The organism is Nocardioides halotolerans DSM 19273, assembly GCF_000422805.1.
GTDB lineage: Bacteria > Actinomycetota > Actinomycetes > Propionibacteriales > Nocardioidaceae > Nocardioides > Nocardioides halotolerans.
In genome coordinates, this window is the sequence record NZ_KE383924.1 from 56,701 (window position 1) to 112,410 (window position 55,710).

Here is a 55,710-nt window from a genome sequence, read left to right on the forward strand (position 1 = left end):
ACCGACACGGTCGCGGTGTCACCGCCGGTGATCGTGTAGTCGAAGCTGTCGGGCCCGCAGTAGTCCGCGTCGGGCGTGTAGGCCACCGAGGTGGCGTTGAACGTCACCGAGCCGTGCGGCGGGTCGGTGACCGCGATGATCGAGAAGGGGTCACCCTCGGGGTCCGAGTCGTTGGTCAGGACCAGGAAGCCGGTCGTGGCGTCCTCGGTGGCCGTCCTCGTGTCGTCGACCGCCACGGCGGGGTCGTTGACGCACGTGACGTCGACGGTGACGTGACCGGTGTCGGAGAGCGTGCCGTCGCTGACGACGTAGTCGAAGCCGCCGGCCGCCGGTCCGCAGAGGTTCGCGGTTGGCGTGAAGGTGACCGTGCCCGTGGCCAGGGAGACCGTGCCGCCCGTGGGGTTGCTGACCGAGGTCACGCTCAGGGTGTCGCCCGCGTCGGGGTCGGTGTCGTTGCCGAGGAGGTCGGTGGCCGGGAACACGAGCGGGAGGTCCTCGGTGGTCGACTTCGTGTCGTCGGTCGCGACCGGCGCGTCGTTGGTGCACGTGACCGTCACGGAGACCGTGGCGCTGTCGCCGCCGGTGATCGTGTAGGTGAAGCTGTCGGGCCCGCAGTAGTTCGCCGCCGGCGTGTAGGTCACGTTGCTCGCGGTGGACGACGTGGTGCCGTGCGCGGCGGCGCCGACCGCCGTCACCGAGAACGGGTCGCCCTCGACGTCGGTGTCGTTGGCCAGGACGTCGATCACGGTCGCCGGCGCGTCCTCGGCCACGGTCGTGGCGTCGTCGACCGCCACGGCCGGGTCGTCGACGCAGGTGACCGTGACGTCGACGGAGCCCACGTCGCCGCCGTTGAGGGTGTAGGTGAAGGTGTCGAACGGCGGTGGTGTGTTGCAGTAGTCGGCGTCCGGCTCGTAGGTCACGCCCGAGCCGCCGCCGGTGATCACCACGGTGCCGTGGGCCGGCTGGGTCAGCGACGCGACCAGCTTGGGTCCGCCGTCGGGGTCGGTGTCGTTGGCGAGCACGTCGATCGCGGTCGGCGCGGCGTCCTCGGCGACGGTCTTGGCGTCGTCGGCCGCGGCCGGCGGGTCGTCGACGTCGACCACCGTGACCGTCAGTGCCTTCTCGACCGACAGCCCGCCGGAGTCGGTGGCCCGCACCCGCACCGACTGGCTCGGCGTGGTCTCGAAGTCGAGGGGGCCGGCGGTGCGCAGGGTCGCGCCGACGATCGTGAACGAGCCGTTGTCTGCCGAGCCCGGGCCGGCCACCAGCGTGAAGGTGTGGGCGTCGCCCGGGTCGGGGTCGGTGGCGCTGAGCGTGCCGACGGCGGTGCCGCCGGGCTGGTTCTCGGCGACCGAGGCCGGGGCGAGGCCGAGGTCGGTGGGCGCGTCGTCCTGCTCGACCTTCTCGCAGGTCCTGCGGACGATGTCGGGGACGTCGGCCTTGACCTGGTCCTTGCCGCGACCGCACCGCATCCGGTCGCGGGCGGTGGCGTCGTCGAGACCGTTGAGGGTGTCGTTGCCGCGACCGCCGCCGAGCACGTCGTTGCCCGGACCGCCGATCAGCAGGTCGTCGCCGCCGCCGCCCTGGAGGACGTCGTCGCCGCCGCGCCCGAGGATCTTGTCGTCGCCGCCGAGGCCACAGATGAAGTCGTCGTGCTTCGTGCCGCGCAGCACGTCGGGGCCGGGCGTGCCGACGATCGTGCAGCTGCTGCTGGGGCCCTTCTCGCGGTCGGCGTGCGCCGGGGTGAGCGGGAGCACGATCCACGCGGTGGTGGCCAGTGCCAGGGCGGTGCCGAACCTCAACCGCACGTCTTCTCCTAGATCGCCATCCCCCCGGACCGCGTGACGGTAGCGCTAGGAGACCCCCCAGGCATATGCCCCGTCCTCGTCATTTCCTTCGCCCGACCGCTCACCCCAGGGGGAGGTACGGCGCGAGGTCGGTGCGCTCGCCGGAGGCGGAGACCCGCGCGCCGCCGAGGGCCTCGGCCCAGCCGAGCTCGCCCGTGGCGAGGGCTATCCAGGTCTCGGCATCGGTCTCCACGACGGCCGGCGGGGTTCCCCGCGTGTGCCGGACCCCCGGGATCACCTGCACCGCGGCGTAGGGCGGCACGCGCACCTCCACGGAGTGGCCCGGCGCGCGCTGCTCGAGGAGCGCGAGGAAGTGCTTGGTGAGCAGCCGCAGGTCGGCGCTCTCGGGCCGCTCCGCCACCCGGGCGAGAGCCGCTGCCACCTCGGCGGGGTCGGCGGTGCGGAGGCGAGCGGCCATCAGGAGCCCGCGGAGGTGTCGGGATAGGGCTGCACGACCTGGAACACGTGGTAGGTCGTGCGCTCGTCGTCGGCCTCGTCCCGCTGGCGCTGGCGCCAGCCGTCGACGACCGCGACCAGCTCCTCGGTCAGCTCGCGCGCCTCGGCCTTGGTCAGCCGGACCGCCTGCTCGGTGATGGCCCGGTGGACTCCGGGGGTGCGGTCCTCGCCGTAGGCCAGCTCGACCACGCGGTGCGCCCATGCCTCCTTGCTCCGCCGGAACACCTTCGAGGCCGCCCGGCCGTCGGGCGTCTTCTCGAGCTCGCTGATCGAGACGTCGAACCGTGCCCCCTCGGCCGCGCGCCAGACCCGGTCGCGCCGGTCGCGCGCCGCCGACGGGTCCTCCTCCACCAGCCCGAACTTGGCCAGCGAGCGCAGGTGGAAGCTCGCCTGGTTGGCCGGGATGCCGAGCAGCTGCGCGACGTCGGCCGCGCGCAGCGCGCCGTTCGCCTCGAGCTCGGTGAGGATCCGGCTGCGGACCGGGTGCGCGATCGCGCGGAGCGCCCGCGGGTCGTGCAGCTCGGGGTGAGTCATGCCGAGCACTGTAGCAAATTCAGCACCACTACTTGCGCAATTCTAATTGCGCACTTATTGTTGCGCATATGACCGGCTTCCGCGACCTCCGCAAGAACCACGACTTCACCGTGCTCTGGATCGGGCAGACCGTCAGCGAGCTCGGCACGCAGGTGAGCATGTTCGCCTTCCCGCTGGTGACCTACGCCGTGACCGGGTCGGCGTTCCTCGCCGGTCTCGCCGGCGGCTTCGAGCTGCTGGGCACCGCGCTGGCGCTGCTGCCCGCCGGCCTGCTGGCCGACCGCGTCGACCGCCGCCTGGTGATGCGCTGCGCGTCGGGCATCGGCGTCCTGCTCTACGCGTCGCTCGTCGTGGCCGGCGTGCTCGGCGACCTGACCGTGCCGCACCTGTTCGTGGTGGCGCTGCTCAGCGGTGCGTGCGCGGGCGTCTTCGCACCCTCCGAGATGTCGGCGGTGCGCTCGGTCGTGCCACGCGAGCAGCTGCCCACGGCGCTCAGCCAGCAGCAGGCGCGCCAGCACGTCGGCCACCTGCTGGGCGGACCGCTCGGCGGCGCGCTCTACGCCGTGACGCGGTGGGCGCCGTTCCTCTTCGACGCGGTGACCTTCGCGGTCTCGTGGCTGCTGCTCGGCCGCCTGCGCACCGACCTCTCCCCCACCCCCGGCACGGGCCCGCGCCGCAACGCTCGCGCCGACGTCGCCGAGGGCTTCCGGTTCCAGTGGAGCCGGCCGTTCTTCCGCACGCTGATGCTCTGGGGCATGTGCTCCAACCTCGTGGTCAACGCGGTCTTCGTCGCCGCCGAGCTCAGGCTGATCCAGGCCGGCTACGCGCCGTGGTCGATCGGTCTCGTGTCGACCGCCGCCGGGGTCTGCGGCATCCTCGGCGCCATCGCCGCCCCGCGCCTCATCGACCTCCTCCCCACCGGCCGGCTGACGGTCCTGGTCGCGTGGAGCTTCGTGCCGCTGCTGGTCCCGCTCGTCGTGTGGAACCACCCCGCGGCCGTGATGGTCTCGCTGTCGGTCGGCCTGTTCTTCAACCCGGCCGGGAACGCCGGGATCTCCTCCTACAAGATGTCGATCACGCCGCCCGAGCTGATCGGCCGGGTGCAGTCGGTGGGCATGCTGACCAGCTGGAGCACGATGCCGCTCGCGCCCGTCCTGGGCGGCGCGCTGCTGGCGAGCCTCGGGGGTGCGACCACCATGCTGGTGCTCATCGGCGTGGCTGTCGCCGTGGCGCTCGTCCCGACGCTGAGCCGGACGGTCCGGTCGGTGCCGCGGCCCTCGGAGTGGGCGCGCGACGAGGCCGAGCTCGCGCTCGTCTGAGCGCGGGTCTCAGACCGCGCGCATGCGGCGCGGGCGCCGGTCGGCGGGCGCCTCGTCGCCCTCGCAGGCGACGAGGTCCGCGACCTCCTGCACGAGGTCGCGCAACCGCCAGCCGGACCGCTCGATCGCGTCGAGCGAGGCCGGCAGGTCGGGGTCGAGGTCGTCGAGCCGGTCGCGGTGGTCGTGGATCAGCTCGACGTGCGCGAGGAGGGCGGCCAGCGGCGTGCGGAACTCGTGGTTGATCGTCTCGACCAGCCGCGCTCGCAGCCGTTCGGAGCGCAGGGTCGCCTCGTGCTCGGCGGTGATGTCCTGGACGAGGACCAGGGCCCCGTCGGGCTCGCCGGCGTCGTTGAGCAGCGGTGCGCCGTTGCAGCGGAGGTAGATGGTGGCGCCGTCCTGATCGTGCGCCGCGACGACCTCGTCGTTGATGAACTGTCCACCGCGAGCCCGCGCGATGGGCATCTCGTCGGGAGCCATGATCGTGGTGCCGTCGGCGTGGTAGAGCCGGAACACGTCCGGGAGGACCTCCTCGGGCAGCGGCGCGTAGTCGAGCCCGAACATCTTCTGGACGGCGGGGCTGAGCAGCGTCAGGTTGCCCTCGGCGTCGCAGGCCACCACGCCCACCCCGGTGTGCTCGAGCGCCAGGTGGAGCGGCACTCCTGCCAAGGTGTCGAGCGAGCCGGATATCCCGTTCAAGGGCCCTCCTGGTTGTCAGCTGCCCCCCGGGAGTATCTGCTCGATCGTGCCTCCGAACAGGACATTTCAAACATCCGGGTGCGCGCGGGCGGGCCCGGACCGCCCGAAGCGCGCCGCCGCGGCGCCCACCACCGTGACGAGCTCGGGCGGCGACTCGACGGTGAAGTCGGCGTCGACGTTGGCGAGCATGAACATCGGCCACTCGAGGGTGTCGACGTTCATCTCGAGCACGGCCCGTCCCGGCGTCCCGGAGACCGCCGCCCAGTGCCCTGCCACCGCCGTGACGTCGGCAGGGTCCGCGTCGAAGACGATGCGCACGGCGTAGCGCTGCGGCATCCGGCGGATCCCCGACTGGACGAACGACAGCGCGTCCGCCGCGGGGAGCTCGCGCTGCCGGAACGTCTGACCGGTGGTGCGCGGCTCGCTGATCCGGTCGACACGGAAGGACCGCCAGTCCTGCCGGTCGCGGTCGTAGGCGACGAGGTACCACCGTCGGCCCATCGACACCATCCGGTGCGGCTCCACCCAGCGGTCGGTGGTCTCGGCACTCCGCCCGTCTCGCGGGGGCGCGGTGTAGGTGAAGTGGAGCGGCTCGCAGTCGCGGCAGGCCTGCGCCAGCGTGCTGAGCAGCCCGGGATCGAGCGCGGGGCCGCCCGACCAGGGCAGCCGCTCGGTCTGCGAACGCAGCGCGTCCATCTGCCGGCGAAGGCGCGGCGGCATCAGGGCGATCACCTTCGACAGCGCCTGCACGGCGGTCTCCTCCATGCCCGGGGTGCCGCCAGCCGCCGACGACTGGAGGCTGACCGCGATCGCCACCGCCTCCTCGTCCTCGAGCAGCAGCGGCGGCAGCTGGCCGCCGGCCCGCAGCTGGTAGCCGCCGGCCACGCCGCGGACCGCGTCGACGACGTAGCCGAGCTCGCGGAGCCGGTCGACGTCACGGCGCAGCGTGCGCGGGCTGACCTCGAGCCGGCCGGCGAGCTCGCCTCCGGGCCAGTAGCGGTGGGTCTGGAGCAGCGAGAGCAGGCGCAGCATCCGGGCGCTGGTGTTCATGCCGCCGAGACTAATTCTCATTGCGGACAGGAACTGGCCTGAATCGCTTCTAGCGTCATCGTCATGAACCCGACACCTCGCCCAGCAGCACTCGCGCAGCCGGTCATCCGGACCGAGGGCCTCACCCGGCACTTCACGCGGCACAAGAAGACGGTGGAGGCGGTCCGCGGCCTCGACCTCGAGGTCGGCCACGGCGAGCTCGTCGCCTTCCTCGGCCCCAACGGCGCCGGCAAGTCCACGACGCTCCGGATGCTCACCACGCTCATCGAGCCCACCGCCGGCACCGCCACGGTCGCCGGTCACGACGTGGTGCGCGAGCGGCGCGAGGTCCGGCGCAGCATCGGGTACGTCGGCCAGGGCAACGCCGCAGGCCACGCCCAGCGCGGCCGCGACGAGCTGGTGAGCCAGGGCCGGGCGTTCGGGCTGTCGCGCGCCGCGGCGCACGCCCGGGCCGAGGAGCTGCTCGACGCCTTCGACCTCTCCGAGCACGCGATGCGCCCGGTCTCGACGCTCTCGGGCGGCCAGCGCCGCCGGCTCGACGTCGCGATCGGGCTGGTGCACACCCCGCAGGTGCTGTTCCTCGACGAGCCCTCGACCGGGCTCGACCCGCAGAACCGCGCGAACCTCCAGGAGCAGGTGCGCCGCCTGCACGACGAGCAGGGCACCACGATCGTGCTCACCACCCACTACCTCGAGGAGGCCGACGCGATCGCGGACCGGGTGATCGTGATCGACCACGGCCGGGTGATCGCCGACGACACCGCGAGCCGGCTCAGGTCCGGGCTCGGCGACCTCGTCACGCTCGCGTTCGCCGACGAGGAGGCCGCGACGATCGCCGCCGAGGGTGCGTCGTGGGCGCTGGTCGGCCCGGGCGAGGCGGCGTCGGTCGAGCGGGTCGGCACGACGGTCCGCGCACGGGCCGCGGGTGCGGCCGACCGGGTCGCGAGGTTCGTCGTCGACCTCGAGTCGGCCGGCGCTCCGGTGCGCCGGGTGGAGGTCGCCAGCGCGACGCTCGACGACGTCTTCCTCGAGCTGACCGGGCGCAGCCTGCGCGAGAGCAACGAGCAGTCCACCGACGAGAGCGGCATCGAGAGCAAGGGAGCAGCAGCATGACCGTCACCATCGAGAGCGCCACCGAGAGCACCATCGAGAGCCCCGTCCGCACCGCGCCGCGCGAGGTGGTGCTGCCGCAGGCGCCCGGCGTCCTGGCCGACACCTGGAACGTCATGGTGCGCGAGCTGCGGCCGGTCTTCCGCGAGCCGGCCTCGGTCCTGTTCGCGATGGTCCAGCCGCTGGTCTTCCTCGGGCTGTTCGCGCCGCTGCTGCCCGAGGTCGAGAACGGCTCGGCCCTGCAGTGGTTCGTGCCGGGGATCATCGCGATGACCGCGCTGATGGGAGCGTCGTTCACCGGCGCCAACCTCACCCAGGAGATCGTCACCGGATCGCACGAGCGACTGCTCGTCTCGCCGCTGTCCAGGTCGTCGCTGCTGGTCGGGCGCGCGCTGAAGGAGATCGTCCCGATGCTGATGCAGGCCGCGATCATCGTGGCGGTCGTGACGCCGTTCAGCTTCGACCTGCACCTCGCACACGTGCTCGTGGGCGTGGTCGTGCTCGCCGGGTTCAGCATCGGCGTGGGCGCCCTGAGCTTCGCGCTCGCGCTGGCGTCGAAGGACCAGGAGTGGCTGTTCTGGACGGTGCAGCAGACGCTGATCTTCCCGGTGCTGCTGCTGGCCGGCGTGCTGCTGCCGCTCGAGGGGGCGCCGGGCTGGCTGCGCGCCGCGTCGCACGCCAACCCGCTGACCTACGTCGTCGAGGCCGAGCGCGCGCTGTTCGCCGGGACGCTCCCGGTCGACACCGTGGTCTCGGGTGCGGTCGCGTCCGCGGTCGTCGCGGCGTTCGGCCTGTGGGTGGGGCTCCGGGCCATGCGCGCCTCGAGCTGAACCCTGACCGTCGACCGCTGGACGCTCTAGGCTGCGGCGCGTGACCGAGGGTCTGCACGAGCCGCTCGAGGCGCCCGCGGTGCGCGAGACCGTGCAGGCGCTCCAGACCCGGATCGCGGCACGGTTCCCGCAGCGCGGCCTGCTGGCCGTCTGCGGGGACCTGCTGCTGCTCGTGGAGGAGGTGCAGGACAGCTCGAGCCGCACCCACCAGCGCATCCGGGTCGCGCGGCTCGCCTCGCGGGTGGTCATGGTGCTGGTGCTGGCCGGCACGGCGTTCGCACTCGTCATGGCGGGCCGCGACGTCGTCCGGCACGGGCTCGACACGTTCGTCGACCTGCTTCCGCTCGTCGAGACCGCCATCAACGACATCGTGTTCGCGGGGATCGCGGTGTTCTTCCTGTGGTCGTTCCCGGAGCGGGTGCAGCGCGGGCAGCTGCTCAAGCTGCTCCACCAGCTCCGGTCGACCGCGCACATCATCGACATGCACCAGCTGACCAAGGACCCCGAGCAGCTCAAGCCGAGCTTCACCCCGAGCAGCGCGAGCAAGCCGCTCGGCATGACGCGCGACGAGGTCGAGCGCTACCTCGACTACTGCTCCGAGATGCTCAGCCTGGTCGGCAAGACCGCGGCGCTGTGCGCGGAGGAGTCTCGCGACAACGTCGTGCTCGAGACGGTGTCGCGGATCGAGACCCTGACCGTCGGGCTCTCGCGCAAGATCTGGCAGAAGATCTCGAACCTGCCGCCGAGCGACGCACCCAGCGGCGCGACGATCCCCTGACGGTCAGCCGATGCCGTCGAGGATCTCGAGCGTCAGCCGCCACGCCTCGTGGCCGGTGTCGATGACGTCGAAGTGGTCGCCGGCCAGCTCGACCAGCTCCGCCTGCGCGCCGGCGTCGGTCGCGGCGGCGACGTAGTCGCGCGACTGGCTCACCGGCACGACGTCGTCCTCGGTGCCGTGCACGCACCAGACGGGTACGTCGAGCGGCAGGTGCTGGCGCGGGTCGACGTCCGCGTCGCCGGGTCCTGCCGGGTGCCCGAGGAACGGCACGACGGCGCCGGAGCCCAGCCCGTCGCGGTCCGCGGCCACCAGGTCGAGCACGCCGGCCTGCGAGACCACGTGGGTCACGGCGTCGACGGCGTGCCCGGCCCAGGCGGCGAGGTGGCCGCCGGCCGAGTGGCCGAGCGTGACGACCCTGGTCAGGTCGAGGCCGCTGGTGTCGAGGGTGCCGATCGCGGCCCGGACGTCGTCGAGGGTCTGCGGGACTCCGCCGCCGTTGCCGACGCGGCGGTACTCGATGGTGAGCGCCGCCCAGCCGCGCGCGACGAGGTCGGCGGCCAGCGGCCGGCCCAGCGAGAGGTCGTAGGCCGCCTTCCAGAACCCTCCGTGCACGACGACGACCACCCCGCGCGGGTCGCCGTCGGGCACGGAGAGCTCGACGAGCTGGTTCGGGTCGTCGCCGTACCTGATCGTCTCGGGGCCGCTGCTCGTCACCGGCTCATCATCGCCGCACCGCGGGTCGGATCAGTCGGTCAGGATCACGGTCCAGGTCTCGGCGCCGGGCGAGCTCGGCGACGGCGTGCCGCCCGCACAGGTGATGCCGACCTGGGCGGCGTGGGACCCGCCGGCGAGCGGCAGCGTCGCGGTGAGCTGGATCGGCCGGGTGTTGCCCGCGCCCGGCACGTTGGTGCGGGTGCCGTTGATCGCGAGCGTGTCGATGTAGAGGCCGACCGACGGCGTCGCACTGCCGGGGCAGTTCGCGGTGAGCGCCGGGATGAAGACGGTGAGCGTGGTGCGGCCCGCGTGAGGAAGGGTGAAGGCGTACGGCGCGACGCTCACGACGTCGGGCGTCGGCGCCGGCGGCGTCGCCGCGCCGAGGGTGCTGCTCTGCGCCCACACCGGCTTCTTGAGGTCCTTCGACTTGATCGAGCCGTTCTTGATCTTGGTCGACGTGACCGCGTTGGCGTGCAGCTTGGCCGCGGTCACCGAGCCGTTCGGGATCGACGCCGCGGCGTACGCCGTGCCGGTGCCGAGCGCGACGACGAGGGCAAGGTAGGCGACGGCGTTGCGTCGCAGGTGTCTCAACATGGGTTCCACCTTCACTCTGGCGCCGGTCCGAGACCGCCGGCGCTCACCTGGGTTGACGGATCTCTTCCCCCGTTGGTTGTGTCTCACGCCCAGCGCTCACTCGGACCGGCCCTGCTCGAACCGGCCCTGGCGGCCGCGCTTGGTCTCCCCGCGGCGCTTCTTCTCGGCCAGCCGCCGCTCCTGCGAGCCGCGCGTCGGCCGCGTCTGCCGGCGCTTGCGCGGCGGCGGCGCGGCCGCCCGGCGCAGCACCTCCGCGAGCCGCTCGCGCGCCGCCCGCCGGTTGTCGAGCTGCGCGCGGTGCTCGCTCGCCGTCACGGTCAGCACGCCGTCGACGAGGCGGCTCGCCAACCGGTCGAGCACCCTGCTCCTCAGCCGCGCGGGCACCGCCTCGGCCCGGGCGAGGTCGACCGACAGCTCGACCCGCGAGTCGGTGGTGTTGACGCCCTGTCCGCCAGGCCCCGACGACCGCGAGAACCGCTCCGAGAGCTCCGCCGCCGGGATCACCCAGCCGTCGGTGATCTCCAGGTCGTCGGGCATGGTTCGCACGCTAGCTGGGGACGGTCCACTCGCTACCCTCCGTGGATGGCGACGCTCCAGGATCTCGCCCGCATCATGGGCGACCTGCCCGAGGTGGACGAGGGCGAGCACCACGGGCACGCGACCTGGGCGGTGAGGAGCAAGGGCATCGCGTGGCTGCGGCCGTTCAGCAAGGCCGACCTCAAGCGGTTCGGCGAAGAGACGCCGCCGGCCGACCCGATCCTCGCGGTCAACACGGCCGACCTGCACGAGAAGGAAGGCGTCCTGGCCGCCGGCATCGGTGGGGTCTTCACGATCCCGCACTTCGCCAGCTACCCGGCCGTGCTCGTCGAGCTCGGAGCCGTCGACCCCCGAGACCTCCGGGAGCTGCTGGTCAGCGCATGGCTTGCCGTAGCGCCCCCCGAGCTGGCGGACGAGTTCGACGTATGACCTGAAGCCCTCGTCGCAAAGCAGCCCGGGGTCAGCTCCGAACGGCCCGTCCGTCCTGGCTTCGCCGGAGTGAGGGCGTCACCCGGGTCACATCGCGATGAGTCAGAGGCGGCTCAAGAAGTCGTCCTTCGCGGTGTTCTTGGCGATGCCGATGAGCATGAGGAGCGTCTGTTGCAACCACCCCATCGCCACGTACACCGCCAGCGCCGCGACCGCGCCGTAGACGAGCACCAGCAGCGAGAGGGCGGGACCGAGCGAGCCGTCACCGCCCGCGAGCGACAGGGCAGTCGCACCGAGCACGCCCAGTGCGATCACAGCCAGGGCTATCCACTTCAGGAAGCCGATCACGTAGACGAGCCGTGTGGCTCCGCCCGTGCTGACCGACCCACCGGCCTTGGCCATGGCTTGTCTCCTCAGGTAGGTGGCCTTCGCGCCGACACGTGGGACGGCGGCGTAATTCAACAATCTGGCGGGGTCAGCGTCAGCGGAATCGGTCAGGTCGACCCTTTCGAGGAGGTGGTCGGGCACCTTCGAGCGGATGGAAGGTGTCATGTCGCGGGACTTCGGTGACGGTTCTCCATCAGGACATCGGTGACACTTCTGGTGGTCGTAGTGGTGACACTTCGGCCGTCGGGGTCAGGCGGTGGCTGCCTGTGAACCCATCGACCCCCGTGTCCGTCTCGCGATCGCGCAGTGGCGCGAGGACGCCCCTCGTGGGGCGGTCTCGACGTTCTGCGCCGAGCAGGGCATCTCTCGCGCACGTCGTTCTACGAGCTGCGCAAGCGCGCGATGGCCGAGGGCCGGCGGCGGTGCTCGAGCGGAGGTCGAGGCTTCCGAGGTCGCGCCCCTCCCGGCTGAGCGAGGAGGTCAAGAGCAAAGCCTTGCAGGTACGCGCGGCGCTGGAGTCCTCCGGATTGGACCACGGACCGATCAGCGTGCACGACAAGGCCATCGCCGGCCACGGGGTGCCGCAGCGGCTGCTCTCCAATAACGGGATCGCGCTGAACCCGTCGCGGCGCGGGTTCTTGGGCCACTCGTCGAACACGTCTCCGGCTCGGGCGTCGAGGCGATTACCGGTGAGCAGTAGAAGCCGACCACCCAGAGCAAGAACGAACGGTTCCACCAGACCCTGTTCCGCTCCCTCGACCCCAACCGTCACCGATGTCCTGATCCAGAACTGTCACCGATGTCCTGAGACATGACAGCCGTCGCTTCAAATTGATCTTGCGTTCGAACATGTGTTCGACTAGACTGGCCGCACGATGACCCAGACGGCCGACCGCCTCCCCGACACCGCGCCCCTGCCGCGCGACCTGCTGGCGCAGGTGCGGGAGGCGCGCCGCACGGCCGAGGCCGCCGAGGTTTCGATCCTCGAGCTCGCGCTGGCCTGGGCCGCAGCCAACCCCGCACTGCCCGGGCAGGAGCCGTGGGAGCCGGCCGAGGCACCGTCGTGGCTGGAGGACACCACCCACCTGATGGACGAGGAGGAACGGGAGTGGATCGGGCTGCCCCGCCCTGCGCTGGGACGCCCCGGCCGCCTTCGCCGCCGCCAACGCCATGACCACCACCGGCGGCAAGGCCGTGCTGCGCGACGCGCTCGTGCTCGCACACCGGCTGCCCGGGTTCTGGGCCGCGGTCCGCGCCGGCCAGGTCACCGCCCGGATCGCCCGACGCGCCGCCCAGGCCGTGCTCGGCCAGCCCGCCGACGTGTGCGGCTACATCGACCAACAACTCCTCGCGCGGATCACGCAGTCACGGGCGATCGGGCCGGTCGTCCTCGACCGGCTCATCGACCAGGCCATGGTCCACCTGCACGCCGAGCAGCGCGAGCTCGAGCAGCTCGAGGCCCTCGACGCCCGCCACGTCACCATCGACCCCGCGACGCTCAACCACACCGGCATCGCCGCCATGGACGCCCGCGCCGACTGGGCCGACCTCGCACCCTTCGACGAGACCCTGTCCGCCGTCGCGGCGGTGCTCGCGCAGCTGCCTGAGCACCAGCACGACTCCCTCGACGTACGCCGCTCGATCGCCCTCGGCATCCTCGCCGACCCCGCCCGCGCCCAAGCCCTCCTCGACGGCGACCACCACCCCACCCCCACCCGACGACGCGACCTCGTGGCCACCCTCGAGCTCACCGACCTGCACCTGCTCGGCCTCGACCCAGTGATCAGCGACGCCGACCTGCGCAGCCACCTCGACCAAGTCATCCGCCAATGGGCCGGCCGCCCCGACGTGCGGCTCATCATCAAACCCGTCCGCCACCGCGACCACTACAACAGCCGCGACAACGGGTGCGACGACCGCCCCGGCCACAGCGACGCACTCCAGTGGCGCTACTCGCCCACCGACCGCGACCGCGAGACCGTCCACCGCCGCGACCGCACCTGCGTCCACCCCCACTGCACCCGACCAGCCCGCCACTGCGACTGCGACCACATCACCCCCTACGAACCAGGGCGGTCCCACCTGCCCCTGCAACCTCGCACCCCTGTGCCGCCACCACCACCGCCTCAAGACCCTGGCCGGGTGGCGCTACTGGCCCCTCGGACCACCCGGCACCTACCTCTGGCGCGACCCCCACGGACTCCTCTACCTCCGCACCCGCGACGGCACCCGCGCCCTCGAGTAGCTACGCGCCCAGCGCGTCCGGAAGCGTGCGCGTCCAGGTGTCGCGCAGCACGGCGAGGTCGATGTCGAGCTGGCCGTCGACCACGAGCGCGTCGCCGCCGGTGGTGCCGAGCTCGGTGACCGGTACGCCGTGCCGCTCGGCCAGGTCGCGGAGCCGAGCCGCGTCGTCCGACGGCACGGTGACGAGCACTCGGCCGGCCGACTCCGAGAACAGCGCGACGAACGCGTCGCCCTCGAGCGTCACGGTCGCGCCGATGCCGCGACGCAGCGCCGACTCGACCAGCGCCTGCGCGAGGCCGCCGTCGGAGAGGTCGTGGGCCGAGGTGACCAGACCCGAGCCGAGTCCGCCGGCCTCGCGGAGCAGCTCGGCGAGCGCCTTCTCGCGGGCGAGGTCGACGGCGGGCGGCAGGCCGCCGAGGTGCTTGTGCACGACGTGCGCCCACTCCGAGCCCGACAGCTCCTCGCGGGTCTCGCCGAGCAGCAGCACGGTCTCGCCGGCGGCCACGAAGCCCGTCGGCGTACGCCGTGAGACGTCGTCGATCACGCCGAGCACCGCGACGACCGGTGTCGGGAGGATCGCGGTCTCGCCGGTCTGGTTGTAGAGGCTCACGTTGCCGCCGGTAACGGGGATGCCGAGCTCGAGGCAGGCGTCCTTGAGGCCACGGCAGGCCTCGGCGAACTGCCACATGACGGCGGGGTCCTCGGGCGACCCGAAGTTGAGGCAGTCGGAGATCGCGAGCGGGGTCGCACCGCCGGTGGCGACGTTGCGGTAGGCCTCGGCGAGCGCGAGCTGCGCGCCCGCGTAGGGGTCGAGCGCGGCGAAGCGGCCGTTGCAGTCGGTCGCCACCGCGACGCCGAGGCCGGTCTCTTCGTCGACCCGGACCATGCCACTGTCGGAGGGCTGGGCGAGCACCGTGTTGCCGCGGACGTAGCGGTCGTACTGGTCGGTGATCCACGACTTGTCGCAGAGGTTGGGGCTGCCCGCGAGCCGCAGCAGCGTCTCGCGCAGCTCCTCGCCGGTGGCGGGCCGTGGCAGCGCCTCGGCGCGGTCTGCCTGGAGGGCGTCCTGGGTCTCGGGCCGGGCGAAGGGGCGCTGGTACGTCGGACCGTCGTGCGCCACGCTGCGCGGCGGCACGTCGACCACGCGCTCGCCATGCCAGTCGACGTGGAGCCGGCCGGTGTCGGTGACCTCGCCGATGACGGTCGCGTCGACCTCCCACTTGGCGCAGATCTCGAGGAACGCGTCGACGTCGGCGGGCGCGACGACGGCCATCATCCGCTCCTGCGACTCGCTCATGAGGATCTCCTCCGGAGCGAGCGTCGAGTCGCGCAGCGGCACCAGGTCGAGGTCGACGTGCATGCCGCCGTCGCCCGCGGACGCGAGCTCGGACGTGGCGCACGAGAGGCCGGCGCCGCCGAGGTCCTGGATGCCGCTGACCAGCCCCGCGGCGAAGAGCTCGAGCGTGCACTCGATGAGCAGCTTCTCCATGAACGGGTCGCCGACCTGCACGCTGGGTCGCTTCGCGGGCCCACCCTTCCCGGAGGACGCAGCCTCGAACGTCTCGCTCGCCAGGACGCTCACGCCGCCGATGCCGTCGCCACCGGTCGCGGCGCCGTAGAGGACCACCCGGTTGCCGACGCCGCTCGCCTTGGCGAGGTGGAGGTCCTCGTGCCGCAGGACCCCGACGCAGAGCGCGTTGACGAGCGGGTTGCCGAGGTAGCTCGCGTCGAAGACCGCCTCGCCGCCGATGTTGGGCAGCCCGAGGCAGTTGCCGTAGCCCCCGACACCGGCCACGATCCCGGGCAGCACCCGGTGGGTGTCGTCGGCCTCGAGCGGGCCGAACCGGAGCGGATCCATCACCGCGACCGGCCGCGCGCCCATCGCCAGGATGTCGCGCACGATGCCGCCGACGCCCGTGGCGGCGCCCTGGTAGGGCTCGACGTACGACGGGTGGTTGTGCGACTCGACCTTGAACGTGACGGCGTAGCCCTGACCGATGTCGATCACGCCGGCGTTCTCCCCGATGCCGGCCAGCATCGCGCCGACCGGTGTCTCCTGGGGGATCTCCGAGAACTGCTTGAGGTGCACCTTCGAGCTCTTGTAGGAGCAGTGCTCGCTCCACATCACGCTGTACATCGCGAGCTCGGAGCTGGTCGGCCGGCGGCCGAGGATCTCGCGGATGCGGGCGTACTCGTCCGCCTTGAGCCCGAGGTCGGCCCACGGCTGCTCGCGCTGCGGGTCCTCGGCGGCGACGGCGACGCTGTCGAGACCGGTGTCCGGTCCGGTGGTGGCGGAAGCGGGCACGCCCACAATCTACCGACGGTCCGGCGCCCGCCCTCGACGGCCCGCTGCCCGGAACAGCGCGCCGACCTCAGCGATACGCGGTGAGCGTCCCGTCGGCCAGGATGAAGACGACGTGGTCACCGGCGAAGACGGTCGCCTCCTCGGCATCGTCCACGTCGACCGCCCACGACTCCGACCTCTCGCCGTACTCGTAGAAGAGCAGCTCGTCGCCGTCCAGGCTGTAGAGACCCGAGTCGGCGACCTGGAGCTGGCCGTCGTAGCTCGCGACCCGGTCGAGGCTGTCGTCGTAGAGGGTGCCGTCGGCGAAGCTGAGGAAGAAGTCCTCGCCTCCCGACCGGAGACCCTGCCCGTAGAACGACTCGTCCTCGTCGATGTCGAGCTCGCCGACCTCGCCGTCCTCGTCGAAGACCCGGACCGTCTCCTCGTTCTCGTCGTCGGTGTAGAGGGACTCGTCGACGTAGACCGAGTCCGACGAGAAGGCCCCGACGGTGAGGGAGGCGTCCGAGCTGCTCGCGTCCTCGCTCCACAGCTCCTCGCCGTCCTCGGTGGAGTAGGCGTGCACCTCGTCGGTCGAGACCACCGCCAGGCCGTCGACGACGGTGAGGGAGGAGTAGTCGTCGCCGCCCAGGCCGAGGTCGACCGACCACTTCTCGTCCCCCGAGCCCGGGTCGAGCCGGACGAGGTCACCGCTCCTGATGACGTAGATCGCGTCCTTCGTCACCTGGCTGCTGCCGACCCGGCTCACCGACCACTCCTCGTCGCCGGACCTCGGGTCGCGCACCTCGATCTCGCTGGTCGAGTCGCCGTCGTCGTAGGAGCTGACGACGAGCCGGCCGTCGACGAGGCCCATGACGCTGCCGCCGCTGTCCTCGTACCAGAGCTCGTCGCCGTCGTCGGTCGTGAGCACGCCGAAGCCGTAGCCCTCCTGGCCCTGCACGACGACCAGGTCGTCGTCGCCGGGCAGCACGTAGGCCCAGCCGTAGTCGGCGTCGTCGGCGGTCCAGAGCTCCTCGCCGTGCTCGTCCAGCGCGACGACCTCGCCGGAGTCGCCCACGCTCACCACCGTGACGTCGCCCGCGGCCGAGACCTGGGCGTACTCCCCGTCGGTGTCGAACGTCCAGGCCTCCTCCGGTTCCGAGGTGACCGCCTTGGCGAGGTGGCCACCCTCGGCCAGGTCGCCGTCGGTGCCACCGAGCAGCGTGACGGCCGCCAGTACGGCGCCCACGACGACGAGCACCGCGAGCACGGCGCCGACCACGACCCAGCGACGGCCGCTGCCGGCCGCGGGCGCGCTCACGGGAGCAGGCTGCGGCGCGGGAGCCGCCTGCGGCGCTGGAGCAGCAGCCTGCGGCGCGGGGGGAGCGACGGCCCGCCCGCAGGAGGTGCAGAAGGCCGCGCCGGGAGGGACCGGCGCACCGCACCAGCCGCAGAAGCGTCCGGCGGCGATCACGACCCGCCCCCGGTCGTCACGGGCCGCGACGGCCACGCGCTCCTCGATCCGGTCCTGTCCACCATGTCCACCAGCTCCACCGCGTCTCTCCTCGTCATCGGTGCTTCGTCGTCCCTGTCGGCGCCCCGTCGCGCACCAGCTTCTTGGCGAAGCACTGCGACGCCGCGATGCCCCGCTCGGTGCACCAGCGGTTGGGCTCGCCGGGCCTGGAGTAGGGGACGCCCGCGATCACGACCCAGTAGCCGTCCAGCGTGTACGCCTCCCAGTCGCTGCTGTTGAGCAGCAGCACGTTGGGGTAGAGCAGGCGCAGCGACAGGAACTGCTGGTAGATGTCGGCGAGCGAGTACGTGCGACCGTCGTGCGCGTCGTAGGTCCCGTCGGTCTTCGACGAGAGCTGGGCGACCCACGCGCCCTCGAGCGCGGACACGCGGGGGTCGTCGAGAGCGGCCTGTCGCTCCAGCACGGAGAGCGCGCTCGACTCGGTGTCGGCGGCATCCTCGCTGACGCTCGCGGCGACGGCCGTCGTCGACTCGTCGGACACGTCCTCGGCGGGGGTCGACGGCTGGCCGTCGACCGCCTCGCACTCGACCAGCACGACGCCGTCGGCGATGTCGGCGGCCAGCGAGTCGGGGGCCAGGAACGCCGTGCCGGTGCCGAAGTCGGCGACCAGGTGCGAGCCGGGGTCACCGAAGCCCGGCACGAGCAGCGCGTCGCCGGAGAGGTCGAAGGTGCCGTCCGCGATCACCGCGCCGGCGGAGCCGTCGCCGGCCCCCGTGCTCCGCAGCACGACGCGGAACCGGCTGGAGGCGATCCGCTCCCCCTCCGGGCAGACGGGGCGCACCTCGAGCGTGACCTGGACGGCCGTCTCGGTCGAGACGGCGGCCGTCGGCACGATGTCGAGCAGCTTGCCGCAGGCGGTGCGGAACGCCGTGAGCGCCTCGGCGTCCGCACCGGTCGAGCCGTCGGCGGCCACGGTCTCCGCACCGTCCGCGCCGAACGCCCCGGCGGCCTGCGGCGTACCGGCGGCACGGGACTCGGAGGGACCGTCCGGCACGAGGTGGACGGCCCAGCCGGCCACCAGCGCGGCGACCAGGGCCGCCACCACGACCAGGACCCCGCCGAGCGGTCGGCGGGTGGTGGTCGCCACCGGAGCCGGCTCCGGACGGACGACCGGCGCTCCGCACTCCTTGCAGAAACTCGCGCCGGGTGTCGTGGGGGCGCCGCACTGGCCGCAGAACATGGTCATGCCGCCCGCCGCCTGCGTCTCAGCAGGAGCCACGGGCCGAGCGCGCCCAGCACGCCGGCCAGCGCGGCCGCGACCCACACCTCGGGGCGCCGGTACCACGGCCGGCCCGCGGTGACCGGACCCAGCTCGGCCTCGAAGGACGCCCCGTAGTTGCCGTCCGCGTCCATCGGCACGAGCGAGACCGTCCACGGCGCCTCCTGCTCGTCGACGGGCACGGTGGCGTGGTGGGCGCCCCCGCTCGCCGTGACGACCGGGTCACCGTCGAGGGCGACCACCCAGCGCTCGGGGTCCTCGGCACCCGGGCTCCACGAGACGTCCAGCACGACGTGGTCGTCGTCGCGACGGGCACCGGCGTCCATCCGGGTCGCCGTCGGGACGACGGGAGCGACCGTCACCGGCGCCTCGTCGTCGACCAGGACGGCCGCCGAGGCGTTCGCGCTGCGTCCGAGGCCGTCGACCACGAAGACCTGCATGAGCCCGGAGTAGCCCGCGGGGTAGGCGTGGTTCAGGGTCGGCTCCGAGGTGACCTCGTCGGTGAACCCGTCTCCGTCGAGGTCCCAGCGGTACTCCTCGATCAGGCTGGACGACGCCGTGGACCCGGAGGCGTCGAAGTGCACCTCGCGCCCGGGTGAGGCGTGGTAGGTCCCGTTGCTGAGCACCGCGATCGGCCGGCCGGCGATGTTGTCCAGGGCCAGCCCCAGCGCCAGCTCGGTGTCGCCGCCGTCGTTGGAGATGACCTCGCCCGAGGTGCGGGCGGCGAGGTCGTCGTAGCGGCCGACGTCGCCGCCCACGACCGGGAAGACGTTGACGGGGTCGATCTCGAGCGACCGCCGCTCGACCTGCGGGAGGGTCTCACCTCCGGTGAGGTCGGGCTCGTGGAAGTCGGCGTCGGTCAGGACCACCGCGGCCTTCGTCGCGCCGTACTGCCAGTCGAGCTCGTCGAACCCGACCATGAGGGCGTGCAGCAGGCCCTCCGGGTCGTCGCCTCCCCCGTCCGCGAGCAACGTCGACAGGCCGCTCTGGAACTCGCCCATGTCGGTCGTGAACGGCGTGACGACCTCCGCCGGGGTGTCGTCCTCCGCGTCGCGGTATTGGACGAGCGCCACCCGGCCGTCGAGCGCGACGATGCGGTCGGCCTGGTTGGCCGCGAAGGAGAGCGCCGCGTCGATGTCGTCCTGCATCGACCCCGTCGTGTCGATGAAGAACGCGACGTCGCGCCCCGAGGAGCCCGGCGCGCTGTCGGCCTCGTCGAGGGGATGGCGCACCAGGTTGCGCACGCCGAGCCGCTCGACGATCCGGTCCGCGAGGCAGGTCGTGGCGGAGACGTCGTCGTCAGGCTCGTCGGCGAGGTGGCACTCGACCGGGTGGCGGACGAAGTCGCGGTAGCCGACCGAGTGGATCTTGTTGCCCGTGCTGTCGGGGACCCGCACGCCCCGGCCGCAGACCGAGTCGCCCGCCAGGCAGAGCGAGTCGGTCACGCCTGCGATGTCCCGGGGGACGCCGGCGCGGATGCCGTAGAGCCCGCCCTCCTGGGCGAGCCGCCCGTCCTCGTCGCTGTAGGACTCCGGGTCGCGCGGGTCGTGGTTGGGGTCGGCGATCAGCGCCACGGACGCGATCTGCCGCCGGACGTCCTCCGACGGTCCGAGGTACTCGTGCACGGTCGCGATGCCGAACGTCGACGAGCTGGTCACGATCTTGCCGCGCAGGTAGGAGTTGACCACGTCCGCGCCCTGCGAGTAGCCGGCCAGGACGTAGCGCGTGCGGTCGCCGCACAGCTCCCACTGCCGCTTCAGCGTCCGGTGCAGCTCGCGGATGCCGGAGGTCACCGACGCGGGGTAGCCGTGCACGAGCCACAGCGCGAACCCCGCGTCGAACTTGCTCACGGGGACGGCCCGGTACTTCACGGGCGACCAGCTCAGCCGCAGCTGCCCGCCGACGCGCTCGTGGACCTTCTGGACCAGGTCGTAGAGGAAGGGGGTCTTCGTGTCGACCGTCGGCTTGCCCGACTCGTCGACGTCGAGGACGCGGTCCGCGTCGATGCTGGACCCGCCGGTCTCCGGGTCGATCGGGTCGAACGCGTCCCAGGTGTCCCCGTTGGTCGCCGGGCCGGGCTGGGGGCTCTCGCCCGAGCCGCGGACGACGTAGACGATGACCTCGGCACACATGGAGTCGGCCGCCGGTGCCGGACGCTCCACCCCGGTGGACGCGGGCGCCGCTCCGGTGGCCGCCCACAGGACGGACGACGCGAGCAGCAGACCACCCAGCAGGCCGCGCGCGGCGGTCCGGGACCGGTCAGCCATCCCGCGTGGAGGGGGAGCCGCGCATCAGGGGCACCCCGTCTCGTCGTAGTCCTGGACCTCGTAGCAGAGCTCACCGAGCGCCTCGTCGATCGCCGACGACGGGACCGCCTCGACGGCCCTGGTGGCGTACTCGATGGCCGTCGCCAGCGGGTCGAGCTGGTAGCCACCGTCGACCTTGCGCATCACGACGTAGACCTCGTCGACGCCGGTGTAGTCGACGATCTCCCCGTCGATGCAGACCCGGCCCTCGTCGTAGTCCTCGTAGTCCTCGGAGGACTCGTACGTCGTGCCCTCGAAGCACCGTCCGTCGACGGTCCCCTCCGCGGAGCTGGTGCCGTACTCGTCGGTCAGCGACACCGACCCCGAGCCGTCGTCGATGACGACCTTGACCAGGTCGCCGGACAGGTCCTCGGTCTCGAGGTCGAGCCCCGTGATGCCGCCGTCGAACGACACCCCTTCGTCGGCGAGCAGGTCCTCGGCCACGTCGACGTACGGGCGCAGCGCGCGCACCTGGTCGGCGGGGAAGTTGGCCAGGATCTGGTCGAGGTCCTGGTCGAAGAACGCGTCGGCGAGGTTGTCGAGCACCTCTTCCGGGTCCTTGCCGACGACGGGCTCGAGGTCCGCACCGATCGCGTCGTAGTCGGACGCGGCCGGGACGTAGCTGCGGTCGCTGGACGCGCTGGCCTCGCGGAGCCCGCTGTCGAGGGCGGTCCCGATCGCGCTGACGTACCACGCGCCGTCGACCTTGATGGTGCTCACCCCGAAGCGTTCGAGGTCGGCGTCGTCCAGGAGCCCGACGAGGTCGCCGTGCCACTCCTTGGTGTCCGGGAACTCGTCGCGGACGAAGTCGAGCCGGTCGGCGAGCTTGCCGGGGTCGTAGGTCACCGTGTAGTCGCCGTTGCGCACCGTGACGAACGCCGAGTAGTCGCCCTGCTCGTCGACGTCGAGCTCGAGGCCGTCGATCGTGACGTCGAGCGCGTCGACGAGGTCGCCGTCCCCGACCAGACCCTCCGCCTCCGCGCGGTCGCGGGCGGCCTCGTAGAGGCTGTCCAGGCCCTCGACCTCACCCGGGTTGACCACGTCGAGCGCCGCGACGACGTCCTGCTCGGCGGCCGCCGTGACGAACTGCCGCACGGCGTCCTCGGGGGAGTCCGCGCCCCCGGACGAGCCCAGGACCTGCCAGGCGACGAAGCCGCCGGCGGCCAGGGCGAGCACCGCCGCCCCCGTGCCCAGGATCCGGCCGACCGACGCGCCGCGCTGCCGCGGCGCCACCGGCGCGGGCACCGCGTAGTCGACGTAGTCGACCGCGGCGGGCGCCGAGGTGACGGCCTGCGGTGCGGTGCTGATCGAGGCGCCGCACGACTGGCAGAACCGTTGGTCCGGCGCCGCCTTCGGCGCACCACACTGCCCGCAGAACCCGCTCATCCCCGACGCTCCCTCACTGCTTGTCCCCATGTCCGCGCGTCCAGGCCAGGCCCAGCGCGCCGGAGACGATCCCCGCGCTGGTCAACCAGCCCCCAGGTCCGAGTCTCGTGAGGTCCGCGCCGGCGACATTGTGCACGAAGAGCACGAACGCGACGGTCACCGCCACGACGGTGGTCAGCCGCGTCGTCCACATCGCCCTGCCGCGCAGCCCCGCCGTGGCACCGACGAGGACCCCGAGCGCCGGCACCACCACGAGCACGAGGGACGTCCACCGGGGCGCGGCGTCGGCGACCAGCCCGGACCTCAGCAGGCGCGCACCGTCGAGCATCGAGGACGACGAGAAGGCGCCGCGCCGGGTCCACGGGACGCTCGCCTGCGCCACCCACAGCATTCCCGTGGCGAACCAGAGGACCGTCGCGAGGTGGCGAGCCGCGCTCGCGGCAGCCGGTCCGGCGCCGTGCTCGCTCAGCTGGCGCCGCCGCGGACCTCGGTGGCGAGCCGGCCGACGACCACCGTGGCCAGCGCCTCGGTCATGGCCGCCCGGTTGGGGGCGTAGACCGACGCACTGTAGGGCTCCTTCTCGTAGATCCAGGCGTTGTTGAGCACCCCGGTGCTGGTGTAGCCCGTGAAGGTCTTGATGCCGTTGGCGGCCAGCGTCGCGATCAGGCCCTTGCCCACGTAGTGGTCGGTCGCGGCCGACACCGAGGCCCACTGGGAGTAGTTGATCGTGACCTCGGTGCCGTCGGACAGGTAGGCCGTGCACTTCATCAGGATCTTGCGGCCGGGGGCCGAGCCGCCGGCGGTCTCGCACCCCTGGTCGGCCATCGACGGGAACACGTAGGCGAGGCCGGCCGGCCCCTGGGGCCGGGAGCACGCGCCGACGTTCGGGGCGAGCGCCCCGTCCCAGCAGGTGACCGACGCCGCCGGGGGCGCCGCGGTCGTCGCGGCTGCGGTCGGTTCCGTGGCGTCGGGCTCCTCCGCGGGGTCGTCGGCCGGGTCGTCCACCGTGTCCTCCGACGGCCGCGCGTCGTCGGCCGAGTCGCCGGCACTGAGGCCGTCGTCGCTCGCGACCTGGGAGGGATCGTCGTCGTCGCGGGTGAGCAGGACGTAGCCGCCGCCGGCGACCCCCGCGAGCAGCACGACCGCGACCAGCACCCACGGCCACGACCGACCTTGCCGTGGGGCGGACGGCGCCGCCGGCGCGTACGCCGTGGGGGGCGGGGAGCTCGGCGGTGCGTACGCCGCGGGCGCGGCGGAGGAGACCGGCGTCCCGCAGCTGGTGCAGAACCGGAGGCCGGGAGCCAGCTGTTGCCCGCAGCCGGCACAGGCGGGCGGGCCGGCGGCCTGCGGGCCGGCAGCGGCGAGCGCGAGACCGCACTCGGTGCAGAAGGCGAGGCCGGGACGCACCGCGGCGCGGCACCGCGGGCACGCTGCAGGAGCCGCGGGCGGGGGCGAGGCCTCGACGACCCGGGCGCTGCCGCACGCGGTGCAGAAGCGCGTACCGGCCACGTCGTGGTGGCCGCAGCGGGGACAGGCGGAGCTGTGGGCGTCGTTCACGGAGGGCCTCTGAAAGGTGCGGTGGAGCCGGTTGAGGGCGCCAATGTATGCGAGCACCGGTCCCGACCCGGTGATAACTTGCGCCAGCCGGTGTCGGACAGGGGACGGGGAGATCACGCATGGCCAGGTTCTGCGGGTACTGCGGAGCGCCGAGCGAGGGCGGTTCGTTCTGCACCTCGTGCGGTCAGCGCTTCCCCGACGCCGACGCCCCCGACACCCCCGCCCAGGAGCCGCCCGTCGCGGACCCGCCCGTCGCGGAGCAGACCGCCGTCCTCCCGCCCATGCCCGCGACGCCGCCACCGGCGGCACCGACCCCGCCGGACTGGCGGCCGGGCCCGCAGGTCCCCGCGCCTCCGGCACCACGGCCTGCCGCGCCGCGGGCTCCCGTGGTCAACCCGTTCGCCGGGGTGCCCGTGGGCGACTACGTCCGCGACGCGGCCGCCGCGGTCTGCCTGTTCGCGACGCTCGGCAAGCCCTGGGACGTCGACGGCGACGGCACCGACCACTGGTGGGTCATCCTCAGCGCGCTCGTCGCCGTGGCCTCGCTCGCGATCCCCTACGTCGCCGCGTCGCGGGTCGTGCCCGGCCTCGGTCGCGACCAGGCCCAGCTGCTGAAGCTCGCCGCCAACGCCCCGCTGCTCGTGTGCGTGGTCGCGGCGATCGTCAACGACCTGGTGCACGCGACCGACTTCATCGACGGTGGTCTCGGGCCGGGGGTCGCGCTCGCGCTGGCAGGCGCACTCCTCGCCGCGCAGCCGCGCGCCGCCGACGAGGACGTCGCGCTGCGCGACGACCCCCGCTGGTGGGCGGTGACGTGCACGGTCGTCGTGGCTGCGGTCGTGGTGAGCGTCGCCCAGTTCGCGGCGTTCGTGCTCCGCGACCTCACCGGCGAGGGCTTCCTGCTCGACGAGCCGGCCCAGCTCATGTCGCTCCTCGTGGCGCCGCTGCTGCTGGTGCTCGTGGTCTACGGCTGGAGCGCGCGCGAGGCCGTCACCCGGCACTTCTCCGGTGTCCTCGTCGTGGGCACCGCCGGTCTCACCGCCGCGGCCGTGGCGCTGCTCACCGGCGACGCGGGTGACGGCGTCTTCAACGCCTACTCCGGGTTCGGCCTCGTCGAGCGCTGGGACTCGCCGTTCGGCGGCGCCTTCATCCTCTCCGCGGCCGGGGCCCTCGCGGTCTCACGTCCGAGCCTGCGCATGGCGCGCCCGGCGCACCCGGTCACCGGGTGGCTCCACACCGCCCGGCTGGCCTTCGGCCTCGTCGCGGCTGGCTCGGTGCTCGTCGCGATCAGCATCGTGCTGGACCTGATCGCCGCCGACACCTACCCCGGCACCGCGATCGCCGACATCGTGCTGTGGCTGGTCGTCGCCGTTGCCTCGGGCGTGGTCGTCGCCCTGCTCAGCGGCGCGACCCTCAACCGGCTCGCGGTGGTGAGCCTCGCGTGCGCGGTGCCGGTCGTCGGCATCGTGCTGGTCGCCGTGGGCAGGAGCGGCGACGACTTCACCGTCTTCCTCGGCCCGGCGACCACCGCGCTGCTGTTCACGCTCCCGGCCCTGGCCATCTGCGCGCTCACCATCCCGGCACCGGTCCGGCGCACGTACGGCCCGCTGCTGCCCGAGCGTGCGGTGCCACCGCCCGGCGCGCACCCCGGGCCGCCCCACCCGCAGCAGTGGCCGACCCAGCCGCCGCCGACCCAACCGCCGCCAACCCAGCCGCCCACCCAGGGCTGACCCAGGCCCTGCTAGTCCGTCGGTGCGCCCCGCAGCTGGTCGTAGGGGCGCGGCGCGAGGTCCTGCACGTCCTGCTCGTCGGGCGTGATGCTCGCCGGGAACGTGATCGTGGAGCTCAACGGCTCGTCGACGAACAGGTTCGCGGACTTCACCGTCTCGCCCTGGACGCCGAAGTAGCCGACGGCCACCGGCCGCCCGCCGGGGTCCTTCAGCTCCGAGGAGGCGAGGCCCTGGGCGCCGTAGAAGTCGCGGCCGGCCTCGACCGAGGTCCACTGGAAGTAGCCGACGCCGATCGTCGTGCCGTCGGCCAGCACGTGCCGGCAGAGCACCCGGAGCACCGCGCCGTCGCCCACGTCCTTGCTCGGCTCGCCGCACCTCTCGTCGGCCATCGCGGGGAAGACCCACCGCAGCCCGTCGACACCCGTCGGCGACGTGCAGTCGTCCAGTGCCTGGGCCGGCGTGCCGTCCCAGCAGCGGTACGGCGCGGGCGGCGCGGGCGCGGTCGAACCGGCCGCACTCGTCGTGGGAGTGGGCGTGGGAGTGGGCGTGGGAGTGGGCGTCGAGGTCGGCTCGCCGCCCACCTGCCGGGCGCCCCCGTCATCGCCTCCGTCGTCGCCGGGCACGAGCACCACGAGCACGACCGCCAGCACGGCCACCGCCGCCGCGGCCAGCCCCGCCCAGAGCCACGGCCGCCAGTCGACGGGCGTGCCGGGGACGCCGTACGCGCGTGGCGGCGGCAGCGGCGGTGACGGGTGCGGCTGGGGCCAGCCCGCAGAGCGCGGGGCCTCGTCCTCGGGGTCCACGCGCTGGGTCCTACCCAGCACTCGGCGGCCTAAGCCTGGTCGAGAGTCGCTAGGCCTTGATGAGGCCGTCGGCCACGACCTCGAGCAGCGGCCGCACAGCCGCGAGGTCGAGCTCAGACTGGTCGGCCACCGTCGCGACGCCGCCGACGAGCCGGATGACCTGCAGCGTCTCGACGTCCTCGCGCAGGGCGTTGCGCTCGCGCAGCGCGGCGATCACCTGGTCGTGCGCCCCGCGCAGGACCTGGCACTTGTGGTAGATCGGCGACTCCGGGTCGCCCATCGCCGACGTGATCTTGGCGGGGCCGCCCTTGTGCAGGCTGATCAGCTGGACGTACTCCTGGAACCAGCCGAGCAGCAGGTCGCGCGGCGGCCCCTCGAAGGCGAGGGTCTTCTCGACGGCCTCGTCGACGCGCTGCACCCAGCTCTGCATGATCGCGTCGAGCAGGGCGTCGCGGTGGGGGAAGTGGCGGTAGAGCGTGCCGGGGCCTACGCCCGCGCGCTTGGCCACCTCGTCGAGCGAGGCGTCGTAGCCCTGCTCGCGGAACACCTCGCGAGCGGCCTCGACGAGGCGGTCGTAGTTGCGCTTGGCATCGGCGCGCATTCGTCGTCCAATTCCCTTGCTAACCGGAGAGTGTCTCCGTATCGTGGTGGAGGAAAGCGGAGCCATCCTCCGGATCAAGAGTACCCCGGCCGCTCCGGCCAGAACAGGACCTCCCCGCATGACTTCCACCCTGGCGCCCACGGCGCCCGACACCCTCCCCGAGAACGCCGGCCGCGCGGCGATGGGCATCGCCATCGTGCTCAGCGCGCAGCTGATGTTCATCCTCGACGCGACGGTCGTGAACGTCGCCCTGCCCAAGATCGACGCCGACCTCGGCTTCGGACCCGCCTCCCTGTCGTGGGTGCTGAGCGGGTTCACGCTGGCCTTCGGCGGCCTGCTGCTGCTCGGCGGCCGCCTCGGCGACGTGTTCGGCCGGCGCCGCCTGTTCCTCGGCGGCGTCACCGTCTTCACCCTCGCCTCCCTCCTCGGCGGGCTGGCCCAGTCACCCGAGTGGCTGGTGGCCGCCCGCGCCCTCCAGGGCGTCGGCGCCGCGCTGGCCGCGCCCGGCGTGCTCGCCCTGCTCACCACGAGCGCGCCCGACGAGCCCGCGCGGCTGCGCGCGCTCGCGCTCTTCGGCGCCGTGTCGTCCGGAGGCATGTCGCTGGGCCTGCTGCTCGGCGGCGCCGTCACCGATCTCGGCTCGTGGCGCTGGACGCTGTTCATCAACGTGCCCATCGGCCTTGCGATCCTGGCGCTGACTCGTCGCTACGTCGACGAGACCCCGAGGCGTCCCGGCCGGTTCGACGTGGTCGGGGCCCTCACCGCCACCGGTGGTGCGGTCACGCTCGTCTGGACCTTGATCAGCGTGCCCGAGCACGGTTGGGCCTCGGCGCGCACCGTGCTCGGCTTCGCCGGCGCCGCCGCGCTGCTCGCGCTGCTCGCCATCACCGAGCGCCGGGTCGCCCACCCGCTGCTGCGGCCCGCGCTGCTCAGGAGCCGGAGCCGGATCGGCGGGCTCGCCGCGATCGGCCTCGTGGTCGGCGGCCAGCTGTCGATGTTCTTCCTCGCCGTGCAGTTCATCGAGGGCGAGCTCGGCTTCGGGCCGATGTCCTCCGGACTCGCGTTCCTGCCGCTCACGCTGGGCATCTTCGGGATGTCGCGGATGACCCCGCGCATCATGGCCGTCGTCGGCCCGCTGCCGATGATCGTCACCGGCGCGATCGGCCTGGCGGCGAGCTTCGCCTGGCTCAGCACGCTGAGCGCGGCCGACGGCTACGCCAGCGGCGTCTTCGGCCCGATGCTGCTCAACGGCGTCTCGGCCGGCCTGCTGTTCATGCCGGTCACCTCGATCGTGCTCGGCGGTGTGGAGCCCGAGCACGCCGGCGCGGCGTCCGGGCTGCTGCAGACCTTCCAGCAGCTCGGGGGTGCGGTCGGGCTCGCCGTAATCGTGAGCGTGTACGCCGCCGGCTCGGTGCCCGGCGAGTTCCTGCCCGGCGCGCGGGCGGCGTTCCTCACCTCGGCGACGATGGCCGCGCTGGCCGGCGTCGCGGGCGTCATCGGCCTCGCCCGACGCCGCCCGCTACCCGATCCCGTGCTCGTCGAGGACGGGTTCGCGGACCCGGTCGAGGAGCCCGTCGCGGCGTGATCCAGGGGGCCGCAGCGGCGCGGAACGAATTACAGATGTGTAGTTAGCGGCAACTCGGTGACGGGTGTGACTGGAGTGACCTACGGTGCTGTGGCACCCGGCCCCCGACTTCCCCCTGGAGCCACCAGATGCCCCGCCACCGGTCGATCCGCGCCGCCGCGCGCGCCCCGCTCTCCACCCTGCTGTCCAGGCTGCTGTCCACCCTCGCGGTGGTCGCCACCGCCACGGCCGTCACGGTCGCCGGCCTGGCGACCCCCGCGAGGGCGGACGACCCTGTCGGAGGAGGGGTCGCGCGGCAGATCTTCACCAACCCGGTCACGCCCGGCAGCTACACCGGGCTCGGCTTCGACCAGTGCCACGCGCCGTCGCAGTCGGCGATGGACGCCTGGCTCCGGGCCTCGCCGTACCGCGCCGTCGGCATCTACATCTCGGGCGCCTCGCGCGGCTGCCGCGACCAACCCAACCTCACCCCCACCTGGATCAGCACCCAGCTCGCCAAGGGCTGGCGACTGCTGCCGATCACGCTCGGCCCGCAGGCCAACTGCCACCCGGGCTTCCCGCGCTACGGCAACGACCCGGTGATCAGCGGCAAGCTCAACAGCCAGGGCCGCTACGCCAAGGCGTTCCGCCAGGGCACCACCGAGGCCACGACCGCGGTCGCCGCGGCACAGGCGCTCGGGATCGTGCCGGGCAGCACGCTGTGGTACGACCTCGAGGGCTACAACGTCAACAACACCGGCTGCCGCGAGTCCTCGCTGTGGTTCCTCAGCGCGTGGACCCAGCAGCTGCACGCGCTCGGCTACGTCTCCGGCGTCTACTCGAGCGCGGGCTCGGGCATCAAGTCGCTGGACGACGCCCGTGTCGAGCGCCCCGGGGCGTTCACGCTCCCCGACCAGATCTGGATCGCCCGCTGGGACGGCAAGGCCAACACCTCGACGAGCTACATCCGCGCCGACGGCTGGGTGCCGGGCCGCCGAATGAAGCAGTTCCAGGGCGGGCACAACGAGACGTGGGGCGGCGTGACGATCAACATCGACCGCAACTACCTCGACCTCGGCACCACGGCGACCCCGCCGCCGGCTCCGGGCGGGCGCTGCCACGGCACGCCGGTCGACCTCGCGGACTACCCGCGGCTCGAGTCCCCGTCGCGCCGGCACACCCCGAACCCCGCCCAGGTGAGCGCGCTCAAGTGCCTCCTCAAGGGGCAGGGCGTCTTCCGCGGCCGGACCAAGGGCGCCTGGACCGGGCGGCTGACCAAGTCCGTCAAGAAGTGGCAGCGCAAGGTCGGCCTCCGACGCACCGCGATGTTCTCGCGCACGGCGTGGATGACCCTGCTCAGCGCCGGCCCGACGCCCGTGCTCAACCTGGGGTCGTCCGGCGAGGACGTGCGGCGCGTGCAGCGTGCGCTCAACGCCGCCTCGGCGGGCTACAAGCTCTCGATCACCGGCAGCTACGACGCCGCCACCCAGGCGGCGGTGACGTCGTGGCAGGGCAAGAACGGCATCGCCGAGAACGGTGTCGTCGGCCCCGCCTCGTGGGCGGCGCTCCAGTCCGGCAACCGCTGAGGGGTCAGGCCCGGGCGAACGTCGCCGCGGCCAGCGAGGTGAAGAAGCCGAGGCCGTCGGTGCCGACGCCGGTGAGCTCCTCGACGGCGTGCTCGGGGTGCGGCATCAGCCCGACCACGTTGCCGCGCTCGTTGGTGATGCCGGCGATGTCGCGCATCGAGCCGTTGGGGTTGACCTCGAGGTAGCGCGCGACGACCTGCCCCTCGCCCTCGATCCGCTCGAGGGTGTCGGCGTCGGCGACGAACCCGCCCTCGCCGTTCTTGAGCGCGATCGTCACCTCCGCACCCTCGGCGTACGACGAGGTCCACGCGGTGCGGTTGTTCTCGATGCGCAGCCGCTGGTCGCGGCACACGAACTTGCGGTGGTCGTTGCGGATCAGCGCGCCCGGGAGGAGGTGCGACTCGCACAGGATCTGGAAGCCGTTGCAGATGCCGAGCACCGGCAGGCCGCGCCCGGCCGCCTCGACGACCTCGGTCATCACCGGCGAGAAGCGCGAGATCGCGCCGCAGCGCAGGTAGTCGCCGTAGGAGAACCCGCCCGGCAGCACGACCGCGTCGACGCCGCGCAGGTCGTGGTCGCCGTGCCACACCGCCACCGCCTCGTGACCGCCGATGCGGACCGCGCGCTGCGCGTCGACGTCGTCGAGCGAGCCCGGGAAGCTGACGACGCCGACCTTCACGCGTCCTGCTCCACCCTGAGCTCGAAGTTCTCGATCACCGGGTTGGAGAGCAGCGTCTCGGCCATCTGGCGCACCTGGTCGAGCACCTCCTCGGTGACCTCGCCCGAGAGCTCGAGCTCGAAGCGCTTGCCCTGCCGGACGTCGGTGACGCCGGAGAAGCCGAGCCGGGGCAGAGCGCCGAGCACCGCCTTGCCCTGGGGGTCGAGGATCTCCGGCTTGGGCATCACGTCGACGACGACCTTGGGCACGGCCATCATCCTACGAGTCGGGCAGACTGTGGTCATGAGCATGGGCACCCCCTCCGCCGGCCGGGCCGGCGCGTCGCCGCTCGGGCTGGACTTCCCGCAGTCGCTGGCCGTCTACGACGACTACGCCGCGGCGCAGAAGGCCGTCGACTTCCTCTCGGACAACAAGTTCCCGGTCGAGCAGTGCATGATCGTCGGCACCGACCTCAAGCGGATCGAGCGCATCACCGGTCGGCTCACCACCGGCCGGGTCGCCCTCGGCGGCCTGCTCTCGGGCGTCTGGCTCGGCGTGTTCGTCGGGGTCGTGCTGTCGCTGTTCAGCGACGGCAGCAGCTTCCTCGCGACCGTGCTCGCGACCATGCTGTTCGGTGCGGCGTTCGGCGTCATCTGGGCGCTCGTCGGCTACGCGATGACCCGCGGCCAGCGCGACTTCTCCTCGGTCACGGCCGTGGTGGCGACCAAGTACGAGGTGCTCGTCGAGCACAAGTCGCTCGGCGCGGCCCGCGAGCTGCTGGCCCAGCTGCCCGGTGCACTGCCCAACCCCTTCGACTAGGCCTCACGGAGATCGCCCGGTCAGCGCCTGCCGTAGCGGTCGTCGAGCGCGCCGGCGTCGCCCTTCGACCGGCGCGCGGACTGCACGACGACGTACGCGAGGGCGACACCGAGGCCGGCGGTGACCGCGCCTGCGTAGGCCCAGAAGCCGTCGTCGGTCATGGAGCTCCCGCCGATCCAGCCGTTGCCCTGGCCGAACCAGACCGCGCCGACCAGCACCATCAACCCGGCGAGGGACAGCCCGACCGCGCGGCGCAGGGTCACGACAGCTCGCGCTTGAGGATCTTGCCGGTCGCCGTCATCGGCAGGCTGGGCACGAACTCGACGATGCGCGGGTACTTGTACGCCGCCATCTGCTCCTTGGCCCACGCGACCAGCTCGTCCTCGGTGACCGTGGCGCCGTCCTCGCGGATCACGAACGCCTTGATCTCCTCGCCGTGGCTCTCGTGGGGCACGCCGATGACCGCCGCGAGCGAGACGTCGGGGTGGGTCATGAGGACCTCCTCGACCTCGCGCGGGTACACGTTGTAGCCGCCGCGGATGATCATGTCCTTGGACCGGTCGACGATGTAGTACCAGCCGTCGGCGTCGCGCCGGCCGAGGTCGCCGCTGCGGAACCAGCCGTCGCGGATCGCGTCGTCGGTCGCGTCCGGCCGGCCGTAGTAGCCCTTCATGATGTTGTGGCCCTTGATCGCGATCTCGCCGATCGCGTCCTCCGACCACTCGACCTCGTCCCAGCTGTCGGGCTGGATCAGCTTCATCTCGACGCCGGGCGCGGGGATGCCGATCGAGCCGACCCGGATGTCGTCGCCCTCGGGCGAGAAGCTCGCGACGGGCGAGGTCTCGGAGAGCCCGTAGCCCTCGCGGATCGTGACGCCGAACCGCTTCTCGAACTCCTTGTGCACCTCGACGGGCAGCGCCGCGCCGCCGGCCGCGGCGACCCGGAGGTTCTTCCTGATCTCGGCCACGTCGACGGAGCTCTCCGACGACGACTGGGCCTCCTTCAGCGCGCCGAGCAGGCCCCAGTACATCGTCGGGACCCCGGCGAAGAACGTGATCCGCTCGCTCTGCATCAGCTCGAGCGCCGGCCGGGCCTCGAAGCGGGGCAGCATCACGACGGTGCTGCCGGTCGACGCGGCGCCGTTCTGGATCACGGTCTGGCCGAAGGAGTGGAACAGGGGGAGCACGCACAGGTAGCGCTCGGGCTTCTCGGGGTCGCAGCCGAAGACCGCCTCGCTGAACAGCGCGTTGTCGCGCATGTTGCGGTGCCGCAGCTCGGCACCCTTCGGCTGCCCGGTCGTGCCCGAGGTGTAGAGGATCACCGCGGTGTCGTCCTCGTCGGTCTCGACGGTGTCGAACGTCGGCTGCGTGCCGCCGAGCGCCTGGCCGAAGGTCGGCACGCCCTCGAACGGCGACTCGCCGTCGAGCGCGGCGGTGATGACGACGAAGGTCTCGCAGCCGTCGGACTGCTGGAAGCCGGCGTACCCTTCCTGCCCGATCGGCAGCTCGGCGGTGCCCTCGAAGCAGAAGTAGGCCTTCGCGTCGGAGTCGCCGAGGTGGTAGGCGACCTCGCGCGCCTTGAGCAGGACGTTGAGCGGGACGACCGTCGCGCCGGCCTTGAGGATGCCCCAGTAGACGAGCGAGAAGTAGGGCAGGTTGGGGCAGCTGAGCGCGACCTTGTCGCCGGGCTGGATCCCCTTGCCCACGAGGAAGTTGGCCACCATGTTGGCGACCGCGTCGACCTCGGCGTAGGTCATTCGTCGCCCGGTGGCCGGGAACACGATGGCCTCGCGCTCGGGGTACTTCCTGGCGCTGTCCTCGAGGAGCGTGGCGAGGTTGTAGGTCGTGGGCACGCGGCCAACCTACCGAGGGCTCACGCCCGCGACGAGAGGATCTTCGCGGCTCGCTGCAGGTCGCGGCGCACGGCGGGCACCGACACCGCGCTCGCGGCGAGGCCCAGAGGGCCGAGGAGGTGGATGCGGAACGCGTAGCGGACCTCGCAGGCCCGCTCCCCCACCGGCTCGAACCGCAGGGTCAGGTCCGCGCGCACCCTGCGCCACGTCCCTGACTCCGACCACAGCCGCGGCCGCTCCAGCACGTCGGTGCGCATGGCCGGCCGGAGGCCGGGCACGGTCACGTCGGTCCAGGTCTGCCCGGGACGCGGGTCGCCCGTGACCCCCTCGACCGCGCGGAGCGAGGACTGCCACTGCGGTCGGTTGCGCGGGTCGGCCAGGTAGTCGAAGGCGACCGCTGCCGGCACGTCGAAGGACACGGTGCCGTGCAGCTGGCGCGCCACCGGTGAGCCGGTCAGAACGTCTGCCCGGTGAGGCGTTCGTAGGCCTCGACGTAGCGCGCCCGGGTGCGCTCGACCACCTCGGGGGGCAGCGGCGGCGGCGCCTCGCCGGATGCGCGGTCCCAGCCGGACTCGGTGGACAGCGCCCAGTTGCGCACGATCTGCTTGTCGTACGACGGCTGCGCGCGACCCGGCTGCCACTGCGCTGCAGGCCAGAACCGCGAGGAGTCGGGGGTGAGGACCTCGTCGGCGAGCACCGTCGTGCCGTCGCCGCGGGCGCCGAACTCGAGCTTGGTGTCGGCCAGGATGATGCCGCGCTCGCGCGCGATCGCGTCGGCCCGCCCGTAGATCTCGAGGGTCAGCGCGCGCAGCTCGGCGGCCCGCTCCGCGCCGAGGCTGCTGACCACCGCGTCGTACGACACGTTCTCGTCGTGGTCGCCGAGGTCGGCCTTGGTGGCCGGCGTGAAGATCGGCTCGGGCAGCCGGCTGCCGTCCTCCAGGCCGGCGGGCAGCGGGATGCCGCAGACCTCGCCGCTCGCGAGGTAGTCGAGCAGGCCCGAGCCGGTCAGGTAGCCGCGGGCCACGCACTCGACGGGGTACATGTCCAGCCGCTCGCACACCACGGCCCGGCCGCGCACCGCGTCGGGCACGTCGGTCGAGACGACGTGGTTCGGCACGACGTCGGAGAGTTGGTCGGACCACCACAGCGACATCCGGGTCAGCAGCTCGCCCTTGTCGGGGATCGTGGTGTCGAGCACGAAGTCGAAGATCGAGATGCGGTCGCTCGCCACCATGAGCAGCCGGCCCTCGTGCGGGCCCCCGGTCAGCTCGTAGAGGTCGCGCACCTTCCCGGAGTGGAGGTGGGCGGTGCCGTCGATCTCGGGGGCGGTCGGCAACCTCAGGTCGGCCATGGGATCAGCCTAGGTCCCCCACCGGTCGGCCGCGGTCAGGCGTTTGGCAGGGTGACGGCATGGCCCAGTCAGCCGAGCAGGTCCACGCCCGCATCCGCGAGGCCGTCGGCGACGGCGGCCGGCTGCCTGCGCCGCCCAGCAACGACTGGGACAACTTCCCCTGGGAGGTCGTGGACGGCGCGCTCGTGCCGCGCGAGCTGCCGCCGCCGTCCGACGACCCGCCGCGTGCCGGGGAGACGCCCGACAAGCCGTGCCCGTCGTGCTTCGGCACGCCGTCGGAGAACCTCATCTGGGAGGACGACGTCTGGGTGCTCAAGCACGTCGGCCGGCCCAGCGGCCTGCCGGTCGTGATGATCCTCGAGCCGCGGCTGCACCTCGACTTCGGCCAGCTCGACGACGAGCTCGCCTCGCAGCACGGACGCATCTCCAACCGGCTGGTGCGCATCGTGGAGGGACTCGACCACGTCGCGCGCTGCCACGTGCTGCGCTACGGGGACGGCGGGGCGCACGCCCACACCTGGTTCGTGGCACGCACCGCCCGGCTCACCGGCGTCATCGGCTCGCCCACCATCGAGTGGGACGACGTCCTGCCGCCCGGACCGGAGGACGTGTGGCGCGCCGACCTCCGCACGATCGCCACCAAGCTCGCCAACTGGGGCGGCGAGGCGCGGGCCTGACCTCCGTCAGCCGAGCCGGGCGGGCTCGGGCAGGTCGACGGTGACCCGCGCGGCGGTGACGCGTCCGGGCTCGCCCTGCGCCCACAGGTCGGCGACCGCGGTCGCGAGCAGACCCTTGCTGGTGAGCTGCGCCAGCGGCGGGCAGTACGACGCCTCGAGCTCGGCCGGCAGCCGCCCGACCATCGTCGCGCCGACGAGCACGGCGACGCCGTTCGGGACCGCGGGGTCCCAGGGGTTGGGCACCAGCCGGCAGTGCTCGTTGTCGAGCGTCGCGCCCTCGGCGGTCACGGCGGTCTGGGCCTGGGCGAACACGGCCGCGACCCCGGCGAGGTCGGTGGGTGCGAGCACGAGCTGCGTGCGGACCGACAGCGGCTGCCGGGCCGGCTCGTCGCGGCACGACGCCGCCACGGAGGCGAACGTCGGCACGCCCGGGCGGGCCGGCGCGGCGTTCTGGCTGACCCAGCTGCCCACCGCCGTGAGCCCGCGCGACAGCCCGTCGGCGAGGTCGTCGGCGGCCCGGGAGAGCTGGTCGCTCCCCGCCGGCCCGCGCGGGGAGCGGTGGTCGGTCCAGGCCGAGCCGTCCCAGTAGCGGAACTGGGTGGCGTCCTCCGGGTCGACGAACCACCCGGCCTGCGGCGTCTGCGTCATGGGGCGATGGTCCCAGACCGAGGGCTATCCGCAGTGGCAGGCGCCGAGGGCACCGGCGGCGGCGTCGAGCGCGTGCTGGGCCTTGGTCTCGTCGGGCTTGGCGATCTGGTCGGCCATCAGCGCGAACAGCATCTCGTGGCCGTCCTGGTCGACCGCGATGCCGGCCAGGCTGCTGACGTTGGTGAGCGTGCCGGTCTTGGCGCGCACCAGGCCGCGCGACTCGGGGAACGGCGAGTCGAACCGGTTGGTGAGCGACCCCGTGAAGCCCGCCACCGGCAGCCCCGCGGTGATGGCGTTGAGCTCGGGGTGCGCGGGGTCGAACGCCAGCCGGAGCACCTGCACGAGCGCGAGCGGGGTGATGCGGTTCTCGCGCGAGAGGCCGCTGCCGTCGTGCACCTCGAACGGCGCCGTGACGCCCAGCCCCTGGAGCGTGCTGGTGACCGCCGCGGCACCGTCGGCGAACGTGCCGCTGCCGGACACCGCCCTGCCGACCTGGTGCGAGAGCACCTCGGCGCCCTCGTTGTCGCTCACCTCGAGCACCCGGGCGGCGATCTCGCGGAGCGGCGCCGACTGCACGGACGCCAGCTCGCGCCCCTCGGCGGCGACGCCGTGGGTCGGGTCGCCGAGGACGGTGATGCCGTGGGCGGTGAGCGCGGCGGCGAAGGTCTGGGCGGCGTACAGCGACGGGTCGTCGACCCGGCCCGAGCCCTGCGCGGGCCGGCCCTCGTCGACCCACAGCGCGGTGACGCGCGAGACGACGTGCTCGGGCAGGTAGTGGGCCGGCCACGCGGGGTTGAACGACGGCTCGGAGAACAGCGAGTCGTCGTAGCCGAGCCGCACCGAGGTCCGGCCCTGCGCCGCCAGCGCGGCGGCGGTGCTGGCGGCCAGCGTGCGCACGTCGGCGCGGGCCGGATAGGCGGCCGGGAGCGGCTTGGAGCTCAGGAACGGGTCGCCGCCACCGACCAGCACGATCCGCTTCCTGCCACCCGCGACCACGCGGGTGGTGAACCGGGTCTCCGGCCCGAGCACCGACAGAGCCGCCGTCGCGGTCAGCAGCTTGGTGGTCGAGGCCGGCATCGCCGCCCGACCGTCGCCGACGCGGACGACCGGCCGCGGCGCGGTGAGGTCGGCGACGGCGCCCACGACGTGCCCGCCGAGCGCGGGATCCGCGAGGTGCGGGGCCAGGGCGGCCTGCACGAGCGCCGGGTCCATGCGTCCCGGCGGCGTCACCGGGGCGTCCACCGGCGCCGGGTCGGTCAGCGCGGGCAGGTCGAGCCCGGGCGGCGGCTCGACCTCGCCCGGCCCGGCGGGCGCGGCCGGGGCGGCGTCCGGCTCGTCGCCGGACAGCCGGTCGACCAGGTCGAGGCGCCAGGCCGCGACCCCGCCGAGCAGCAGCGCCACCACGAGGAGCGCGACCACGGCACGACCCACGAGTCCGTGGCCCCGCTCACGTCCCGACAACGAAACCCCCTCGCTCGTGCATACGACGAGGACATTGTGCGGGAGGATGCCTGACATGGACTTCGACGTGCTCGTGGAGATCCCCAAGGGCCAGCGCAACAAGTACGAGGTCGACCACGACTCCGGCCGCATCCGGCTCGACCGGACGCTCTTCACCTCGACCCAGTATCCGGCCGACTACGGGTTCATCGAGAACACCCTCGGCCTCGACGGCGACCCGCTCGACGCGCTCGTGCTGCTCCAGGAGCCGACGTTCCCGGGCTGCCTGATCAAGTGCCGCGCGATCGGCATGTTCCGCATGACCGACGAGGCCGGCGGCGACGACAAGGTGCTGTGCGTGCCGTCGACCGACCCGCGCCTCGAGCACATCCGCGACATCAACCACGTGCCGAAGTTCGACCGCCTGGAGATCCAGCACTTCTTCGAGGTCTACAAGGACCTCGAGCCCGGCAAGTCCGTCGAGGGCGCCGAGTGGGTCGGCCGCACCGAGGCCGAGGCAGAGGTGCGCGCGTCGTTCGAGCGGCTCAAGGGCGACGGCTGAGCCCGGACCGACGGCGGCTCACGTCCGGCCCCGGAGACCGGGCACCTTCACGCGGTGAGGTCCTTCGCGCGCAGCATCTCGTCGGGCACGCCGAACGCGTCGACGAGGTCGCGCGCGAGCGGTCGCACCTTGCGGCACAGCGCGTTGATCTCGCGGCTGATCGCCTTGGAGCGGGCGCCGGAGAGGCGGCCGTGCTCCATGAACCACGCGCGGTCGGCCTCGATGGTGCTGAGCGCGTGCAGGTCGCACAGGAGGTTGAGGGCGACCTTGTTGTCGCCGTCCTCCATCGCCGCGGTCTTGTCGACGAACGCCTCGAGCACCAGCCGCTCGACGTGCGCGCGGGCGGCGTGGATGACGTGGTCCTGGACGAGCGAGAACACCTCGCCGGGGTTCATGCCCTCGTCGATACCGCGCTTGAGGCGCCGGGCGACGCCGGCGAGCATGTGCTCCTCGCGGAAGCGCAGCATCGCGAGCTGGTAGGCGGGGTCGAGCAGCCCCGCCTCCTGGTCCCACTGGTCGCCGCCCGGCAGCAGGTCGCGCACCCGCTCGACCAGCGAGTGCACCCTCATCCGCTCGACGACGGTCTCGACGGCGAGGCCGGCGACGAACCGCACCATGCCGAGCTGGTCGAGGTCGGAGAACGACGAGGAGTAGTCGGTGAGCAGGCCCTTCGCGACGAGCTGGAGCAGGACGGTGTTGTCGCCCTCGAAGGTGGTGAAGACGTCGGTGTCTGCCTTGAGCGCGGTGAAGCGGTTCTCGGCCAGGTAGCCCGCGCCGCCGCACGCCTCGCGGCACTCCTGGATGGTGCGGGTCGCGTGCCAGGTGCCGAGCGCCTTGGTGCCGGCCGCGCGCGACTCGAGCTCGCGGACGAACTTCTCGCCGTCCTTGTCGTCACCCACCTCGCCGGAGAACGCCCGGTGGCACTGCCCGGCCACGACCTCCTGCGCGAAGTGCAGCGCGTAGGTGTGGGCGAGCAGCGGGAACAGCCGGCGCTGGTGCTGGCCGTAGTCGAGGAGCAGCTCCTCCTCGTCCTCCGACGTCGCCTCGAACTGGCGCCGCCTGAGGGCGTAGCGGACCGCGATGGCGAGCGCGACCTTGCTGGCGTTGATGCCGGCGCCGCCGACGCAGACCCGGCCCTGGATCAGGGTGCCGAGCATGGTGAAGAAGCGGCGGTTTGGGTTCTCGATGTCGCTGCGGTAGGTGCCGTCCTCGTCGACGTCGGCGAAGCGGTTGAGCAGCGCCTCCCGCGGCACCCGCACGCCGTCGAACCAGAGCCGGCCGTTGTCGACGCCGTTGAGGCCCATCTTGAGGCCGTCGTCCTCGATCCGGACGCCCGCCGCCGGCCGCCCGTCCTCGCGGATGGGCGCGACGAACGCGTGCACGCCGTGCCGCACGGGACCCTCGGGCCCGTCGACCTCGAGCTGCGCGAAGACCACGGCGAGCTCGGCGTGGGTCGCGGCGTTGCCGATGTAGTCCTTGTTGGCCTCGGGACCCTCGGTGGTGATCACGAACTCGCCGGACCCGGCGTCGTACCTCGCGACGGTGCCGAGCGCCTGCACGTTGGACCCGTGCCCGGTCTCGGTCATCGCGAAGCAGCCCATGAGCCTGCCCGTGATCAGGTCCGCGAGGTAGCGGTCGTGGTGCCGCTTGGTGCCGAGCTGCAGGATCGCGCCGCCGAACAGCCCGAACTGCACACCGACCTTGACCAGCACGGAGAGGTCGCCGAAGGCGAGGGTCTCGAACGCCGCGAACGACGCACCGACGTCGCCACCGCCGCCGTACTCCTTCGGGAACCCCATGCCGGTCTGCCCCGTCGCCGCCATCTCGACCACGACGTCCTTCACCCGCTCGCGGAACGCGGCCCGGTCGAGGGTCTCGGCCTCCTCGAGGATCGAGGAGTACTCCACCAGGTTGGTGCGCACCAGCTGCCGCACCTCGGCGTAGCGGCCGTCGAGCAGCGCGGTCAGTGCCGCGACGTCGACAGTCGGCTGGACGTAGCCGTCCGCCTCGGGCTCGGGAGCCTCGCCGTCGTGCTGCGGTGAGTCCTCGGCGGGCTGCTCGTCTGCGGGTGCGGTCGTCTCCGTGGCCACGGGCCGAGGGTACCCAGCGAGACACCCCTTACGGCCGGGCGAAGTACTTCGGGGTGATCCAGTGGTACATGGACACCTCCTCGACCACGCGGCCCGGTCGCGGCGCGTGGATCATCATGCCGCCGCCGGTGTAGAGGGCGACGTGGTAGATCGAGCTCGGGCCGCCGTCGCTCCAGAAGAGCAGGTCACCCGGCTGGAGCTGGGCGAGCGTGATCGGTGTCGACTGCTGGTACTGCGCCACCGAGTAGTGGGGCAGCGACTTCCCGCCGGCCTCCCAGGCCCGCATCGTGAGGCCCGAGCAGTCCCACGAGCTCGGGCCTGCGGCGCCGTAGTGATAGGGCTCCCCGAGCTGGGCGCGGGCGAAGGCGATCGCGGCCGAGGCACCACCGCTCGCGGGCGGCGGGGGCGGCAGGGGCGGCGGAGGCGGGGTCGGTGAGGCCGTCGCGGTGGGGGTCGGCGTCGGGGCAGTGGGCGTCGGCGAGGTGGTCGGCGCGGCCGTCGGGCTCGGTGCCGCAGTCGGGCTCGGTGCCGCCGTCGGCGTGGGCGCCGCAGTCGGGGCGGGCGGAGGAGTCTCGTGCTCCTCGTCCTCGGCCTCCTCGGCAGCCTCCTCCGCAGCCGCGGCGGCAGCGGCAGCGGCCTGCGCGTCGAGCTGGTCCTGGCGCTGCTCGGCGAGCGCGGTGCTGACGCCCTGCAGCCGGGCCAGCTGGCCGATCATCTCGTCGCGCTCGGCGGTGTAGGTGCCGGCCTCCGCGGCGGCGGCTGCCTCGGCGTCGCGGGCGGCGTCGCGGGTGTCCCTGGCGCGCTCCGCGCTGGCGCGGGCGTCGGCGAGCGCCTCGGCGGCCCGCGACTCGGACTCCTCCGCCACGTCCGCGGCCTCGCCGTAGGCGTCGTAGCGGCCCTCGAGACCGGACTCGGCGTTCTGCAGCGCGGAGGTGCTCTCGAGCACCTCGCTCACGCCGTCGGCCTCGCTGATCGCGCCGAGCGCGGTGAGCTGGGGGGAGAACTGGTAGGCGGCGATCGCGGCCTCGGCGTACGCCGCGCGCTGCCGCTCGAGGTCCGCGGCCGCTGCAGCTGACTGCTCCTGGGCGAGGCGCGAGGCCTCGGCCGCCTGCTGTGCCTCGTAGCGGGCCCCGTTGAACGCCTCGGCCGCCTTGGCAGCGTCGACCTGCGCGGCCTCGAGCCGCTGCTGCGCCGCGGCGAGCCTGCCCCGCACCGAGGCCACGTCGAGGGCCGCCGCGTCGACCGCCGACTCGGCGGCGTCGACCTCCTGCTGCGACACGGGCCCGTCGGGATCGGCGGCCCACGCGGCCGGGACCGTCAGCCCCACGGCGCACGACAGCACGACTCCCACCACACCACTCCGCGCGCGCACGGCCTCGACCCCTCATACGGTTCGCGACCGGCTCCTTCCCCGAGCCGGTCTCGGCGCGCACCGCCAGTCACACATCCCACATGTGTCACTTGTGGCGCACGAACACCAACCGTAAGGCGATCCGGGCCAAGGTCAACCCAAAACGGCCAGATTTCTTCGATCCGTCGGCGTGTCGCCTTGACGTACTACACCGTTGTAACTTCGGCGGGCACCGTCTCGGGCGAGCGCTCGCCGTGGCGCACGAACTTCTGGCCGCTGGCCAGGCCGCCGACGTAGAAGCTGAGGAGCGCGATCAGGACGCCTGCGACGTCGTCGGCGATGTAGTGCCAGCCGAAGTAGAGCGTGGCGATCGCGGTGATGCCGAAGTTGACCCACACCGCGATGCGCAGCCACCTGATGCGGATCGTGTACTGCACCATCAGCGCGACGAGCATCGTGATGCCGCAGTGCAGGCTCGCGAACCCGGCCACCGACTGCACCGCGTTGCTCAGCGAGCCGGTGACGACGTAGTCGCGGGTGAAGTCGAGGGAGTCCATCAGCCGCTTCGACGGCGTGTGCGGCAGGTCGACGTAGAGCTGCACGTAGCGGAAGCCGGGGCCGAGGGTGGGCAGCGCGTAGTAGGAGATGGTCCCGAGCACCCAGGCCATGCACTGCGAGGTCACGAACCAGTAGCCGTAGGACAGGTTGCGCGACCACACCACCCACGCCGTGACGACCAGGGGCACCATCGGCAGGAACCACAGGTAGACGAACGACAGCACGTACGCCGAGACGCCGGTGCCGAGCACGGTGTGCAGCACGGTGGCCGGGTCGTGGCCGAACAGCAGCGCGTGGTCGAGCAGGTGGAGCTCGCGGTCGTACTTCGTCTCGATGACGAAGGGCAGGAACGACTTGATGTTGCGGTAGGTCACGTAGACGACGTAGAAGCTCGTGATCCCCGACGCGACGAGGATGATGCGATCCCTGTTCCAGTGCGTGCGGATGCGCTGCCTGACGGCGCCCGGGATCCGCCCCGGCGTGCGGAGGTTGACGAACACCGCCAGCGGCAGCAGGTCGAGCAGCAGCGCCCCCGTCAGCAGGAGGGGCAGCCGGATGTAGGACGGGCCGAGGAAGCTGCCCTCGGGGTCGACCAGCTTCTTGTCGAGGACGACGGCCTCGACGACCGCCCACGTCGCCATCCCCAGGGCCAGGACGGCCATGAGGGCCCACGCGCGGCGATACACGGTCGTCAGTGTAGGGAGGCACACCGGCACCGCGGCGACCGCGTTCAGCCGCCGACGACCGCCGTGCGCGTGGAGTCGAGGCTCAGCCGGACGTGCTGGCCGGCCGCCGGGTGCTGCCCGAGCGGCGCCACCGCGTCCACCTCGCCGACGTCCTCGACGTCGACCACGACCCGGACCTGCTCGGGCGTGACCCGCGCCTCGAGCACCGTGCCCCGCAGCGACCCCTCCGGGTCGACCCGGAAGGCGCTGCGGCGCACGGCGAGCCGGACCGGGCCGTCGAGCACCCGGGCGTAGCCGAGGAAGAGCGCGGTCTCGGCGTCGGCCGGGGCGCGCCACACCTCGTCGATGCCGCCCTGCTGCACGATCTCACCGGCGCGCATCACGGCGAGCCGGTCGGCGACCGTGAACGCCTCCTCGTGGTCGTGGGTGACCATCAGCGCGGTGATGCCCTCGGCGGTGAGGATCTCGCGCAGGTCGGACGCGAGGCGCTGGCGCAGCCCGGTGTCGAGCGCGGACAGCGGCTCGTCGAGCAGCAGCAGGCGGGGGCGTACGGCGAGGCAGCGGGCCAGGGCGACGCGCTGCCGCTCGCCACCCGAGAGGGTCGCGGGCAGCCGGTCGGCGTACCCCTCGAGACCGACCAGGGCCAGCAGCTCGCCGACACGATCGACGATGCCGGACGCGCGCCGCAGCCGCAACGCGTAGCCGATGTTGCGGGCCACGGTGAGGTGGTTGAACAGCTGCCCGTCCTGGAACATCAGCGCGAAGCCGCGCTTGTGGGTCGGCACCCGCGACAGGTCGGCGCCGTCCCACGCGATCGCGCCGGCGACGAGCGGCTCGAGCCCGGCGACGGCGCGCAGCAGCGTGGACTTGCCGCAGCCCGAGGGGCCGAGCACCGCGAGCACCTGGCCGTCGGGCAGCTCGAGCGAGGCGTCCCGGACGGCGGGGACGCCGTCGTAGGAGACCGAGACGTCGGTCAGCCGCAGCATCAGAACGCCCCCAGCGACCGGACGCCGAGCCGGTCGACGACGAGCACGACGAGAGCGGTGGCGGCGGCGAGCACGACGGAGGCGGCCAGCGCCATGCCGAAGTTCTCACTGCCCGGGCGCCCGATGAGCTGGAAGATGACCACGGGAAGGGTCGGGTGCTCGTCGCGGACGAGGAACGACGTGGCGCCGAACTCGCCGAGCGAGACCGCGAACGCGAACCCGGCGGCGACGAGGAGCGGACGCCGGACGACGGGCAGGTCGACCGTGGCGCAGGTCCGCAGCGGCCCGGCCCCGAGGGACGCCGCGGCCTGCCGCTGCCGGTCGTCGACCCCCGAGAGCACGGGCACCAGGGTGCGGACGACCAGCGGGAGGGCCACCAGCGCCTGGGCGATCGGGACCAGGAGCCGCGAGGAGGTGTCGAGGGTCAGGAGGAAGCCGAAGCCGAGGGTGACGGCGGAGACGCCGAGGGGCAGCATGAAGAACGCGTCGAGAGTGGAGCGCAGCCCCCGCTCCGCACGGCTCAGCGAGCGCCTGCTGACCACCACGGCGATGAGACCGCCGAGCAGCAGGGACATCCAGGTCGCGTCGACGGCGGTCCGGAGGCTGGTCACCAGGGCGTCGGTCACCGGCACCAGGAGCGCGTTGCCGTCGCCGACGGTGCGCAGCCGGCGGTAGTTCGCGAGGGTCCAGGTGCCGTCCTCTCGCAGCGACCCGGCCAGCAGCGTGAGCAGCGGCGTGACCACCAGGGCCAGCGCGACGACGGTGGCCACGACCTGCGGCAGGTCTCCGCGACCCGGCCGCCGCGCGCGGTTCGGACGGCGTGCGGTCGTCGGGTCCGGCGACCGGCGCAGCCGACCCACCACCACGATCAGTGCGGTGATCGCGAGCAGCTGGACGATGCTCAACGCCGCCGCCGCCTGGAGGTCGAGCAGCTGGGTCGTGAGCAGGTAGATCTCGGTCTCGACCGAGGAGTAGCGCAGCCCCCCCAGCGTGAGGACCACGCCGTAGGACGTCGCGCAGAACAGGAACACCACGCTCGCGGCCGAGACGACGGCGGGGCGCAGCGCCGGCCAGGTCACCGTGCGGAACACCTGGGCCGGCGAGGCGCCGAGGGCGGCGGCCGCCTCACCCGGGCGGGCGTCGAGCGACTCCCAGGCTGCCCCGACGACACGGATCACCACCGCGACGTTGAAGAACACCAGCCCCGCGACGATCGCAAGCGCGCTGCCGTCGAGCGGCGTGCCGCGCACCAGCAGCCGGAACGCCACGCCGACCACCACGGTCGGCAGCACGAACGGCACCACGAGCACGGAGCGCACGACGCTCCGCCCGGGGACGTCGAGGCGGTGCAGGACGTGGGCCGCGGGCATCCCGAGCGCGACGCTGACCAGCGTGGCGGCACCGGCCGACCACACCGTGAACCACACGACGCGACGCGTCCGGGGACGACCGAGCACCTCCAGCACGGCCCGCGGACCCTCGTCGAACCCGCGGCCGATCATCGCGCTCACCGGCAGCACGAAGAAGACGGCCAGCACCAGCACCGGCCCGAGCGCCAGGCCGACGAGGGTGAGCAGCCTTCGCGTCGTCATCGCGAGACGAGGTCACTCCACTGCTGGAGCCAGGCCTCGCGGTTCGCCGTGATCTCGGCCGGGTCGACCGTGTAGGGGTGCTCGGGCTGCTTCGCGAACGTCGCCCAGTCGGCGGGGAGGGCCACCGAGCCGTCGACGGGGAAGACGTACATGGCGTCCGGCAGCGCCGCCTGGAAGTCGTGGCCCAGCATGAAGTCGACCAGCGCCTCGGCGCCCTTCGGGTTGTCGGCGCCGGCCAGCACCCCGGCGTACTCCACCTGGCGGAAGCAGGTGTCGAGCAGGGCGCTCGTCGTGGTGCCGCCCTCGCCGTCGGTGGTGAACGCCGGCGAGGAGTCGTAGGACAGCACGATCGGCCGGTCGCCGCCCCCGCCGCCCTGGCTGAAGGCGACCTCGTAGGCGTCCGACCAGCCCTGCGTGATCTCGGCACCGTTGGCGAGCAGCCGGGTCCAGTAGTCCCGCCAGCCGTCCTCGCCGTACGCCGCGATCGTCGTCAGCAGGAACGCGAGGCCCGGTGAGCTCGTGGTCGCGCCCGGGGTGACGAAGAGATCCTTGTAGGCGGGCTCCGCCAGGTCGTCGAGGGTCTGGGGCTCGGCGATGCCGTGGTCGGCGAACCAGCCGTCGTCGACGTTGACGCACACGTTGCCGGTGTCGACCGGGGTCAGGTCGTGGTCGTCGTCGCCCTCGAGCGCGTAGGCCTCCGCCCCCTCGGGGAGGTCGGCGGCGTAGGGCGCCAGGACACCCTCGTCGATCGCCCGCGACCCGAAGGTGTTGTCGATGCCGAAGACCGCGTCGCCGGTCGGGTCGTCCTTGGTGAGGACGAGCTTGTTGGTGAGCGCGCCGGCGTCGCCCGCGGCCCTGACCACCAGGTCGAAGCCGCTCTCGTCCTCGAACTGCTTCTGCAGGTCCTTCGACATCACGAACGACTCGTGGGTCACCAGCACGACCCGCTCGGCCGGGTCGCCCCCGCTGTCGTCGTCGCCCACCAGCGAGCAGGAGGTCGTGAGGAGGGCTGCGGCCACCCCCAGCACGATCGGCGCGTACCGCATATCGTTGACTCCCTTCGCCGGTGCTAGCCGGAGCAGGTTCGGAGGGTCTGCGGCTTCTCCGCACTCTCAGCGCCGGCGACCGAAGTCCTGGGCGCTCCCCTGTCGTTGTGCCTCCACCCTAGCGGGCGAGCGAGACCGCCTCGTCGACGCGGTGGAGCTTGTCCGGGTTGCGGACCAGGTAGAGACCGGTGACCTTGCCGCCCTCGATGCGCATGGTCGCGACCGCCTCGAGCTCGCCGTCGAGCAGCAGCCCGAGACCGGTCTCGCCGTTGACCGGCATCGGGACCGCTCCGTCGGCGCCGACCTTGGCGGCGATGCCGATGAGGAAGCGCAGGACCTTCTCGGCACCGAGGATCGGCTTGAGCGCCGCCTGCTTCAGCCCGCCGCCGTCGGTGATGAGGACGACGTCGGGCGCCAGCACGTCCATCAGCGACTGCAGGTCACCGGTCGCGGCCGCGGCCAGGAACCGCTCGACCACCGCCGAGCGCTCTGCCGCGGTCGTCTCGGTGCGCGGCCGCCGGGCCTCGACGTGCGACCGCGCGCGGTGCGCGACCTGGCGCACGGCGGCCGGGGTCTTGTCGACCGCCTCGGCGATCTCGTCGTAGGGCAGGTCGAAGACCTCGCGCAGCACGAACACCGCGCGCTCGGTCGGCGTCAGCGTCTCGAGCACGAGCAGCATCGCGGTCGAGACGCTGTCGGCGAGCTCGACGTCCTCGGCCACGTCCGGCGAGGTGAGGAGCGGCTCGGGCAGCCACGGTCCGACGTACGCCTCCCGCCGACGTGCCAGCGACCGGATCCGGTTGAGCGCGAGGCGGGTCGCGATCCGGACGAGGTAGGCGCGCGGGTCGCGCACCCCGTCGGGGCCGAGCCGCTCGCTGGCCTCGGCCCACCGCAGCCACGTCTCCTGGAGCACGTCCTCGGCGTCGGCCGCGGAGCCGAGCATCTCGTAGGCGACGGTGAACAGCAGGTTGCGGTGCGCGACGAAGAGGTCCGTGGCACCCGAGGCCTGGCTCATGGCCGCGAGGCTAGCGGCAGCTCGCAGACGTCGGAGTAGCCCTGGCTCTGGAGGCCGGCTGCGGAGTTGAACCGCGAGCGCATGTTCTCCAGCGCCACCATCTGGGTCAGCTCGACCACCGCCGGCGAGCCGAGCTCGTCGACGAGGTGGGCCACCATCTCGTCGGTCACGGTGGGCGGGGTGGCGGTCATCGCCTCGGTGTACTCGAGGACGGCCCGCTCCAGCGGGGAGAACACGTCGGACTCGCGCCACCGCGGGACCTCGCGGACCTTGGCCAGGTCGAGGCCGTCGTTGTGCGCCATGAAGTAGCCGAAGTCGAGGCACCACGAGCAGCCGATCGCGCCGGCGCTGGCGAGCTGGGCGTAGGACTTGAGGTTCGGGTCGAGCCGGTCCCATTTGCTGACCTTGTTCTCGAAGGACATGACCGCCTTGAGGACCGGCTTGTGGTGGAAGTAGACGTAGCCGTTGTCGGGCAGCTCCCCGCCGAGCATCTTCTTGGCGAACAGCTTCATGAGGGCGCCGTAGGCGCCGGTGATCTCGGCCTTGGGGATACGGAAGGTGCTGGTGCTTGTCATGTCCACGTGACACCGGCTGCCCCGGACCTGTGACAGCCCGATGTGGAAGATTGCGAGCATGCCCCGCAGCCGGCCGAGCCGACGTCACGAGCTCCTGGCGCGCGTGGTCCCCCGGCTGCGCCGCTCGCGCGAGCTCGACAGCCCTGAGCTCGAGAGGGCCCGGCTGGAGACGTGGCACGCCACCCTCGATCGCGGGTTCCCCACCTCGGCGGTGCCGTTCTTCGGCCGCAGGTTCGCGGTGGTGCGCGAGGAGCTGCCGATCGACGCCTCCGGGCGCAGCTTCTCGTCGTACACGCTGACGCAGCGGCGTCACGTCCCGACCCGCACCGTCGTCTACCTGCACGGCGGCGGGTTCGTCGGACCGATCGACCCCTTCCAGGTGCGGTACGCCGCGCGGCTGGCGACGGGGCTCGGCGCGCGCGTCGTGGTGCCCGACTACCCGCTCACCCCCGAGCACACGTGGCGCGACGCGCACGGGCCGGTCGTCGACCTCGTGGAGCGGCTGCTGGACTCGCCCGAGCCCGTCGCCATCGCCGGCGACTCGGCGGGCGGCGGCCTGGCGCTCGCCGTCGCCGAGACCGTGCGAGACCACGGTGGCCCGCAGCCCGACCGACTGCTGCTCATCTCGCCGTGGGTCGACCTCACGCTCAGCACCCCCGAGACCCACGAGGTCACCGTCGGCGACCCGTGGCTGTTCGTCGGCAAGATGCGCGCCTACGCCGAGTGGTGGGCAGGCTCGCCCGACGACCTCGGCCGGCCGGAGGTCTCCCCCGCGCTGGGCGAGCTCGCGGGGCTGCCGCCCGCGCTGATGTTCTTCGGCACCCGCGACTCGCTCTGGCCGGGCGGCACGCTGCTCGGCCGGCGCGCGGAGGAGGCCGGGTGGCCGCTCACGTACGTCGAGGAGCCGGGCCTCATCCACGTCTTCCCGATCCTGCCGTTCCTGCCCGAGGCGAGCCGCGCGTGGCGGCAGACCCTGACGTTCATGGAGAAGGGGAGCCTCGCGTGAGGATCTCGGCGGTGCCCTTCGCGGCGCTCGACCCGCTGACGGCCTACAGCCTGTGGAAGCTCCGTCAGGACGTCTTCGTGGTCGAGCAGGGGGCGGCGTACCCCGACCTCGACGGGCGCGACCTCGCCCCCGAGACCAGGCACGTGGTGATGGAGGACGACGACGGCGTGGTGCTGGGCTGTGCGCGGGTCCTGGACGACGGTGACGAGTGGCGCATCGGGCGGGTCGCCCTGCACCGGACCGCGCGCGGCAAGGGCCTCGCCGACGCGCTCGTGCACACCGCCCTCCAGGTCTGCCCCGACCGCGACGTCGTGCTCGACGCGCAGGCGGCGCTGGCCCCGTGGTACGCGACGTTCGGCTTCGAGGTCTGCGGGCCGGAGTTCCTGGAGGACGACATCCCGCACGTGCCGATGGTCCGTCGCGCGGCATGAGGGTGCGCGTCGGCGCCGGGACCGGCGTCGAGTGGCTGATGGCGGCGATGGCCGTGGCCGACCCCGACTGGCGGGCCGTGCTGACCCACGGCGAGGCGGCGTACGACGCGGCGCGGGTCGCGGGCGGCCGCGACCTGATCCGCGACCTCGGCCGGATCGGGCGACCGGGCTGGATCCGCCTGCTCGGACCGCTGACCCGGCGTCGTGGCGCGTGGTCGATCGACGCGCTGCGCGACCACGTCGACGGCCAGACCGCGATGGCGCTCCACGAGACCCTGCTCGGGCGGCACGGCCAGGCCACCCGCTGGCTGTCCACGGCCACCCCGGCGGAGGTCCGCGTGACCTGTCGGCGCGTGCTCGACGGGCTCCCGGCGCCCGAGGGGAGCACGCCAGTCCTGTCGGCCGTGCGCGCCCGGCTCGCCGAGGCCGGGCCGGAGCGGCTGCTCGACGAGGTCGCACCGGGTCTGCACTACGGCGCCGGCGTCCTCGACGACGTGCTGCTCGTGACCTCTCGTCAGGTCGCGCCCATCGTCGTCGAGCTCGCCGAACCCGACCGGACCGTGATCGTGCACCCACCGCTCGGGGAGTCCGCGTCGCTGCGCGACCTCGGGCGCGCGCTCGGCGACACCACGCGCATGCGGGTGCTCCAGCAGCTCAGGGCCGGGCCGCGCACGCTGCCGGACCTGTGCGAGGTGCTCGAGTCGCCGCGCACCACCCTCCTCCACCACCTCGCGCTGCTGCGCGGGGCCGGGCTGATCGACCTGTCCGTCACCGCCGGCGAGGCGAATGTCTACCGCCTGCGCCCCGACGGCTTCGACCAGCTGGCGCAGGCGGCGAAGGCGTTCCCACTGGGCTGAGCCCGCGCAGGTGTCGAAATTTTTCGACACCTGCTCTACGGTTCGGTCATGCTGCGTGCCTGTCTCCTCACGTCCGTCCTGCTCGTCGTCGCCGCCTGCTCGAGCGACACGGGCGCGAGCGACGCGGGCTCGCCGGGCTCGCCGGCGCCCGACGAGCCCGAGGCCGAGACGGCGCCGTACGTCGGTGTCGGCTTCGGGCCGGTCGGCCTCGCGGCGGACGACGACGGCAGCGTCTGGGTGGTCGCCGCGCGCGACGAGACGCTGGCCCGCATCCCGGCCGGGGCGGACGAGCCCGACCTGACGGTCGACGTGCCCGGCGTCCCGCTGCGGGTCGCGGCGGCGTACGGCGCGGTGTGGGTGACGTCGTTCGACGCGAAGTCGGTCGCGCGCGTGGACCCGACGAGCGGGGAGGTCGTCGCCACGATCCGGACGGGCGCCGGGCCCGAGGGGGTGGCGGCCGGCTTCGGCTCCCTCTGGGTGGTCGCGCAGGACGCGGGCCGGCTGCTGCGGATCGACCCGGCCGACAACGCGGTGAGCGCGGAGATCCCGCTCGAGGTCGGCGCCCGCCTGGTCGAGCCCGGCCCGGACGCGATGTACGTCGCCCACTACGCCACCGACGCGATCCTCCGCGTCGACCCCGCGACCAACGCCGTGACCGGGTCGGGCGCGGTGTGCGACGGGCCGCAGGCCATGGCGGTGCTCGACGGCAAGGTCTGGGTCACCTGCACGCTGTCCGACGAGGTGGTCGCCCTGGACGCGTCCACCCTCGAGCGGGTGGCCTCGGTGGCGGTGGCCGGGTCACCCGACTCGGTCGCCGTCACCACCGACGGGCGCCTGGTGGTGGTGGCCGAGGAGGGGCCGACCCTCGTCGTCGTCGACCCGGCGACCGCAGCCGTGGCGAGCGAGACCATGCTCGGCTCCGAGCGCGCCCTCGGCGACCGAGCCAACCTCGACCTCGTGCTCGTCGGCGCGGAGGCGTGGGTCAGCTCGTTCAACGCCGACCGCGTCTACCACGTGCCGCTGCCACCGGGATAGTCCCTGACGTCCGTGTTGTGCAAACGGCGGTTCCACAGGCACGGACGTCAGGGACTATCCGGGCGCGGCGAAGGTGACCACGCCGTCGGAGGCCTCCGATCGGGTGGCCCGGCCGCGGGCGACGAGCAGCTCGAGGTGCGCCTTGGTCTCCATGGCGGCCATGCCCTTGCTGAACACGTCGAGCTCGTCGTAGGCGTGCTCGTGGCGGGTCCAGCCGAGGTGGCCGGCGACGTCGGCGGCGGTCGCCGGGCCTGCGGCCAGCGCGACCACGCAGCCCTCGAGGCGCTTCTCGTGGAAGACCAGGAGCTCGTCGACGCGGGCGTGCGACGAGGGTGCCACCGGGCCGTGGGCAGGCAGGACCCGCAGGTCGGGCAGCGCGCGCACCTTGGTCAGCGAGGTCATGAAGTCGCCGAGGGGCTGCGGCGTCGGCGGCACCGTGAACCCGATCGACGGCGTGATGGTCGGCAGCACGTGGTCGCCGGCGAACAGCAGGCCGTCGGCGCGGTCGGCGAACACGTAGTGCCCCGGCGTGTGGCCGGGGGTGTGCACCGCGTCGATCGTGCGGCGTCCGACCGGGATCGCGACGTCGCCCTCCAGCCAGGTGTCGGGGTACTGCCAGAGCGTCAGGTCGGGGAGCTCCTGGTCGGCGGGCCCCTGGTTCCAGAGCTCGGCGACGTCTGCGGCGCCGGCGGTGACCAGGACCTGCGTGAACGGGTTCTCCGAGTGCTCGTCGAACCCGTGGTGGAACAGGTCCAGCCCCGGCTTCTCGTCGATGCCGAGCGCCACGTCGGCACCGAGCTCGTGGCCCAGGACCGTCGCCATCGTGAAGTGGTCGCGGTGGATGTGGGTGACCAGGAACCGCCGGATGTCGCCGAACCCGGACCCGATCGACCGCAGGCAGCGGTCGAGCAGCTCGCGCGCCTCGGGGATCGCCCAGCCGCCGTCGACCAGCACCAGCCCCTCGTCGGTCGCGATGACGTAGACGTTGATCGCCTTGAGCCCGTCCATCGGCAGCGGCAGCGGGATGCGGTGGATCCCGTCGGCGACCTCCCACGCACCCTCGGCGGTCCAGTGCTCGCCGGAGTCCGGCGAGACGGCGTACGCCGTGGGGGTGGTCGACGAGGTCATGCAGCGACCTTAGGTCGCGGGCCCTGCGGGCTCGGGCGCCAGGTCGGGCATCCCCAGGTCGAGCGTCGGCTGCTGGATGCCGCCGTCGATCTCGATCAGCTTGCCGGTGACGTACTGGCCCGCACGCGAGGCGAGGTAGAGCACCCCGGCGGCGATGTCCTCGGGCTCGCCGACCCGGCCCAGCGGGGTCTTGGTCTCGAGCTGGCCCATCAGCTCGGGCTGGCCGGCGACGAACTCGAGCGCGCTGGTCATGATCGAGCCGACGTAGATGCCGTTGACGCGGATCCGCGGCGCGAGGTCCTGGGCGGCCATCCGGGTCCAGTGCGCGAGCGCGGCCTTCGCGGTGCCGTAGGCGACGAAGCCGCGGTCGGCGGCGCGCCCCATCATCGAGCTGATCGTCACCACCGACTGCTGGCCGCCGTGCTGCTCGCCGGTCCGCAGCAGGTGTGGCACCGCGGCCCGGGTCAGGGCGTGCGCGGTGGCGACGTTGAAGCTGAACGCCTCGGTCAGGAACCGCGGGCTCGTCTCGAGGAAGCCGCGCGGGAACGTGCCGCCCACGTTGTTGACGACGGTGTCGATGCGGCCGAGCTCGTCGTACGCCGTCTGCGCGAGGCCGGCGACCGCATCGAGGTCGCTGAGGTCCGCGGCCACGACCACCGCCTTGCGGCCCCTCGCCTCGACCTGGCGCGCGACCTCCTCGAGCTGCTCGGCCGTGCGCGCGGAGATCACGACGTCGGCGCCCGCCTCGGCCAGCGCGACGGCGGTCGCCGCTCCGAGGCCGCGGCCCGCGCCCGTGACGATCGCGACCTGGCCCTCGACCGAGAACCTGTCGAGGATGCTCATCGCGCGACCAGCCCGCGGCCGGTGACCAGCGGCAGGTCGATCGCGCGGACGATGCCGGGTTCGGCCGCGACCACGGCGGGCAGCGCGTTGATGATGCGCTGCGCGGTGGTGATCATCCCGGAGACGTTGTGGTCGCCGTGCTCGCCGTGGTGGGTGAAGTCGACGTTCATCATCGGCTCGCCGGTGATCCTGACGCGGTAGCAGCCGTCGGCACCGGCCGGCGGCCTCTCCCACTCGGGGACCTGCTCGGGGTCGGTGCGGGTGATGTGCTCCAGCACGACGCGCGGGACGCCGTCGACCTTGCCGACCACCGCGAACCGCACCGCGCCCATCGTCCCCCTCGCGACGTCGCCGGAGACCGAGGGCGTGTCCCGCTCGGCGGCGCGCCGGTCGACCTCCTCGGTGAGCGGCTCGTCGAGGGTGACGTCGAGGCCGGCGGCGATCTGGCGGACCACGCTGCCCCACGCCATCGTGAGGATGCCGGGCGCGAAGATCATCCCTACCTCGTCCATCGGCTTGCCGAAGCCGAACAGGTCGTTCATCACCACCGGCTGGTAGTAGGTCGAGTAGTCGCAGATCTCCATGACCCGGACCTCGTCGATGCGCTGGCTGAGACTGGTCATCACCAGCGGCAGGACGTCGTTCGCGAAGCCGGGGTCGATGCCGTTGACGTGCATGGAGGCGTGGCCGCGGGCGCAGGCGTCCTCGATCTTCGCGATCATCTCCGGCGGCAGGATCTGCTCGGGCCACTGCAGCAGCACCGGCCCGCTGCTCGTGACGTTGATGCCGGCCGCGACGAACGACGTGAGGTCCTCGATGCACTCGAAGACGCGGTCGTCGGCCATCGCCGTGTGCACGATCGCGTCGGGCGCGAGGGCGATCAGCGCGTCGCGGTCGGTGGTGGCCTTGATGCCGAGCTCGCGGCCGAGCCCGGCCAGCTCACCGGCGTCCTTGCCCTCCTTCGCCTCGGTCGACGTCCAGACCCCGACCAGCTCGAGGTCGGGGTGCGCGTCGACGCCGGCAATCGCGTGCCGGCCGATGGTGCCCGTCGACCAGACGACGACGCGCAGCGGCTTCTCGGGGATGACCTGGCCCATGCGCGCAGACTAGAACAGGTTCTAGTTTGGCGATAGTCCAGGGATCACGCCGGGTCGAGGACCACGCAGCGCGTGCCGGAGTAGATGGTCGGCATGCAGCGGTTGCAGTGGATGCAGACGCCGTCGGCCTCGCGCCCGGCGATCAGCTCGTTGACCAGCGACGGCTCCCGCAGCAGCGCCCGGCCCATCGCCACGAACTCGAAGCCGTGGACCATGGCCTGCTCCATGGTGTCGCGGCGGTTGATGCCACCGAGCAGCATCAGCGGCATCGAGAGCCGCTCGCGGAAGCGCAGCGCCTTGTCGAGGAAGTAGGCCTCGTGGAAGTCGTACTCCTTGAGGAACTTCCTGCCGACCGGCGTGCGCATGCCGACCCGCACGGGCAGCGGCATCGCTGCGGCGAACTCCCGCACCGGCGTCTCGCCGCGGAAGAGGTACATCGGGTTCATCAGCGAGCTGCCGCCGCTGAGCTGCAGCGCGTCGAGGTGGCCGTCGGCCTCGAGCACCGCGGTGAAGTCGAGGCTCTCGTCGGTGGTCACGCCGCCGCGGAAGCCGTCGCTGACGCTCACCTTGGCCGTGACCGCGACCTCGTCGCCGACCTCTTCCTTCACCGCGCGCGCGACCTGGCGGGCCAGCCGGGCGCGGCCCTCGAGCGGGCCGCCCCACCGGTCCTTGCGGCGGTTGAGCCCGGGAGCCAGGAAGGAGGAGATGAGGTAGCTGTGCGCCATGTGCAGCTCGAGCACGTCGAAGCCGGCGCGCACCAGCGTGCGCGCGGTGGCGACGTACGCCGCGGTGATGCGGGCCAGGTCGGCCTCGCTCGCCGCGCGGACCATCTGCATGGACAGCGGGCTCGGCATCCGGCTCGCGCTCAGCGCGTGCACGCCGTTCGAGCGACCGTTCGCGACCGGCCCCGCGTGGCCGACCTGGCCGGCGATCTTCGCGCCCGTCTGGTGGATGGCCTCGGCGAGCCTGCTCAGCCCCTTCTCGGTGGCGGCGCCGACCACGACCTGCTCGCGGTGGGTGCGGCCCTCCGGCGCGACCGCGAGGTAGGCGACCGTCGTCAGGCCGACACCACCCTGCGCCACCGCGAGGTGGTAGTCGATGAGGGCATCGGTGACCTGGCCGTCCGGCGTGCGCCCCTCGAACGTCGCTGCCTTGACCGTGCGGTTGCGCAGCTCCACCGGGCCCAGCCGGGCAGGGGCGAACACGTCAGGGGCCACGCGCCCAGACTAGAACACGTTCTAGTCCTGGGGAAGGTCCGCGCGATGCGTGCCCGAGCGCCGGCGCCGGCCGTACGGCGCCGGGAGCACCCGGCGCA

55 protein-coding genes, 1 pseudogene and 1 riboswitch (2 of these 57 cut by a window edge) are annotated in these 55,710 nt (G+C 72.8%); of the genes and pseudogenes, 16 read left to right on the top strand and 40 right to left on the bottom strand.

The window, feature by feature from the left end:
* The 3 genes from G514_RS29495 to G514_RS0118755 all read right to left on the bottom strand — a co-directional run.
* Nucleotides 1-1,808, bottom strand: partial view of a beta strand repeat-containing protein gene (locus G514_RS29495; RefSeq protein WP_051247781.1) — the 5' end (the start) only. The gene continues 3,145 nt to the left of window position 1, outside the view; 1,808 of the gene's 4,953 nt are visible here — the first part of the coding sequence; it begins with the start codon at nt 1,806-1,808; its stop codon lies beyond the left edge, outside the window.
* 100 nt (nt 1,809-1,908) lie between these two features.
* Nucleotides 1,909-2,265, bottom strand: coding sequence for a sterol carrier family protein (locus tag G514_RS0118750; RefSeq protein WP_028652995.1), 357 nt, complete (start codon nt 2,263-2,265; stop codon nt 1,909-1,911).
* Nucleotides 2,265-2,837: a winged helix-turn-helix domain-containing protein gene (locus tag G514_RS0118755; protein ID WP_028652996.1), complete on the bottom strand. Its 573-nt coding sequence runs from the start codon at nt 2,835-2,837 to the stop codon at nt 2,265-2,267. Before G514_RS0118755 ends, G514_RS0118750 begins: the two co-directional genes overlap by 1 nt.
* A 68-nt stretch (nt 2,838-2,905) precedes the next feature.
* On the opposite strand from G514_RS0118755, the gene G514_RS0118760 reads away from it, so the two are divergent.
* Nucleotides 2,906-4,156: an MFS transporter gene (locus G514_RS0118760; RefSeq protein WP_028652997.1), complete on the top strand. Its 1,251-nt coding sequence runs from the start codon at nt 2,906-2,908 to the stop codon at nt 4,154-4,156.
* A gap of 9 nt (nt 4,157-4,165) precedes the next feature.
* Here the strand turns inward: G514_RS0118760 and G514_RS0118765 are convergent, their stop codons facing one another.
* Together G514_RS0118765 and G514_RS0118770 are read right to left on the bottom strand one after the other, a co-directional pair.
* Nucleotides 4,166-4,852, bottom strand: a complete 687-nt coding sequence (locus G514_RS0118765; protein WP_084152232.1) for a histidine kinase dimerization/phospho-acceptor domain-containing protein — start codon at nt 4,850-4,852, stop codon at nt 4,166-4,168.
* A gap of 66 nt (nt 4,853-4,918) precedes the next feature.
* The gene (locus G514_RS0118770) at nt 4,919-5,902 is read right to left on the bottom strand and encodes a helix-turn-helix transcriptional regulator (RefSeq protein ID WP_036565536.1); all 984 of its coding nucleotides are present in this window, start codon (nt 5,900-5,902) and stop codon (nt 4,919-4,921) included.
* 63 nt (nt 5,903-5,965) lie between these two features.
* Between G514_RS0118770 and G514_RS27770 the strand changes: the two genes are divergently transcribed.
* Genes G514_RS27770 through G514_RS0118785 form a run of 3 tightly spaced genes read left to right on the top strand, consistent with a single transcriptional unit; the run spans nt 5,966 to nt 8,620 of the window.
* Nucleotides 5,966-7,015, top strand: a complete 1,050-nt coding sequence (locus G514_RS27770; protein ID WP_051247783.1) for an ABC transporter ATP-binding protein — start codon at nt 5,966-5,968, stop codon at nt 7,013-7,015.
* Nucleotides 7,012-7,842 (top strand): ABC transporter permease, encoded by an 831-nt coding sequence (locus G514_RS0118780; protein WP_157545010.1) that lies wholly within the window; start codon nt 7,012-7,014, stop codon nt 7,840-7,842. The genes G514_RS27770 and G514_RS0118780 overlap by 4 nt, the downstream gene beginning before the upstream one ends.
* A gap of 40 nt (nt 7,843-7,882) precedes the next feature.
* Nucleotides 7,883-8,620: a hypothetical protein gene (locus G514_RS0118785; protein WP_036565538.1), complete on the top strand. Its 738-nt coding sequence runs from the start codon at nt 7,883-7,885 to the stop codon at nt 8,618-8,620.
* A gap of 3 nt (nt 8,621-8,623) precedes the next feature.
* Here the strand turns inward: G514_RS0118785 and G514_RS27775 are convergent, their stop codons facing one another.
* The 3 genes from G514_RS27775 to arfB form a co-directional block, all read right to left on the bottom strand.
* Nucleotides 8,624-9,334, bottom strand: a complete 711-nt coding sequence (locus G514_RS27775; RefSeq protein ID WP_036565539.1) for an alpha/beta hydrolase family protein — start codon at nt 9,332-9,334, stop codon at nt 8,624-8,626.
* A gap of 30 nt (nt 9,335-9,364) precedes the next feature.
* Nucleotides 9,365-9,928: a hypothetical protein gene (locus G514_RS0118795; RefSeq protein ID WP_028653002.1), complete on the bottom strand. Its 564-nt coding sequence runs from the start codon at nt 9,926-9,928 to the stop codon at nt 9,365-9,367.
* 96 nt (nt 9,929-10,024) lie between these two features.
* Nucleotides 10,025-10,465, bottom strand: coding sequence for an alternative ribosome rescue aminoacyl-tRNA hydrolase ArfB (gene arfB, locus G514_RS0118800; protein WP_028653003.1), 441 nt, complete (start codon nt 10,463-10,465; stop codon nt 10,025-10,027).
* 45 nt (nt 10,466-10,510) lie between these two features.
* Here arfB and G514_RS0118805 point away from each other — a divergent pair, with 45 nt between their 5' ends.
* Nucleotides 10,511-10,894, top strand: coding sequence for an MmcQ/YjbR family DNA-binding protein (locus G514_RS0118805; RefSeq protein ID WP_028653004.1), 384 nt, complete (start codon nt 10,511-10,513; stop codon nt 10,892-10,894).
* A gap of 102 nt (nt 10,895-10,996) precedes the next feature.
* On the opposite strand, the gene G514_RS0118810 is transcribed toward G514_RS0118805, so the two are convergent.
* Nucleotides 10,997-11,446 carry a hypothetical protein gene (locus G514_RS0118810; protein ID WP_157545012.1) on the bottom strand — a complete coding sequence of 150 codons (450 nt, stop codon included), beginning with the start codon at nt 11,444-11,446 and terminating at the stop codon, nt 10,997-10,999.
* 1,005 nt (nt 11,447-12,451) lie between these two features.
* Here G514_RS0118810 and G514_RS30480 point away from each other — a divergent pair.
* Nucleotides 12,452-13,645: a hypothetical protein gene (locus G514_RS30480; RefSeq protein WP_157545014.1), complete on the top strand. Its 1,194-nt coding sequence runs from the start codon at nt 12,452-12,454 to the stop codon at nt 13,643-13,645.
* Here the strand turns inward: G514_RS30480 and purL are convergent.
* The 8 genes and pseudogenes from purL to G514_RS29995 form a co-directional block, all read right to left on the bottom strand.
* Entirely contained in the window at nt 13,527-15,830 is a 2,304-nt protein-coding gene (gene purL, locus G514_RS27780) for a phosphoribosylformylglycinamidine synthase subunit PurL (protein ID WP_036565621.1), read from the bottom strand. The genes G514_RS30480 and purL overlap by 119 nt on opposite strands.
* Before the next feature lie 67 nt (nt 15,831-15,897).
* Nucleotides 15,898-17,127 (bottom strand): outer membrane protein assembly factor BamB family protein, encoded by a 1,230-nt coding sequence (locus G514_RS0118825; protein WP_157545016.1) that lies wholly within the window; start codon nt 17,125-17,127, stop codon nt 15,898-15,900.
* 75 nt (nt 17,128-17,202) lie between these two features.
* Nucleotides 17,203-17,316: pseudogene (locus G514_RS31385) on the bottom strand (zinc-ribbon domain-containing protein); the annotation flags it as partial.
* Nucleotides 17,317-17,374: 58 nt separating this feature from the next.
* Nucleotides 17,375-18,427, bottom strand: a complete 1,053-nt coding sequence (locus G514_RS0118835; protein WP_028653008.1) for a hypothetical protein — start codon at nt 18,425-18,427, stop codon at nt 17,375-17,377.
* Between the two features lie 95 nt (nt 18,428-18,522).
* Nucleotides 18,523-20,826 (bottom strand): cutinase family protein, encoded by a 2,304-nt coding sequence (locus tag G514_RS0118840; protein ID WP_028653009.1) that lies wholly within the window; start codon nt 20,824-20,826, stop codon nt 18,523-18,525.
* A gap of 24 nt (nt 20,827-20,850) precedes the next feature.
* Complete coding sequence (locus G514_RS30485; protein ID WP_028653010.1) at nt 20,851-22,251, bottom strand: zinc ribbon domain-containing protein; 1,401 nt, start codon at nt 22,249-22,251, stop codon at nt 20,851-20,853.
* 13 nt (nt 22,252-22,264) lie between these two features.
* Nucleotides 22,265-22,633, bottom strand: a complete 369-nt coding sequence (locus G514_RS0118850; RefSeq protein WP_157545018.1) for a hypothetical protein — start codon at nt 22,631-22,633, stop codon at nt 22,265-22,267.
* An 83-nt stretch (nt 22,634-22,716) separates the two neighbouring features.
* Complete coding sequence (locus tag G514_RS29995) at nt 22,717-23,808, bottom strand: double zinc ribbon domain-containing protein (protein WP_169576506.1); 1,092 nt, start codon at nt 23,806-23,808, stop codon at nt 22,717-22,719.
* Nucleotides 23,809-23,927: 119 nt separating this feature from the next.
* Between G514_RS29995 and G514_RS0118865 the strand changes: the two genes are divergently transcribed.
* The gene (locus G514_RS0118865) at nt 23,928-25,538 is read left to right on the top strand and encodes a DUF7937 domain-containing protein (protein ID WP_028653014.1); all 1,611 of its coding nucleotides are present in this window, start codon (nt 23,928-23,930) and stop codon (nt 25,536-25,538) included.
* Between the two features lie 11 nt (nt 25,539-25,549).
* Here the strand turns inward: G514_RS0118865 and G514_RS0118870 are convergent, their stop codons facing one another.
* Nucleotides 25,550-26,341 (bottom strand): hypothetical protein, encoded by a 792-nt coding sequence (locus G514_RS0118870; protein ID WP_028653015.1) that lies wholly within the window; start codon nt 26,339-26,341, stop codon nt 25,550-25,552.
* Between the two features lie 49 nt (nt 26,342-26,390).
* On the bottom strand, nt 26,391-26,942 hold the full coding sequence (locus G514_RS0118875) for a TetR/AcrR family transcriptional regulator (RefSeq protein ID WP_028653016.1): 552 nt from the start codon (nt 26,940-26,942) through the stop codon (nt 26,391-26,393).
* Nucleotides 26,943-27,060: 118 nt separating this feature from the next.
* On the opposite strand from G514_RS0118875, the gene G514_RS27785 reads away from it, so the two are divergent.
* The gene (locus G514_RS27785; protein WP_036565541.1) at nt 27,061-28,527 is read left to right on the top strand and encodes an MFS transporter; all 1,467 of its coding nucleotides are present in this window, start codon (nt 27,061-27,063) and stop codon (nt 28,525-28,527) included.
* Between the two features lie 128 nt (nt 28,528-28,655).
* On the top strand, nt 28,656-30,092 hold the full coding sequence (locus G514_RS27790; RefSeq protein ID WP_051247785.1) for a glycoside hydrolase domain-containing protein: 1,437 nt from the start codon (nt 28,656-28,658) through the stop codon (nt 30,090-30,092).
* A gap of 4 nt (nt 30,093-30,096) precedes the next feature.
* On the opposite strand, the gene purQ is transcribed toward G514_RS27790, so the two are convergent.
* Both purQ and purS read right to left on the bottom strand, forming a co-directional pair.
* Nucleotides 30,097-30,771: a phosphoribosylformylglycinamidine synthase subunit PurQ gene (purQ, locus tag G514_RS0118890; RefSeq protein WP_028653017.1), complete on the bottom strand. Its 675-nt coding sequence runs from the start codon at nt 30,769-30,771 to the stop codon at nt 30,097-30,099.
* On the bottom strand, nt 30,768-31,019 hold the full coding sequence (gene purS / locus G514_RS0118895) for a phosphoribosylformylglycinamidine synthase subunit PurS (RefSeq protein ID WP_028653018.1): 252 nt from the start codon (nt 31,017-31,019) through the stop codon (nt 30,768-30,770). The genes purQ and purS overlap by 4 nt, the downstream gene beginning before the upstream one ends.
* A gap of 34 nt (nt 31,020-31,053) precedes the next feature.
* On the opposite strand from purS, the gene G514_RS0118900 reads away from it, so the two are divergent.
* Nucleotides 31,054-31,569 (top strand): YflT domain-containing protein, encoded by a 516-nt coding sequence (locus G514_RS0118900; RefSeq protein ID WP_028653019.1) that lies wholly within the window; start codon nt 31,054-31,056, stop codon nt 31,567-31,569.
* A 20-nt stretch (nt 31,570-31,589) separates the two neighbouring features.
* Here G514_RS0118900 and G514_RS27795 read toward each other — a convergent pair whose 3' ends face one another.
* The 4 genes from G514_RS27795 to G514_RS0118920 are packed head-to-tail and all read right to left on the bottom strand — an operon-like array spanning nt 31,590 to nt 34,772.
* On the bottom strand, nt 31,590-31,832 hold the full coding sequence (locus G514_RS27795; RefSeq protein ID WP_036565542.1) for a hypothetical protein: 243 nt from the start codon (nt 31,830-31,832) through the stop codon (nt 31,590-31,592).
* On the bottom strand, nt 31,829-33,421 hold the full coding sequence (locus G514_RS0118910) for a long-chain-fatty-acid--CoA ligase (RefSeq protein WP_028653020.1): 1,593 nt from the start codon (nt 33,419-33,421) through the stop codon (nt 31,829-31,831). The genes G514_RS27795 and G514_RS0118910 overlap by 4 nt, the downstream gene beginning before the upstream one ends.
* Nucleotides 33,422-33,441: 20 nt before the next feature.
* A complete protein-coding gene (locus tag G514_RS0118915; RefSeq protein ID WP_028653021.1) occupies nt 33,442-33,864 on the bottom strand; it encodes an SRPBCC family protein in 423 nt (140 codons plus the stop codon).
* Nucleotides 33,865-33,875: 11 nt separating this feature from the next.
* Nucleotides 33,876-34,772, bottom strand: coding sequence for a phosphoribosylaminoimidazolesuccinocarboxamide synthase (locus tag G514_RS0118920; protein WP_028653022.1), 897 nt, complete (start codon nt 34,770-34,772; stop codon nt 33,876-33,878).
* 59 nt (nt 34,773-34,831) lie between these two features.
* Between G514_RS0118920 and G514_RS27800 the strand changes: the two genes are divergently transcribed.
* Entirely contained in the window at nt 34,832-35,449 is a 618-nt protein-coding gene (locus G514_RS27800; RefSeq protein WP_084152235.1) for a hypothetical protein, read from the top strand.
* 6 nt (nt 35,450-35,455) lie between these two features.
* Here G514_RS27800 and G514_RS0118930 read toward each other — a convergent pair whose 3' ends face one another.
* On the bottom strand, nt 35,456-36,097 hold the full coding sequence (locus tag G514_RS0118930; protein ID WP_028653023.1) for a DUF2510 domain-containing protein: 642 nt from the start codon (nt 36,095-36,097) through the stop codon (nt 35,456-35,458).
* A 24-nt stretch (nt 36,098-36,121) separates the two neighbouring features.
* Entirely contained in the window at nt 36,122-37,516 is a 1,395-nt protein-coding gene (gene dacB / locus G514_RS27805) for a D-alanyl-D-alanine carboxypeptidase/D-alanyl-D-alanine endopeptidase (RefSeq protein WP_051247787.1), read from the bottom strand.
* 97 nt (nt 37,517-37,613) lie between these two features.
* On the opposite strand from dacB, the gene G514_RS0118940 reads away from it, so the two are divergent.
* Nucleotides 37,614-38,099: an inorganic diphosphatase gene (locus tag G514_RS0118940; protein WP_028653024.1), complete on the top strand. Its 486-nt coding sequence runs from the start codon at nt 37,614-37,616 to the stop codon at nt 38,097-38,099.
* Between the two features lie 47 nt (nt 38,100-38,146).
* Here G514_RS0118940 and G514_RS27810 read toward each other — a convergent pair whose 3' ends face one another.
* The 8 genes from G514_RS27810 to G514_RS0118980 all read right to left on the bottom strand — a co-directional run bounded on the left by G514_RS27810 (nt 38,147) and on the right by G514_RS0118980 (nt 47,998).
* Nucleotides 38,147-40,189, bottom strand: a complete 2,043-nt coding sequence (locus G514_RS27810) for an acyl-CoA dehydrogenase family protein (RefSeq protein ID WP_084152236.1) — start codon at nt 40,187-40,189, stop codon at nt 38,147-38,149.
* A 28-nt stretch (nt 40,190-40,217) separates the two neighbouring features.
* Nucleotides 40,218-41,540, bottom strand: coding sequence for a C40 family peptidase (locus tag G514_RS31325; protein ID WP_157545022.1), 1,323 nt, complete (start codon nt 41,538-41,540; stop codon nt 40,218-40,220).
* Between the two features lie 206 nt (nt 41,541-41,746).
* Nucleotides 41,747-42,784: a phosphatase PAP2 family protein gene (locus G514_RS0118955; RefSeq protein ID WP_028653025.1), complete on the bottom strand. Its 1,038-nt coding sequence runs from the start codon at nt 42,782-42,784 to the stop codon at nt 41,747-41,749.
* Between the two features lie 44 nt (nt 42,785-42,828).
* The gene (locus G514_RS0118960; RefSeq protein ID WP_157545024.1) at nt 42,829-43,770 is read right to left on the bottom strand and encodes an ABC transporter ATP-binding protein; all 942 of its coding nucleotides are present in this window, start codon (nt 43,768-43,770) and stop codon (nt 42,829-42,831) included.
* Nucleotides 43,770-45,362 carry an ABC transporter permease gene (locus G514_RS0118965; protein ID WP_028653027.1) on the bottom strand — a complete coding sequence of 531 codons (1,593 nt, stop codon included), beginning with the start codon at nt 45,360-45,362 and terminating at the stop codon, nt 43,770-43,772. Before G514_RS0118965 ends, G514_RS0118960 begins: the two co-directional genes overlap by 1 nt.
* Nucleotides 45,359-46,381, bottom strand: coding sequence for a thiamine ABC transporter substrate-binding protein (locus G514_RS0118970; RefSeq protein ID WP_245582271.1), 1,023 nt, complete (start codon nt 46,379-46,381; stop codon nt 45,359-45,361). Before G514_RS0118970 ends, G514_RS0118965 begins: the two co-directional genes overlap by 4 nt.
* A 19-nt stretch (nt 46,382-46,400) precedes the next feature.
* Nucleotides 46,401-46,519, bottom strand: a riboswitch (TPP riboswitch).
* 7 nt (nt 46,520-46,526) lie between these two features.
* Entirely contained in the window at nt 46,527-47,423 is an 897-nt protein-coding gene (locus G514_RS0118975; protein WP_028653029.1) for an RNA polymerase sigma-70 factor, read from the bottom strand.
* Entirely contained in the window at nt 47,420-47,998 is a 579-nt protein-coding gene (locus G514_RS0118980) for a carboxymuconolactone decarboxylase family protein (RefSeq protein WP_028653030.1), read from the bottom strand. The genes G514_RS0118975 and G514_RS0118980 overlap by 4 nt, the downstream gene beginning before the upstream one ends.
* Nucleotides 47,999-48,056: 58 nt before the next feature.
* Here G514_RS0118980 and G514_RS27820 point away from each other — a divergent pair, with 58 nt between their 5' ends.
* The 4 genes from G514_RS27820 to G514_RS0119000 are packed head-to-tail and all read left to right on the top strand — an operon-like array spanning nt 48,057 to nt 51,327.
* Nucleotides 48,057-49,004, top strand: coding sequence for an alpha/beta hydrolase (locus tag G514_RS27820; RefSeq protein WP_169576508.1), 948 nt, complete (start codon nt 48,057-48,059; stop codon nt 49,002-49,004).
* On the top strand, nt 49,001-49,435 hold the full coding sequence (locus G514_RS0118990) for a GNAT family N-acetyltransferase (protein ID WP_028653031.1): 435 nt from the start codon (nt 49,001-49,003) through the stop codon (nt 49,433-49,435). The genes G514_RS27820 and G514_RS0118990 overlap by 4 nt, the downstream gene beginning before the upstream one ends.
* The gene (locus tag G514_RS29500; RefSeq protein ID WP_084152239.1) at nt 49,432-50,292 is read left to right on the top strand and encodes a helix-turn-helix domain-containing protein; all 861 of its coding nucleotides are present in this window, start codon (nt 49,432-49,434) and stop codon (nt 50,290-50,292) included. Before G514_RS0118990 ends, G514_RS29500 begins: the two co-directional genes overlap by 4 nt.
* Before the next feature lie 48 nt (nt 50,293-50,340).
* The gene (locus G514_RS0119000; protein WP_028653032.1) at nt 50,341-51,327 is read left to right on the top strand and encodes a Vgb family protein; all 987 of its coding nucleotides are present in this window, start codon (nt 50,341-50,343) and stop codon (nt 51,325-51,327) included.
* A gap of 54 nt (nt 51,328-51,381) precedes the next feature.
* Here G514_RS0119000 and G514_RS0119005 read toward each other — a convergent pair whose 3' ends face one another.
* The 5 genes in view from G514_RS0119005 to G514_RS0119025 are tightly spaced (at most 44 nt apart) and all read right to left on the bottom strand, a layout consistent with a single transcriptional unit that may run on beyond the window.
* Nucleotides 51,382-52,455, bottom strand: coding sequence for an MBL fold metallo-hydrolase (locus tag G514_RS0119005; RefSeq protein ID WP_028653033.1), 1,074 nt, complete (start codon nt 52,453-52,455; stop codon nt 51,382-51,384).
* 9 nt (nt 52,456-52,464) lie between these two features.
* Nucleotides 52,465-53,298 carry an SDR family oxidoreductase gene (locus G514_RS0119010; protein WP_028653034.1) on the bottom strand — a complete coding sequence of 278 codons (834 nt, stop codon included), beginning with the start codon at nt 53,296-53,298 and terminating at the stop codon, nt 52,465-52,467.
* Nucleotides 53,295-54,395 carry an NAD(P)H-dependent amine dehydrogenase family protein gene (locus G514_RS0119015; RefSeq protein ID WP_036565543.1) on the bottom strand — a complete coding sequence of 367 codons (1,101 nt, stop codon included), beginning with the start codon at nt 54,393-54,395 and terminating at the stop codon, nt 53,295-53,297. Before G514_RS0119015 ends, G514_RS0119010 begins: the two co-directional genes overlap by 4 nt.
* 44 nt (nt 54,396-54,439) lie before the next feature.
* Nucleotides 54,440-55,612, bottom strand: a complete 1,173-nt coding sequence (locus G514_RS0119020; RefSeq protein ID WP_028653036.1) for an oxidoreductase — start codon at nt 55,610-55,612, stop codon at nt 54,440-54,442.
* Between the two features lie 21 nt (nt 55,613-55,633).
* Nucleotides 55,634-55,710: the final stretch of a hypothetical protein gene (locus tag G514_RS0119025; protein WP_028653037.1), read on the bottom strand. Its footprint extends 721 nt past the window's final position; the window shows 77 of its 798 coding nt (coding positions 722-798); its start codon lies off the right edge, out of view — the gene reads right to left on this strand; it ends in the stop codon at nt 55,634-55,636.

Excerpts from the sequence above, each read along its gene's own strand:
- G514_RS0118750 (WP_028652995.1), bottom strand. The coding sequence starts at position 2,265 with ATGGCCGCTCGCCTCCGCACCGCCGACCCCGCCGAGGTGGCAGCGGCT.
- G514_RS0118755 (WP_028652996.1), bottom strand. The coding sequence starts at position 2,837 with ATGACTCACCCCGAGCTGCACGACCCGCGGGCGCTCCGCGCGATCGCG.
- G514_RS0118760 (WP_028652997.1), top strand. The coding sequence starts at position 2,906 with ATGACCGGCTTCCGCGACCTCCGCAAGAACCACGACTTCACCGTGCTC.
- G514_RS0118770 (WP_036565536.1), bottom strand. The coding sequence starts at position 5,902 with ATGAACACCAGCGCCCGGATGCTGCGCCTGCTCTCGCTGCTCCAGACC.
- G514_RS27770 (WP_051247783.1), top strand. The coding sequence starts at position 5,966 with ATGAACCCGACACCTCGCCCAGCAGCACTCGCGCAGCCGGTCATCCGG.
- G514_RS0118780 (WP_157545010.1), top strand. The coding sequence starts at position 7,012 with ATGACCGTCACCATCGAGAGCGCCACCGAGAGCACCATCGAGAGCCCC.
- G514_RS0118795 (WP_028653002.1), bottom strand. The coding sequence starts at position 9,928 with ATGTTGAGACACCTGCGACGCAACGCCGTCGCCTACCTTGCCCTCGTC.
- arfB (WP_028653003.1), bottom strand. The coding sequence starts at position 10,465 with ATGCCCGACGACCTGGAGATCACCGACGGCTGGGTGATCCCGGCGGCG.
- G514_RS0118805 (WP_028653004.1), top strand. The coding sequence starts at position 10,511 with ATGGCGACGCTCCAGGATCTCGCCCGCATCATGGGCGACCTGCCCGAG.
- G514_RS0118810 (WP_157545012.1), bottom strand. The coding sequence starts at position 11,446 with ATGACACCTTCCATCCGCTCGAAGGTGCCCGACCACCTCCTCGAAAGG.
- G514_RS30480 (WP_157545014.1), top strand. The coding sequence starts at position 12,452 with ATGACCACCACCGGCGGCAAGGCCGTGCTGCGCGACGCGCTCGTGCTC.
- G514_RS0118840 (WP_028653009.1), bottom strand. The coding sequence starts at position 20,826 with ATGGCTGACCGGTCCCGGACCGCCGCGCGCGGCCTGCTGGGTGGTCTG.
- G514_RS30485 (WP_028653010.1), bottom strand. The coding sequence starts at position 22,251 with ATGAGCGGGTTCTGCGGGCAGTGTGGTGCGCCGAAGGCGGCGCCGGAC.
- G514_RS0118865 (WP_028653014.1), top strand. The coding sequence starts at position 23,928 with ATGGCCAGGTTCTGCGGGTACTGCGGAGCGCCGAGCGAGGGCGGTTCG.
- G514_RS0118875 (WP_028653016.1), bottom strand. The coding sequence starts at position 26,942 with ATGCGCGCCGATGCCAAGCGCAACTACGACCGCCTCGTCGAGGCCGCT.
- G514_RS27785 (WP_036565541.1), top strand. The coding sequence starts at position 27,061 with ATGACTTCCACCCTGGCGCCCACGGCGCCCGACACCCTCCCCGAGAAC.
- G514_RS27790 (WP_051247785.1), top strand. The coding sequence starts at position 28,656 with ATGCCCCGCCACCGGTCGATCCGCGCCGCCGCGCGCGCCCCGCTCTCC.
- G514_RS0118900 (WP_028653019.1), top strand. The coding sequence starts at position 31,054 with ATGAGCATGGGCACCCCCTCCGCCGGCCGGGCCGGCGCGTCGCCGCTC.
- G514_RS0118920 (WP_028653022.1), bottom strand. The coding sequence starts at position 34,772 with ATGGCCGACCTGAGGTTGCCGACCGCCCCCGAGATCGACGGCACCGCC.
- G514_RS27800 (WP_084152235.1), top strand. The coding sequence starts at position 34,832 with ATGGCCCAGTCAGCCGAGCAGGTCCACGCCCGCATCCGCGAGGCCGTC.
- G514_RS0118930 (WP_028653023.1), bottom strand. The coding sequence starts at position 36,097 with ATGACGCAGACGCCGCAGGCCGGGTGGTTCGTCGACCCGGAGGACGCC.
- G514_RS0118940 (WP_028653024.1), top strand. The coding sequence starts at position 37,614 with ATGGACTTCGACGTGCTCGTGGAGATCCCCAAGGGCCAGCGCAACAAG.
- G514_RS0118960 (WP_157545024.1), bottom strand. The coding sequence starts at position 43,770 with ATGCTGCGGCTGACCGACGTCTCGGTCTCCTACGACGGCGTCCCCGCC.
- G514_RS0118965 (WP_028653027.1), bottom strand. The coding sequence starts at position 45,362 with ATGACGACGCGAAGGCTGCTCACCCTCGTCGGCCTGGCGCTCGGGCCG.
- G514_RS0118975 (WP_028653029.1), bottom strand. The coding sequence starts at position 47,423 with ATGAGCCAGGCCTCGGGTGCCACGGACCTCTTCGTCGCGCACCGCAAC.
- G514_RS0118980 (WP_028653030.1), bottom strand. The coding sequence starts at position 47,998 with ATGACAAGCACCAGCACCTTCCGTATCCCCAAGGCCGAGATCACCGGC.
- G514_RS27820 (WP_169576508.1), top strand. The coding sequence starts at position 48,057 with ATGCCCCGCAGCCGGCCGAGCCGACGTCACGAGCTCCTGGCGCGCGTG.
- G514_RS29500 (WP_084152239.1), top strand. The coding sequence starts at position 49,432 with ATGAGGGTGCGCGTCGGCGCCGGGACCGGCGTCGAGTGGCTGATGGCG.
- G514_RS0119000 (WP_028653032.1), top strand. The coding sequence starts at position 50,341 with ATGCTGCGTGCCTGTCTCCTCACGTCCGTCCTGCTCGTCGTCGCCGCC.
- G514_RS0119005 (WP_028653033.1), bottom strand. The coding sequence starts at position 52,455 with ATGACCTCGTCGACCACCCCCACGGCGTACGCCGTCTCGCCGGACTCC.
- G514_RS0119010 (WP_028653034.1), bottom strand. The coding sequence starts at position 53,298 with ATGAGCATCCTCGACAGGTTCTCGGTCGAGGGCCAGGTCGCGATCGTC.
- G514_RS0119015 (WP_036565543.1), bottom strand. The coding sequence starts at position 54,395 with ATGGGCCAGGTCATCCCCGAGAAGCCGCTGCGCGTCGTCGTCTGGTCG.